We start from the raw sequence: 57,671 nt of genomic DNA on the forward strand, positions 1-57,671 counted from the left end.
CGTTAAAAGGAGGCGCAATTCTATAGAGGGGCCAACCCAGTGTCAACTCAATAAAAAAGCCCCCGCAAGCGGAGGCCGCTGCGGGGGCTTTTTAATCAATCAACGCTTAGGCGATGATTTTGGCTACGACGCCAGCGCCGACGGTACGACCGCCTTCACGAATAGCGAAACGCAGACCATCTTCCATTGCGATGGTTTTGATCAGGGTGACAACCATTTTGATGTTGTCGCCTGGCATTACCATTTCAACGCCTTCCGGCAGTTCGCAGTTACCGGTCACGTCAGTGGTCCGGAAGTAGAACTGTGGACGGTAGCCTTTGAAGAACGGAGTGTGGCGACCGCCTTCTTCTTTGCTCAACACGTACACTTCAGCTTCGAAGGTAGTGTGCGGCTTAACCGAACCTGGCTTGACCAGAACCTGGCCACGCTCAACGTCGTCACGCTTGGTGCCGCGCAACAGCACGCCGCAGTTCTCACCAGCACGACCTTCGTCGAGCAGCTTACGGAACATTTCAACGCCGGTGCAGGTGGTGACAACAGTGTCACGCAGACCAACGATTTCCAGCGAATCCTGAACCTTGACGATACCGCGCTCGATACGACCAGTCACAACAGTACCGCGACCGGAGATCGAGAATACGTCTTCGATTGGCATCAGGAACGGCTTGTCGATAACACGGACCGGATCTGGGATGTAGCTGTCCAGAGTCTCAACCAGTTTACGAACGGCAGTGGTGCCCATTTCGTTGTCATCTTGGCCGTTCAGAGCCATCAGAGCAGAACCGATGATGATCGGAGTGTCGTCGCCCGGGAAGTCGTAAGTGCTCAGCAGATCGCGCACTTCCATCTCAACCAGTTCCAGCAGCTCAGCGTCGTCTACCATGTCAGCCTTGTTCAGGAAGACAACGATGTACGGAACGCCAACCTGACGGGACAGCAGGATGTGCTCACGAGTTTGCGGCATCGGACCATCAGCGGCCGAGCAAACCAGGATAGCGCCGTCCATCTGAGCAGCACCGGTGATCATGTTCTTCACATAGTCAGCGTGACCTGGGCAGTCAACGTGAGCGTAGTGACGGATCAGCGAGTTGTATTCAACGTGCGCGGTGTTGATGGTGATACCACGAGCCTTTTCTTCCGGTGCGCTGTCGATTTTATCGAAAGCAACAGCGGCCGAACCGAAAACTTCGGAGCAGACACGAGTCAGAGCAGCAGTCAGCGTGGTTTTACCGTGGTCAACGTGACCGATGGTGCCAACGTTAACGTGCGGGAGGTCACGTACAAATTTTTCTTTAGCCACGACAATTAACTCCTTGCCTAAAGGGCTGAATCAGCCTTGTTTTTTGGTGACAGCTTCGACGATGTGCGACGGAGCCGTATCATATTTTTTGAATTCCATAGAGTAGCTTGCGCGACCCTGGGACATGGAACGGACGTCGGTCGCATAACCGAACATCTCGCCCAGCGGAACTTCAGCACGAATTACTTTGCCGGAGACCGTGTCTTCCATACCCAAGATCATGCCGCGACGACGATTCAAGTCGCCCATCACGTCACCCATATAGTCTTCAGGCGTAACAACCTCTACTGCCATGATCGGCTCAAGCAACACACCGCCACCTTTGGTAGCCAGTTGCTTGGTCGCCATGGAAGCAGCCACCTTAAACGCCATCTCGTTGGAGTCGACGTCATGGTAAGAACCATCAAAAACGGTCGCCTTCAGGCCGATCAGCGGATAGCCGGCTACAACGCCGTTCTTCATCTGCTCTTCGATACCCTTCTGGATAGCCGGGATGTATTCCTTAGGAACCACACCACCCACTACTTCGTTCACGAATTGCAGACCTTCCTGACCTTCGTCAGCAGGAGCAAAACGAATCCAGCAGTGACCGAACTGGCCACGACCGCCGGACTGACGAACGAACTTGCCTTCGATTTCGCAGTTCTTCGTGATCTTCTCACGATAGGAAACCTGAGGCTTACCGATGTTGGCTTCGACGTTGAACTCACGGCGCATCCGGTCAACCAGGATGTCCAGGTGCAACTCGCCCATGCCGGAGATGATCGTTTGACCAGTCTCTTCATCAGTTTTGACGCGGAAAGATGGATCTTCCTGAGCAAGCTTGCCCAGTGCGATACCCATTTTTTCCTGGTCATCCTTGGTCTTAGGCTCTACGGCAACCGAAATAACCGGCTCCGGGAAGTCCATGCGAACCAGGATGATTGGCTTCTCAGCAGAGCACAGAGTGTCACCAGTGGTGACGTCCTTCATGCCAATCAAGGCCGCGATGTCGCCAGCGCGAACTTCCTTGATTTCTTCACGGGTGTTTGCGTGCATTTGCACCATACGACCCACGCGCTCTTTCTTGCCTTTAACCGAGTTGATCACGCCATCACCGGAGCTCAACACGCCCGAGTAAACGCGAGCAAAGGTCAAAGTACCCACGAATGGGTCAGTAGCAATTTTGAACGCCAGAGCCGAGAACGGCTCGCTGTCGTCTGCATGACGCTCCATTTCAACAGTCTCATCATCCGGGTCGGAACCCTTGATGGCAGGAATGTCTACAGGTGCAGGCAGGTAGTCGATAACGGCGTCGAGAACCAGGGGAACACCCTTGTTCTTGAAGGAAGAACCGCAAACAGCCAGAACGATTTCGCCAGCGATAGTACGCTGACGCAGAGCGCCCTTGATTTCCGCGATGGTGAGTTCTTCACCCTCGAGGTATTTGTTCATCAGCTCTTCGTTGGCTTCAGCCGCAGCCTCTACCATGTTGCTACGCCATTCTTCAGCCAGTTCCTGCAGCTCGGCAGGAATAGCCTCGCGACGAGGAGCCATGCCTTTGTCAGCGTCATCCCAGTAGACCGCTTCCATGTTGACCAGATCGATCTGGCCCTGAAAGTTGTCTTCTGCACCGATAGCCAGCTGAATCGGCACCGGAGTGTGACCCAGACGCTTCTTGATCTGCTCAACTACACGCAGGAAGTTCGCGCCCGCACGGTCCATCTTGTTTACGTAAACAAGACGTGGAACGCCGTATTTGTTGGCTTGACGCCATACGGTTTCGGACTGCGGCTCAACACCCGAAGTACCGCAGAACACAACGACTGCACCGTCGAGTACGCGCAACGAGCGCTCTACTTCGATGGTGAAGTCAACGTGACCCGGGGTATCGATGATATTGAAGCGATACTTGTCGAACTGCTTGACAGAACCCGACCAGAAGGCCGTGGTTGCAGCGGAGGTGATAGTGATACCACGCTCCTGCTCCTGCACCATCCAGTCCATGGTCGCGGCGCCGTCATGCACCTCGCCCATTTTGTGGTTTACGCCAGTGTAAAAAAGGACGCGCTCGGTGGTGGTGGTTTTACCAGCATCCACGTGAGCAACGATACCAATGTTACGGTAGCGGTTAATCGGAGTAGTACGAGCCATAAAGCCCTCGCAAAATTAGTGACGCTAAAATTAGAAGCGGTAGTGCGAGAAAGCCTTGTTGGCTTCAGCCATACGGTGCACGTCTTCACGCTTCTTAACTGCAGCACCTTTACCTTCAGCAGCATCCAACAGCTCGCCAGCTAAGCGCAGAGCCATAGACTTTTCGCCGCGCTTGCGGGCGAAGTCTACCAACCAGCGCATTGCCAGGGCGTTACGACGGGACGGGCGAACTTCGACCGGAACCTGGTAAGTAGCACCGCCTACACGGCGCGACTTCACTTCGACCAGCGGAGCGATGGCGTCGAGAGCTTTCTCGAAGATTTCCAGGGGATCGCTGTTCTTGCGTTCTTTAACCTTTTCCAGCGCGCCATAAACGATACGCTCGGCAACGGCTTTCTTGCCGCTTTCCATTACGTGGTTCATGAACTTGGCCAGAATTTGGCTTCCGTATTTTGGATCGTCAAGCACTTCGCGCTTGGCTGCTACGCGTCTTCTTGGCATGGATAAGCCCTCAAACGGTCTTCAGGTTCGCTCGGAATCGGTGCCCTTTCGGGACGCCTCCGACCTTACTCTTATCGACTCAGAAAAATAGAAAATCAGTTTTTACAAAAAGCCACTACTACTTAGGCTTCTTGGTACCGTACTTCGAACGACCTTGGTTACGACCTTTGACGCCGGAAGTATCCAAAGAGCCGCGAACGGTGTGATAACGAACACCTGGCAAGTCTTTTACACGACCGCCGCGGATCAGTACCACGCTGTGTTCTTGCAGGTTGTGGCCTTCACCGCCGATGTACGAGGAAACCTCGAAACCGTTGGTCAAACGCACACGGCATACTTTACGCAGTGCCGAGTTAGGTTTTTTCGGCGTGGTGGTATACACACGGGTGCATACGCCACGACGTTGCGGGCAGTTCTGCAGCGCAGGCACGTCGGATTTCTCGACGATACGCTTACGCGGCTGACGTACCAGCTGGTTGATAGTTGCCATCTACTAGCTCCACTGTTGTCTTGCGACGCTATTGTCTTGCAAGAAAAGCAAAATGGCAGGAACGAATTCCCGCCAAATTTAGGGGTACAAGAGTCTAAAGAGGATCTTGCCCCCAGTCAAGGCAAGGCCCCGATCTCTCCACTCATCCAATCTCGACAAATTGCCGAGATTGGATGAACGCAGCGACCAGGGCCTCACGCTCATTTACCGCAGAACTCAGTTACCGCTTGAGTTCAATGCTTCGGTCAGTGCAGCTTCCACTTCACTGGCGCTTACGCGCAACGGCTTGTCCGCTTCACGACGACGCTTACGCTCGCTGTGATACGCCAAACCGGTACCCGCCGGGATCAGACGACCCACGACTACGTTTTCTTTCAGGCCGCGCAGATAATCGCGCTTGCCGGTTACCGCCGCTTCGGTCAGTACACGAGTGGTTTCCTGGAAGGAAGCCGCCGAGATGAACGATTCGGTGGACAACGACGCCTTGGTGATACCCAGCAGCACGCGAGTGAACTTGGAAACGAATTTCTCGTCGCCCGCCAGACGCTCGTTCTCTACCAGAACGTGAGTCAATTCCATCTGGTCGCCCTTGATGAAAGTGGAGTCGCCAGATTCAGCGATTTCAACTTTACGCAACATCTGACGCAGGATGGTCTCGATGTGCTTATCGTTGATCTTCACGCCTTGCAGACGATAAACGTCCTGGATCTCGTTCACGATGTACTTGGCCAACGCACTCACACCCAGCAGACGCAGGATGTCGTGTGGATCGCTTGGACCATCGGAGATAACTTCGCCGCGGTTAACCTGTTCGCCTTCGAAGACGTTCAGGTGACGCCACTTCGGAATCAGCTCTTCATACGGATCGCTACCGTCGTTCGGCGTAATAACCAGACGGCGCTTGCCTTTGGTTTCTTTACCGAACGCGATGGTGCCGCTGACTTCAGCCAGAATCGAGGCTTCTTTCGGACGACGGGCTTCGAACAAGTCGGCAACACGCGGCAAACCACCGGTGATGTCGCGAGTCTTCGAAGTCTCTTGCGGAATACGAGCGATAACATCACCGATCGCAATTTTCGCACCATCCGCAACACCGACAAGGGCGTTGGCAGGCAGGAAGTACTGAGCAATTACGTCGGTACCCGGCAGCAAGAGATCCTTGCCATTGTCATCAACCATCTTCACAGCAGGACGGATATCTTTACCGGCAGCTGGACGGTCTTTGGCGTCGAGTACTTCAATGTTGGTCATACCGGTCAATTCGTCAGTCTGACGCTTGATCGTGATGCCTTCTTCCATGCCCACGTAGGTCACGGTACCTTTCATTTCGGTAACGATTGGGTGAGTGTGCGGATCCCACTTGGCCACGATTGCGCCAGCGTCGACCTTGTCACCTTCTTTAACCGAAATCACGGCACCGTATGGCAGCTTGTAACGCTCGCGCTCACGACCGAAGTCATCAGCAATCGCTAGCTCGCCGGAACGGGACACCGCAACCAGGCAACCATCCACTCGCTCAACGTGCTTCAGGTTGTGCAGACGGACGGTACCGCCATTCTTCACCTGAACGCTGTCCGCTGCGGAGGTCCGGCTTGCCGCACCACCAATGTGGAACGTACGCATGGTCAGCTGGGTACCCGGCTCACCGATGGACTGGGCAGCGATAACGCCGACCGCTTCACCGATGTTCACTTGGTGACCACGAGCCAAATCACGGCCGTAGCACTTGGCACAAATGCCATAGCGAGTTTCGCAACTGATCGGCGAACGCACGATCACTTCATCGATGCTGTTCAGCTCGATGAATTCAACCCACTTCTCGTCTACCAGCGTGCCGGCAGGAACGATGATTTCCTCGGTACCCGGCTTGTACACGTCACGGGCAATAACTCGACCCAATACACGCTCGCCCAGCGGCTCAACAACGTCACCGCCTTCAATGTGCGGAGTCATTACCAAGCCGTGTTCCGTGCCGCAATCAACCTCGGTCACAACCAGATCCTGCGCCACGTCTACCAGACGACGAGTCAGGTAACCAGAGTTCGCAGTTTTCAACGCGGTGTCCGCCAAACCTTTACGAGCACCGTGAGTGGAGATGAAGTACTGAAGTACGCTCAAACCTTCACGGAAGTTCGCAGTAATCGGCGTTTCGATGATGGAACCGTCCGGCTTGGCCATCAGGCCACGCATACCGGCGAGCTGACGGATCTGCGCAGCAGAACCCCGTGCGCCCGAGTCGGCCATCATGTACATCGAGTTGAAGGACTCTTGGTCGACTTCGACGCCATGACGATCGATGACTTTCTCTTTCGAGAGGTTGGCCATCATCGCCTTGGATACTTCGTCGTTCGCCTTGGACCAAAGGTCGATTACTTTGTTGTACTTCTCGCCCTGGGTTACCAGGCCGGAGGCGTACTGACTTTCGATTTCTTTCACTTCATCAGTAGCAGCGCTGATGATGCGGGCCTTTTCATCCGGGATAACGAAGTCGTTAACACCGATGGAAACGCCGGAAATGGTCGAATAGGCAAAACCGGTGTACATCAACTGGTCAGCGAAGATCACAGTCTCTTTCAAACCAACCACGCGGTAGCATTGGTTGATCAGCTTCGAGATCGCCTTTTTCTTCATCGGCTGGTTGACGACGTCGTACGACAGGCCAGGTGGAACAACCTGGAACAACAGCGCACGGCCAACAGTGGTGTCGACGATGCGGGTGTTCTTAACGCTGCCGCCATCACGATCGTTGACAGTTTCGTTGATCCGCACTTTGACTTTAGCGTGCAGTGCAGCTTCGCCAGCACGGAACACACGGTCAACTTCTTGCAGATCCGCGAACACACGACCTTCGCCCTTGGCGTTGATCGCTTCACGCGTCATGTAGTACAGACCCAATACAACGTCCTGCGACGGAACGATGATTGGCTCACCGTTGGCTGGCGACAGAATGTTGTTGGTCGACATCATCAACGCACGCGCTTCCAACTGGGCTTCCAGTGTCAGCGGTACGTGTACGGCCATTTGGTCGCCGTCGAAGTCGGCGTTGTACGCGGCGCAGACCAACGGGTGCAGCTGGATAGCTTTACCTTCGATCAGTACCGGTTCAAACGCTTGGATACCCAGACGGTGAAGGGTCGGCGCACGGTTGAGAAGAACCGGGTGTTCTCGAATTACTTCAGCGAGAACGTCCCAAACCTCTGGCAGCTCGCGCTCAACCATTTTCTTGGCCGCTTTAATGGTGGTCGCGAGACCACGCATTTCCAGCTTGCCGAAAATGAATGGCTTGAACAGCTCGAGAGCCATTTTCTTCGGCAGACCGCACTGGTGCAGACGCAGGGTCGGACCTACGGTAATTACCGAACGACCGGAGTAGTCAACACGCTTACCGAGCAAGTTCTGACGGAAACGACCCTGCTTACCCTTGATCATGTCAGCCAGGGATTTCAGAGGACGCTTGTTGGAACCGGTGATAGCGCGGCCACGACGACCGTTATCGAGCAGCGCATCGACGGCTTCCTGCAACATACGCTTTTCGTTGCGCACGATGATGTCCGGAGCGGACAGATCGAGCAGACGCTTCAAGCGGTTGTTACGGTTGATCACTCGACGATACAGATCGTTGAGGTCGGAAGTCGCGAAGCGACCACCATCCAGCGGGACGAGTGGACGCAGATCTGGCGGCAGAACCGGCAGAACGGTCAGCACCATCCATTCTGGGAGGTTGCCGGAGCCCTGGAAGGCCTCCATCAACTTCAGACGCTTAGACAGCTTCTTGATTTTGGTTTCGGAGTTGGTTTGCGGAATTTCTTCACGCAGACGGCCAATCTCGTGCTCCAGATCGATAGCGTGTAGCAGCTCGCGAACAGCTTCAGCACCCATGCGGGCATCGAAATCGTCGCCGAACTCTTCCAGCGCCTCGAAGTACTGCTCGTCATTAAGCAGCTGACCCTTCTCAAGGGTGGTCATGCCTGGGTCGATAACGACATAGCTCTCGAAGTAGAGAACGCGTTCGATATCACGCAGGGTCATGTCCATCAGCAAGCCGATACGCGACGGCAGCGACTTCAGGAACCAGATGTGGGCAACTGGCGAGGCCAACTCGATGTGCGCCATGCGCTCACGACGAACTTTAGCCAATGCGACTTCAACGCCACACTTCTCGCAGATCACACCACGGTGCTTCAAGCGCTTGTACTTACCGCACAGGCACTCGTAATCCTTTACCGGGCCAAAGATCTTGGCGCAGAACAGGCCGTCACGCTCAGGTTTGAACGTACGGTAGTTGATGGTTTCCGGCTTTTTAACTTCACCGAACGACCACGAACGGATCATCTCAGGCGAGGCCAATCCAATACGGATGGCGTCGAACTCTTCGACTTGACCCTGGTTTTTCAGCAAATTCAGTAGGTCTTTCAAGGCCTTTCCTCCTGGCGGAGCAGAGAGCGGGCAATCATGCCCCGCTCTCGATTCGCGTCACGTGTTATTCGGTTTCCAGATCGATATCGATGCCGAGGGAACGAATTTCCTTGATCAACACGTTGAAAGACTCGGGCATGCCCGGCTCCATACGGTGATCGCCATCCACGATGTTTTTGTACATCTTGGTCCGGCCGTTCACATCGTCCGACTTCACTGTGAGCATTTCTTGCAGAGTGTAAGCAGCACCGTATGCTTCCAGTGCCCAGACCTCCATCTCCCCGAAACGCTGACCACCGAACTGTGCCTTACCACCCAGCGGCTGCTGGGTAACCAGGCTGTACGAACCGGTAGAACGAGCGTGCATCTTGTCGTCTACCAAGTGGTTCAGCTTCAGCATGTACATGTAGCCAACAGTAACCGGGCGCTCGAACTTGTTGCCGGTACGGCCGTCGGTCAGCTGCATCTGGCCGCTTTCTGGCAGGTCTGCCAGTTTCAGCATGGCCTTGATTTCGCTTTCCTTGGCGCCGTCGAACACTGGAGTGGCCATTGGTACGCCGCCACGCAGGTTCTTCGCCAGATCCAGGATTTCCTGGTCAGAGAAGCTATCCAGATCTTCGTTACGACCGCCGATCTGGTTGTAGATCTCGTCCAGGAAGGTGCGAAGTTCAGCGACTTTACGCTGCTCTTCGATCATCCGGTTGATCTTCTCGCCCAAACCTTTAGCCGCGAGGCCCAAGTGGGTTTCAAGGATCTGACCAACGTTCATACGCGAAGGTACGCCCAACGGGTTGAGAACGACGTCGACCGGGGTGCCATTGGCATCGTGCGGCATGTCTTCAACCGGCATGATCACAGAGACCACACCTTTGTTACCGTGACGACCGGCCATCTTGTCGCCCGGCTGGATGCGGCGACGGATTGCCAGGTAAACCTTGACGATTTTCAGCACGCCTGGAGCCAGGTCATCGCCCTGCTGCAGTTTGCGCTTCTTGTCTTCGAACTTGTCGTCCAGCAGACGGCGGCGATCAACGATGTAGGCCTGAGCCTTCTCGAGTTGCTCGTTCAGAGCATCTTCAGCCATGCGCAGTTTGAACCACTGACCATGTTCAAGACCGTCGAGAACTTCGTCGGTGATGTCCTGACCTTTCTTCAGCCCAACGCCGCCTTCGGCTTTATGGCCGACCAAAGCGGAACGCAGACGTTCGAAAGTAGCGCCTTCAACAATACGGAACTCTTCGTTCAGATCTTTGCGGATCTCGTCGAGTTGAGTCTTCTCGATCGACAGTGCGCGAGCATCACGCTCAACGCCGTCGCGGGTGAAGACCTGTACGTCGATGACAGTACCCTTGGTGCCGGTAGGCACGCGCAGGGAAGTATCTTTAACGTCGCTGGCTTTTTCACCAAAGATGGCACGCAACAGCTTCTCTTCTGGCGTCAGCTGGGTCTCGCCTTTTGGAGTGACCTTGCCCACCAGAATGTCGCCAGCGCCCACTTCGGCACCTACATAAACGATACCGGCTTCGTCCAGTTTGTTCAGTGCAGCTTCACCCACGTTAGGGATGTCTGCAGTGATCTCTTCAGGCCCAAGCTTGGTGTCACGCGCCACACAGGTCAGTTCCTGAATGTGGATCGTGGTAAAGCGATCTTCTTGAACAACTCGTTCCGACAGGCAGATGGAGTCTTCGAAGTTGTAACCGTTCCAGGCCATGAACGCGATGCGCATGTTCTGACCCAGCGCCAGCTCACCCATATCGGTGGACGGACCGTCGGCCATGATGTCGCTACGCTGAACCCGATCACCTTTACGCACCAGCGGACGCTGGTTGATGCAGGTGTTCTGGTTGGAGCGGGTGTATTTGGTCAGGTTATAGATGTCGACACCAGCTTCGCCGGTTTCAACTTCATCATCTGCAACACGAACCACAATACGGCTGGCATCAACGGAGTCGATCACGCCGCCACGACGAGCCACGACACAAACGCCGGAGTCACGGGCTACGTTACGCTCCATACCCGTACCAACCAGCGGCTTGTCGGCGCGCAAGGTAGGTACAGCTTGACGCTGCATGTTCGAACCCATCAACGCACGGTTGGCGTCATCGTGCTCGAGGAACGGGATCAGCGACGCGGCGACCGAAACAACCTGCTTCGGCGATACGTCCATCAAGGTGACGTCTTCCGGCGCCTTGACAGTGAACTCGTTCAAGTGACGAACAGCTACCAGTTCGTCGATCAGCATTTTCTTGTCGTTCATCGTGGCCGAAGCCTGAGCGATCACGTGATCAGCTTCTTCGATGGCGGACAGGAACACGATCTCGTCGGTGACCAGAGCGTCTTTCACCACACGGTACGGGCTCTCGAGGAAGCCGTACTGGTTGGTACGCGCATAAGCGGCCAGGGAGTTGATCAGGCCGATGTTCGGACCTTCTGGCGTTTCAATCGGGCACACACGACCGTAGTGAGTCGGGTGTACGTCACGCACTTCAAAGCCAGCACGCTCACGAGTCAAACCGCCAGGGCCCAGTGCAGACACACGACGCTTGTGGGTGATCTCGGACAGCGGGTTGTTCTGGTCCATGAACTGCGAGAGTTGGCTGGAACCGAAGAACTCTTTCACCGCCGCAGCCACTGGCTTGGCGTTGATCAGGTCTTGCGGCATCAGGCCTTCGCTTTCAGCCATCGACAGACGCTCTTTGACCGCACGCTCAACACGTACCAGGCCAACGCGGAACTGGTTCTCGGCCATTTCGCCTACGCAGCGAACACGACGGTTACCCAGGTGGTCGATGTCATCGACGATGCCTTTACCGTTACGGATGTCGACCAGAGTCTTCAGAACCGCAACGATGTCTTCTTTGCACAACACGCCCGAACCTTCGATCTCGGTACGACCGATACGACGGTTGAACTTCATCCGGCCGACCGCAGACAGGTCATAGCGCTCAGGGCTGAAGAACAGGTTGTTGAACAGAGTCTCGGCAGCGTCTTTAGTTGGCGGCTCGCCTGGACGCATCATGCGATAGATCTCTACCAGCGCTTCCAATTGGTTGCTGGTGGAGTCGATCTTCAGCGTATCGGAGACGAACGGACCGCAGTCGATATCGTTGGTGTACAGAGTTTCGATACGCACAACCTGAGACTTGGCGATTTTTGCCAGGATCTCGGTGTTCAGCTCGGTGTTGCACTCTGCCAGGATTTCGCCAGTTGCCGGATGCACGATGACCTTGGCGGTAGTCCGACCCAGGACGTAGTCCAGAGGCATGACCAGCTCTTTGATCCCTGCTTTTTCCAGCTGGTTAATGTGGCGAGCGGTAATACGACGACCCTGCTCGACAATAACCTTGCCTTTGTCATCGAGAATATCGATGGCTGCAATTTCACCACGAAGGCGATGCGGCACCAATTCCAGGCTGATGCTTTCGCCCTGCACGTGGAATACGTTGGTGGTGTAGAACGCGTCGAGCACTTCTTCAGTGGTGTAACCGAGCGCGCGCAGCAGTACCGATGCTGGCAGCTTGCGACGACGGTCGATACGCACGAATACGCAGTCTTTCGGGTCAAACTCAAAGTCCAACCACGAACCGCGGTAAGGAATGATGCGCGCGGAGTACAGCAGTTTACCGGAGCTGTGCGTCTTGCCACGGTCGTGGTCGAAGAACACGCCCGGGGAACGGTGCAGCTGGGAAACGATTACACGCTCGGTACCGTTGATTACAAAGGTACCGTTCTCAGTCATCAGGGGGATTTCACCCATGTAGACTTCTTGCTCTTTGATGTCCTTGATCGCTTTGTTCGACGATTCTTTGTCGAAAATGATCAGGCGCACTTTTACCCGCAAAGGCACGGCGTAAGTTACACCGCGCAATACGCATTCTTTGACATCAAATGCCGGTTCGCCCAGGCGATAACCGACGTACTCCAGCGCAGCATTGCCGGAGTAGCTGATGATCGGGAAAACGGATTTGAAGGCCGCATGCAGGCCCACGTCGCGGAACTGATCTTTAGTCGCTCCCGCTTGCAAGAATTCACGATACGAATCCAGCTGGATGGCCAGGAGGTACGGCACATCCATGACGTCCGGCAACTTGCTAAAGTCCTTGCGGATACGTTTTTTCTCAGTATATGAGTAAGCCATCAGCGTTCCCCAGCTTGGTCACCTGCTTGTTTGGCCCCTCCCGACGGGAGCAGCCAGAAAATCGTGCAAACCCCATGGTTTGCTCCACCGCATCGGGTGGTTACAGCACGTTATCAGCACCGACCCAGTCGGCTGCCAATAACGGAAAAAGGCCGGTGGCAAGAGCCACCAGCCATCAGCCTTTCGCTTAACGCTCGGGCTGGAGACGCAAAGTCGATGCTTACTTCAGCTCGACTTTAGCGCCTGCTTCTTCCAGAGTAGCTTTGGCTTTGTCAGCTGCGTCTTTCGAAACAGCTTCCAGAACCACGCCAGGAGCGCCGTCAACTACAGCCTTGGCTTCTTTCAAGCCAAGACCGGTCAGTTCACGTACTGCCTTGATGACGTTAACTTTCTTCTCGCCAGCTTCCAGCAGCATGACGTTGAATTCAGTTTGCTCTTCAGCAACAGCTGCAACAGCAGCTGGACCAGCAGAAGCAGCAGCAGCGGAAACGCCGAACTTCTCTTCCATTGCTTTGATCAGCTCAACGATTTCCAGAACGGATTTTTCGCCGATTGCTTCGATGATTTGGTCGTTAGTCAGAGACATGACTATAAATTCCTGTATTGGGGTGACAGCCTACGCGGCCATCGAAATAAACAATAAACGCTGAAAGGAGTCGCTCAGCTTTAGGCTGCGGCGGCTTCTTTCTGGTCGCGAAGGGCCGCCAGAGTACGAGCCAATTTGCTGGTTGCGCCTTGAATCACGCTCATCAGCTGAGAAATTGCTTCGTCACGGGTCGGCAGACTTGCCAGTACGTCGATCTGATTAGCTGCGAGGAACTTGCCCTCGAACGCAGCTGCCTTGATCTCGAACTTATCCTGACCTTTAGCGAATTCCTTGAACAAACGGGCAGCAGCGCCTGGATGTTCGTTGGAAAACGCGATCAAGGTCGGGCCGGTGAACACGTCGTTGAGAACACTGTATTCAGTGTCGGCAACAGCGCGCTTTAGCAGGGTGTTACGTACAACACGTACGTAAACGCCAGCTTCACGAGCCTCTTTACGGAGTCCGGTCATAGCGCTTACTGTCACACCGCGGGCATCAACCACAACAGCGGACAGGGCAACTTTGGCAGCCTCGTTGACTTCAGCGACGATGGCCTTCTTGTCTTCGAGTTTAATTGCCACGGGTTTAACTCCTGCTTGTTACCGTTTCATCCAACCGAAGCCGGATGTCGTTTTGGTGTCTGATTCGGTAAGGAACCGGGAGCACCATCTGCGTAGGCTTATGGTTTAAGACTTGCGTCGCCTACGGTCTTGGATAGCCCCCGCCAGGCAGGGACCCCAATTTGCTTCAATCGGCGCAATCGCTTGCACCAATTTTTGTCTTACGCTTCCAGCGAACCTTGGTCGATGACCAGGCCCGGACCCATGGTGGTGCTCAGGGTGATGCGCTTAACGTAAATGCCTTTCGAGGAAGCCGGCTTGATGCGCTTCAGATCAGAGATCAGGGCTTCAACGTTTTCCTTCAGCTTGACGGCGTCGAAACCGACTTTGCCAACGGAGGTGTGAATGATGCCGTTTTTGTCGGTGCGATAACGAACCTGACCAGCTTTTGCGTTCTTAACCGCAGTAGCTACGTCTGGAGTTACGGTGCCGACTTTAGGGTTAGGCATCAGGCCACGTGGGCCGAGGATCTGACCCAACTGACCCACAACGCGCATTGCATCCGGGGATGCGATTACTACGTCGAAGTTCAGGTTACCGGCTTTCATTTCGGCAGCCAGATCGTCCATACCTACACGGTCAGCGCCGGCAGCCAGAGCGGCCTCAGCAGCTGGGCCTTGGGTGAACACAGCAACGCGAACGGTCTTGCCAGTGCCGTGTGGCAGCACAGTAGCGCTACGAACAACCTGGTCAGATTTACGCGGGTCAACGCCAAGGTTTACAGCAACGTCAAACGACTCGCTGAACTTGACAGTCGACAGCTCAGCCAGCAGTGCAGCGGCGTCTACAAAATTGTAGGACTTGCCAGCTTCGATTTTGCCGGCGATAGCCTTTTGGCGCTTGGTCAGCTTAGCCATTACACACCCTCCACGTTAAGGCCCATGCTACGAGCAGAACCGGCGATAGTACGCACGGCCGCATCCATATCAGCTGCAGTCAGATCCGCGTTTTTTGTTTTCGCGATTTCTTCCAGCTGAGCACGAGTGACAGTGCCAACCTTAACTGTATTCGGACGAGCGGAACCGCTAGTCAAACCAGCAGCCTTCTTCAGAAGAACCGAAGCAGGTGTGGATTTTGTTTCGAAAGTAAAGCTACGGTCGCTGTAGACAGTGATGATCACTGGAGTCGGCAGACCAGCTTCAAGACCCTGAGTACGGGCGTTGAAAGCCTTGCAGAACTCCATGATGTTCACGCCATGCTGACCCAGTGCAGGACCAACAGGTGGGCTTGGGTTAGCCTGAGCGGCTTTCACTTGCAGCTTGATGTAAGCGGTAATCTTCTTGGCCATGAGGCACTCCAATTACGGGTTCAAACGCCTTAAAAGGCTCCCCGGTTACTTGCGCGTTTATCCCAGTGACGACAAAACCCCACAGCCAGGGCTGCGGGGTTGGGATGCTTGCTCAGCTAGACTTTTTCGACCTGGCTGAACTCTAACTCTACCGGAGTAGAGCGACCGAAAATGAGCACTGCCACTTGGATCCGGCTCTTTTCGTAGTTAACTTCTTCGACCGTGCCCGTAAAGTCAGCAAACGGCCCGTCATTGACACGCACCGACTCGCCCGGCTCGAAGAGAGTCTTCGGCTTAGGCTTATCGCTACCATCAGCGACGCGACGCAGAATTGCTTCTGCCTCTTTGTCTGTGATTGCTGCCGGCTTATCGGCCGTACCGCCAATGAAACCCATAACACGAGGAGTGTCCTTGACCAAATGCCAAGTACCCTCATTCATGTCCATCTGAACCAGCACATAGCCTGGAAAGAATTTACGTTCGCTTTTGCGCTTCTGGCCATTACGCATTTCAACCACTTCTTCAGTGGGAACCAGAATCTCGCCAAAGCCATCTTCCATGCCAGCCAGCTTTACGCGCTCTACCAACGAGCGCATTACATGCTTCTCGTAACCGGAGTAAGCATGCACAACGTACCAACGCTTAGCCACGGGACACCCTTAGCCGACAATCAAGGAAACAAGCCAACCGAGCAGGGAATCAAGCCCCCACAACAGCAACGCCATAACCAGAACAACAGCCACCACAATGAGGGTGGTCTGCGTGGTTTCTTGGCGAGTAGGCCACACGACTTTACGAATCTCGGTGCGAGCTTCCTTAACCAGTACAAAGAAAGACTTGCCCTTGGCTGTTTGCAGGCCTACAAAGGCAGCTACAGCAGCAATGGCAAGTAAAGCGAGTACACGGTACAGGATCGGCGACGCAGAGTAATACTGATTACCAACAACGCCAACAACCACCAAGACGACTACTACTAGCCACTTGAGCAAATCGAAGCGAGAGGCTTGAGCTTCAGCTTTAGGAGTCATCTATGAAGATCCTGTGAAAAGAAAGCCAGACACACCGAGTGAATCTGGCAGGTCAGGAGGGAATCGAACCCCCAACCTACGGTTTTGGAGACCGTCGCTCTGCCAATTGAGCTACTGACCTAAAACAAAATCAGGCCGACCATTATGCCGGCCCGAAAAAGACATTACAACAATTTACTCGATAACCTTCGCAACGACACCTGCGCCGACGGTACGACCGCCTTCACGAATAGCGAAACGCAGACCATCTTCCATCGCGATGGTTTTGATCAGGGTGACTGTCATCTGGACGTTATCGCCCGGCATCGCCATCTCAACACCTTCTGGCAATTCGCAGTTACCAGTCACATCAGTCGTACGGAAGTAGAACTGCGGACGGTAGCCCTTGAAGAACGGCGTATGACGACCACCCTCCTCCTTACTCAGAACATAAACCTCTGCGGTGAATTTGGTATGCGGCTTGACAGTGCCCGGCTTAACCAGAACCTGGCCTCGCTCAACATCATCACGCTTAGTACCACGAAGTAACACACCACAATTCTCGCCTGCACGACCTTCATCGAGCAACTTACGAAACATTTCAACGCCCGTACAAGTAGTTTTGACAGTGTCGCGAAGACCAACAATCTCAACTTCTTCTTGAATACGAACAATGCCACGCTCAACACGACCAGTCACCACAGTACCGCGACCAGAGATTGAGAAAACATCCTCAATCGGCATCAAGAAAGGCTTATCAATAGCACGCTCCGGCTGCGGAATATAGCTATCGAGGGTCTCAACCAACTTCTTAACGGCAGTTGTGCCCATCTCGTTATCGTCTTGACCGTTCAACGCCATGAGCGCAGAACCAATAATGATCGGGGTATCATCACCCGGAAAATCATAAACACTCAGAAGATCGCGCACCTCCATCTCAACCAACTCAAGCAGCTCCGCATCATCAACCATGTCAGCCTTATTCAGGAAAACAACGATGTACGGAACGCCAACTTGGCGAGAGAGCAGTATGTGCTCACGAGTCTGCGGCATCGGACCATCAGCGGCCGAGCAGACCAAGATTGCACCATCCATCTGAGCAGCGCCAGTGATCATGTTCTTTACGTAGTCGGCGTGACCAGGACAGTCAACGTGCGCGTAATGGCGCACCGCAGAATCGTACTCAACATGAGCAGTGTTAATTGTAATACCGCGCGCTTTTTCTTCTGGGGCGCTATCGATCTTATCAAAATCGACCTTCGCGGAACCGAAGACTTCAGAACAAACTCGAGTCAGAGCCGCAGTCAAAGTAGTCTTACCATGATCTACGTGACCAATGGTACCGACGTTAACATGCGGCTTGTTACGTTCGAACTTTTCCTTAGCCATCGAAATCACTCCCAGCAGAAGAATTGAGCAAGTAACACCAACCATTAAAACAAAGGCAGATATTTTCATATCTGCCTTGTTATATGGAGCTCTTGAGCGGATTCGAACCGCTGACCTCACCCTTACCAAGGGTGTGCTCTACCAACTGAGCTACAAGAGCGCAACACTTTGCAGGACCTGCAAACTTGGAGCGGGTAGCGGGAATCGAACCCGCATCATCAGCTTGGAAGGCTGAGGTTCTACCACTAAACTATACCCGCGAGGCTTGCAGCTCTCGCTAAAAATGGTGGAGGGGGAAGGATTCGAACCTTCGAAGTCGTAGACGTCAGATTTACAGTCTGATCCCTTTGGCCGCTCGGGAACCCCTCCTAAGCGAGCCGGCATTCTATATCATGCCGGCCTTCTGTCAAGCATTTTCTCATTAAAAACCTGAGGTTACCTGCGTTGACGCTGCGTCACACTGCCAACCCCTAAAGGTCTTCACTGCGAAGCGGGCGCCATTCTATGCAAACTATTCGACAGGCGCAACCCCTTCACAGGGCATTATTTTATGTTTTAACTCATTGAATTCTTTCGAAAGGTTTTGTAACTCCAGGTCACTCACCAAGCGTCGGCTTTCAGGCGCGACGCGAACCCAGTAGCCTCCAAACAAAGGCGAGTCCTTGGGCATTGATTGAGACGTAACATCTATCCCCGACAATCGTCGCTCAACTGCTTGAGCAATGTCTTGGCGACTAAAGCCGCCCAGATAGAGGCAGCCGCTATCAATCTGATCGGATTTTGTCTTGTCACGCCCCAAATCAGGCGCCTCGCTCAACAAACGAATATCTTGCTGAGAACCTCGATACAGGCTTAGGGGCGTTACATCCTTCGCACGAAGCGGCGCCTCTTGTTGATGCCAGACGTAATAAAACACATTAAGCACTAGAAAAAGCAGGAACAACCAACGCATATAGACCTCAAGACAACGGGCAGACCATAGCCAAACCTACAAACACCAGGTCCGGAACAACCCGGGCCTCAGGCACGATCTCCGAGACCAAGCCCGCGTCTCCCCCGGTGAGAAATACTGAAAAATCCTCACCCCAATAGCCTCGCGCCAGGTCCAACTGAGCGATAACAAAGCCCCTCAGCATCAGCAGGCACCCTCGCTCTACCGCCTCGACTGTTGTACGACCCGGCGCAAGGCTTTCCAAGGTACGCTCGGCCGCGAAATCTCCATATCTAATTCTGCGGGTGTGAGTACGTAATTGGTTACGCATCAGAGGTATCCCAGGACAGATGAATCCGCCGAGATGCTCACCATCACGCGCAATAAAGTCGGCGGTAACTGCCGTACCAAAATCAAGTACGACGCATGCACCTGCCGCCAAATGGAAACCGCCAACCATTGCAAGCCAACGATCAAGCCCGAGCCGCTCGAATTCGCTGTAACCATTGCGGACACCTGAGGCTTCACGAGCCGGCGTCGCGCACGCCACAATCACACCAAAAGATTCGGCAAGCAGTGATACCAGGGCACTGGTTTCATCAGCTGTTCTTACACTAACCAAACGACAGTGAGTAAGAGCAAGCCCCTCAAGCGCCTTCAAGCTTTCCTGCAGCGCGAAATCCGAGTCGACCGCACCCTCACCAAAAACTCTTTTAGCATCCACATCAAGCACACGCCACTTGATGAAGCTATTTCCGCAGTCGAGCTCAAGAATCATCTCGCAACCTCAGACTGAGCTCACCACCACTGAAAACTCTCTCCACTCCCCCCACCCTCAAACGCAAGGCGCCCTGGGCATCGATACCCATCACCTCACCATCAATTTGATTAACGCCTGCAATCAATGACACTGCTCGCCCTTGCCATAGATGGCTCTTCTCCCACTCATCTCGAATGGCTAAAAAACCCTCTACCCGATGTCGCTCCAAATACGCCTGGAGCGTCCTACTCAGCTCTGCGACCAGATGATTACGGTCGAACGCCCTACCAGATTCAAGCAGCATGGACGTCCATAGCTGATCAACCTCATCAGCTTCCTTCATATTCACATTAATTCCGACACCCAGCACCACATGACAAACGTCGGCTGGATCGCCTACTAACTCGAGTAATATACCCGCGATTTTTTTTTGACCCACAAGAAGGTCGTTGGGCCACTTCAACCCGACACCAGGAATCCCCTGGCCTCGTAAGGTATGCATGACAGCGAGGCCAACAACCAGACTCAACCCCTCCAACTGCCGCATTCCACCCTCAATGCGCAACAGCAAGCTGTAATAGATATTCTCAGCAAACGGACTGACCCACTTGCGCCCGCGCCGCCCCCGACCTGCTGTTTGCCGTTCAGCAAGTACCAGAAATGGTGCGACCTCACCCAGCCCTACGGCACGCAAGGCATGCGCGTTGGTTGAATCAATAGACTCGAGTACCTGGATGGGCCAACCGCTCGCAGGCGACTTTTCAGCTATCTCGGCAGGATCGAGAAGCGTCATTGGCATCGCCAATTGATAGCCGCGACCGCGAACCTTATGTATAGACAAGCCCAGTTCAGCCTCCAGATGCTGAAGCTGTTTCCAAACGGCACTGCGACTTATACCTAAGGCAACGCCAAGGGCCTGTCCTGAATGGAATCGGCCATCCCCAAGAAGCTTTAACAACGTCAGCATGCAAGTCTCGCCTCACAATGAGGCCCGAATAATAGCCATGCGCAGAGCGGTTGCATAGAAACCCTATTGTAAGAACTTTCCTGGACGCAAAAACAAAACCCCTACCTGCATAAGCAGATAGGGGTTTCGGAATTTAATCTTGACGATGACCTACTCTCACATGGGGAAACCCCACACTACCATCGGCGATGCATCGTTTCACTACTGAGTTCGGGATGGGATCAGGTGGTTCCAATGCTCTATGGTCGTCAAGAAATTCGGTAGCCAGTGCGTCAGCCCTTACGGGTAACACGCCAGCGAATGGGTATGTAATAGATTTGTGTGTTTGATCGCAAACTTTCGACTTGTGTCGTCTTCACACACCGCAATCTGGTGCTCTTTCGCCCTTGGGCTCAAAGCCTGCAAATTGCTTGGGTGTTATATGGTCAAGCCTCACGGGCAATTAGTATTGGTTAGCTCAACGCCTCACAGCGCTTACACACCCAACCTATCAACGTCGTAGTCTTCGACGGCCCTTCAGGGGACTCAAGGTCCCAGTGAGATCTCATCTTGAGGCTAGTTTCCCGCTTAGATGCTTTCAGCGGTTATCTATTCCGAACATAGCTACCCGGCAATGCCACTGGCGTGACAACCGGAACACCAGAGGTTCGTCCACTCCGGTCCTCTCGTACTAGGAGCAGCCCCTCTCAAATCTCAAACGTCCACGGCAGATAGGGACCGAACTGTCTCACGACGTTCTAAACCCAGCTCGCGTACCACTTTAAATGGCGAACAGCCATACCCTTGGGACCGGCTTCAGCCCCAGGATGTGATGAGCCGACATCGAGGTGCCAAACACCGCCGTCGATATGAACTCTTGGGCGGTATCAGCCTGTTATCCCCGGAGTACCTTTTATCCGTTGAGCGATGGCCCTTCCATACAGAACCACCGGATCACTAAGACCTACTTTCGTACCTGCTCGACGTGTCTGTCTCGCAGTCAAGCGCGCTTTTGCCTTTATACTCTACGACCGATTTCCGACCGGTCTGAGCGCACCTTCGTACTCCTCCGTTACTCTTTAGGAGGAGACCGCCCCAGTCAAACTACCCACCATACACTGTCCTCGATCCGGATAACGGACCTGAGTTAGAACCTCAAAGTTGCCAGGGTGGTATTTCAAGGTTGGCTCCACGCGAACTGGCGTCCACGCTTCAAAGCCTCCCACCTATCCTACACAAGCAAATTCAAAGTCCAGTGCAAAGCTATAGTAAAGGTTCACGGGGTCTTTCCGTCTAGCCGCGGATACACTGCATCTTCACAGCGATTTCAATTTCACTGAGTCTCGGGTGGAGACAGCGCCGCCATCGTTACGCCATTCGTGCAGGTCGGAACTTACCCGACAAGGAATTTCGCTACCTTAGGACCGTTATAGTTACGGCCGCCGTTTACCGGGGCTTCGATCAAGAGCTTCGCGTTAGCTAACCCCATCAATTAACCTTCCGGCACCGGGCAGGCGTCACACCCTATACGTCCACTTTCGTGTTTGCAGAGTGCTGTGTTTTTAATAAACAGTCGCAGCGGCCTGGTATCTTCGACCGGCATGGGCTTACGCAGTAAATGCTTCACCCTCACCGGCGCACCTTCTCCCGAAGTTACGGTGCCATTTTGCCTAGTTCCTTCACCCGAGTTCTCTCAAGCGCCTTGGTATTCTCTACCCAACCACCTGTGTCGGTTTGGGGTACGGTTCCTGGTTACCTGAAGCTTAGAAGCTTTTCTTGGAAGCATGGCATCAACCACTTCGTCGTCTAAAAGACAACTCGTCATCAGCTCTCGGCCTTAGAATCCCGGATTTACCTAAGATTCCAGCCTACCACCTTAAACTTGGACAACCAACGCCAAGCTGGCCTAGCCTTCTCCGTCCCTCCATCGCAATAACCAGAAGTACAGGAATATTAACCTGTTTTCCATCGACTACGCTTTTCAGCCTCGCCTTAGGGACCGACTAACCCTGCGTCGATTAACGTTGCGCAGGAAACCTTGGTCTTTCGGCGTGGGTGTTTTTCACACCCATTGTCGTTACTCATGTCAGCATTCGCACTTCTGATACCTCCAGCAAGCTTCTCAACTCACCTTCACAGGCTTACAGAACGCTCCTCTACCGCATCACCTAAGTGATACCCGTAGCTTCGGTGTATGGTTTGAGCCCCGTTACATCTTCCGCGCAGGCCGACTCGACTAGTGAGCTATTACGCTTTCTTTAAAGGGTGGCTGCTTCTAAGCCAACCTCCTAGCTGTCTAAGCCTTCCCACATCGTTTCCCACTTAACCATAACTTTGGGACCTTAGCTGACGGTCTGGGTTGTTTCCCTTTTCACGACGGACGTTAGCACCCGCCGTGTGTCTCCCATGCTCGGCACTTGTAGGTATTCGGAGTTTGCATCGGTTTGGTAAGTCGGGATGACCCCCTAGCCGAAACAGTGCTCTACCCCCTACAGTGATACATGAGGCGCTACCTAAATAGCTTTCGAGGAGAACCAGCTATCTCCGAGCTTGATTAGCCTTTCACTCCGATCCACAGGTCATCCGCTAACTTTTCAACGGTAGTCGGTTCGGTCCTCCAGTTAGTGTTACCCAACCTTCAACCTGCCCATGGATAGATCGCCCGGTTTCGGGTCTATTCCCAGCGACTAGACGCCCTATTAAGACTCGCTTTCGCTACGCCTCCCCTATTCGGTTAAGCTCGCCACTGAAAATAAGTCGCTGACCCATTATACAAAAGGTACGCAGTCACCCAACAAAGTGGGCTCCCACTGCTTGTACGCATACGGTTTCAGGATCTATTTCACTCCCCTCTCCGGGGTTCTTTTCGCCTTTCCCTCACGGTACTAGTTCACTATCGGTCAGTCAGTAGTATTTAGCCTTGGAGGATGGTCCCCCCATATTCAGACAAAGTTTCTCGTGCTCCGTCCTACTCGATTTCATGACTAAGAGATTTTCGCGTACAGGGCTATCACCCACTATGGCCGTACTTTCCAGAACGTTCCGCTAATCTCAAAGCCACTTAAGGGCTAGTCCCCGTTCGCTCGCCACTACTAAGGGAATCTCGGTTGATTTCTTTTCCTCAGGGTACTTAGATGTTTCAGTTCCCCTGGTTCGCCTCTTAAGCCTATGTATTCAGCTTAAGATAACCATCTTATGATGGCTGGGTTCCCCCATTCAGACATCTCCGGATCAAAGTCTGTTTGCCGACTCCCCGAAGCTTTTCGCAGGCTACCACGTCTTTCATCGCCTCTGACTGCCAAGGCATCCACCGTATGCGCTTCTTCACTTGACCATATAACCCCAAGCAATCTGGTTATACTGTGAAGACGACATTCGCCGAAAATTCGCAATTTAACTCACAAATTTTACCTTAGCCTGATCCGTTACCAGTGAAAGTAACGTCCAGTCTATCTTTCTATCACATACCCAAATTTTTAAAGAACGATCTAATCAAAGACTAGAAATCAACATTCACCATCTTAACAATGGAATGCTCATTTCTAAGCTTTACAATACAGAAGCAGTAAGTGGTGGAGCCAAACGGGATCGAACCGTTGACCTCCTGCGTGCAAGGCAGGCGCTCTCCCAGCTGAGCTATGGCCCCGTATCTCTACAGGCGTTTCCCACACAAAATTGGTGGGTCTGGGCAGATTCGAACTGCCGACCTCACCCTTATCAGGGGTGCGCTCTAACCAACTGAGCTACAGACCCAATTTCGGGCTGCTTCTAAATCGTCTTCTTCAATGAATCAAGCAATTCGTGTGGGAACTTATGGAGCAGCTGATGTCGTCGATTAAGGAGGTGATCCAGCCGCAGGTTCCCCTACGGCTACCTTGTTACGACTTCACCCCAGTCATGAATCACACCGTGGTAACCGTCCTCCCGAAGGTTAGACTAGCTACTTCTGGTGCAACCCACTCCCATGGTGTGACGGGCGGTGTGTACAAGGCCCGGGAACGTATTCACCGCGACATTCTGATTCGCGATTACTAGCGATTCCGACTTCACGCAGTCGAGTTGCAGACTGCGATCCGGACTACGATCGGTTTTCTGGGATTAGCTCCACCTCGCGGCTTGGCAACCCTCTGTACCGACCATTGTAGCACGTGTGTAGCCCAGGCCGTAAGGGCCATGATGACTTGACGTCATCCCCACCTTCCTCCGGTTTGTCACCGGCAGTCTCCTTAGAGTGCCCACCATTACGTGCTGGTAACTAAGGACAAGGGTTGCGCTCGTTACGGGACTTAACCCAACATCTCACGACACGAGCTGACGACAGCCATGCAGCACCTGTCTCAATGTTCCCGAAGGCACCAATCTATCTCTAGAAAGTTCATTGGATGTCAAGGCCTGGTAAGGTTCTTCGCGTTGCTTCGAATTAAACCACATGCTCCACCGCTTGTGCGGGCCCCCGTCAATTCATTTGAGTTTTAACCTTGCGGCCGTACTCCCCAGGCGGTCAACTTAATGCGTTAGCTGCGCCACTAAGAGCTCAAGGCTCCCAACGGCTAGTTGACATCGTTTACGGCGTGGACTACCAGGGTATCTAATCCTGTTTGCTCCCCACGCTTTCGCACCTCAGTGTCAGTATTAGTCCAGGTGGTCGCCTTCGCCACTGGTGTTCCTTCCTATATCTACGCATTTCACCGCTACACAGGAAATTCCACCACCCTCTACCATACTCTAGCTCGACAGTTTTGAATGCAGTTCCCAGGTTGAGCCCGGGGATTTCACATCCAACTTAACGAACCACCTACGCGCGCTTTACGCCCAGTAATTCCGATTAACGCTTGCACCCTCTGTATTACCGCGGCTGCTGGCACAGAGTTAGCCGGTGCTTATTCTGTCGGTAACGTCAAAACACTAACGTATTAGGTTAATGCCCTTCCTCCCAACTTAAAGTGCTTTACAATCCGAAGACCTTCTTCACACACGCGGCATGGCTGGATCAGGCTTTCGCCCATTGTCCAATATTCCCCACTGCTGCCTCCCGTAGGAGTCTGGACCGTGTCTCAGTTCCAGTGTGACTGATCATCCTCTCAGACCAGTTACGGATCGTCGCCTTGGTGAGCCGTTACCTCACCAACTAGCTAATCCGACCTAGGCTCATCTGATAGCGCAAGGCCCGAAGGTCCCCTGCTTTCTCCCGTAGGACGTATGCGGTATTAGCGTCCGTTTCCGAGCGTTATCCCCCACTACCAGGCAGATTCCTAGGCATTACTCACCCGTCCGCCGCTCGCCACCAGGTACAAGTACCCGTGCTGCCGCTCGACTTGCATGTGTTAGGCCTGCCGCCAGCGTTCAATCTGAGCCATGATCAAACTCTTCAGTTCAAACATCTTTGGGTTTTTAAGAAACCCTAAACTTGGCTCAGCAATCGTTGGTTACATCTTTGATTTCTCGCGGAGTAACTTGTGATGCTGATAATCTTGTTGACTATCAGTCTGACTCCACAAGCACCCACACGAATTGCTTGATTCAGTTGTTAAAGAGCGGGTGGCTAAGATCTTTCGTCTCAACCGAGGCGCGCATTCTACAGCAGCCCCTGTTACTGTCAAGCGGTTATTTTAAGAAGTTTCAAAGTTTCCTCTGCAACTTCAACCACTTGCGCTTTCGATCTCTCGTTAGCGGGAGGCGAATTCTACAGCGTTACTCGCTGCTGTCAACACCTCTTTTTCTCCGCTTTCGATCGAGAAGATCGAATCGTTTATAAGGCTAAAACACACTGCCTTATCAACTCCTTCTGGGCTTCGATGATCTGAAGCAGCTCGCTGTCGAAACCTACATAACTCTTTGTTTACCAAGGAGTTTTCCGTTTCGACTGCGCCGGAAGTGGGGCGAATTATAGACTTCCAGAATCTGCCGTCAAGCATCTAATTACAGCATTATTCAGCCTTAAGGGTGATACGTGCGAATGCCTTCTTCCCAGCTTGGCAAATGTGGGTCGCACCAAGCACGTATATAAAGGTGCGATCGACAACCTCACCATCTATACGCACACCGCCTGAATTCAGAAGATCACGCGCGACAGCCGAGTTCTTCACCAAGCCAGACTTATTAAGGACGGCAGCAATCGGCATGTCCTCAGAAGCGGCCAACTGGATCTCCGGAAGATCATCAGGCAACTCGCCCTCCTTCATGCGATTACCAGCCGCACGATGAGCGTTAGCCGCAGCCTCATCGCCGTGGAAGCGCGCGACAATCTCCTCAGCGAGCTTGATCTTGATATCGCGAGGATTGGCTCCCGCTTCAACATCAGCACGCAGGGCACTGATTTCATCCAGAGAAAGGAAGCTGAGCAACTCGAAGTAACGCCACATCAAGGCATCTGGAATGGAGACCAGCTTGCTGTACATGACACCTGGCGCTTCCTGGATGCCAACATAATTGCCCAGCGACTTGGACATTTTCTTGACACCATCCAAACCCTCAAGCAGCGGCATCGTCAGGATGCACTGCGGCTCCTGACCATAGCCGCGCTGGAGCTCACGCCCCATCAACAGGTTGAACTTTTGATCGGTACCACCCAACTCAACATCAGCACACAGAGCAACCGAGTCATACCCCTGAACCAGCGGATATAGAAACTCGTGAATAGCGATAGGCTGATTGGTCTTGTAGCGTTTATCGAAGTCATCGCGCTCAAGCATGCGAGCGACGGTGTACTGCGAGGTAAGACGGATGAAGTCGGCCGGCGCCATCTTATCCATCCAGGTGGAGTTGAAGGCAACTTCGGTTTTAGCCGGATCAAGAATTTTGAAAACCTGGGTCTTGTAGGTCTCGGCATTCTCGAGAACCTGCTCACGAGTGAGCGGAGGACGAGTAGCACTCTTACCACTCGGATCTCCAATCATCCCGGTGAAATCACCGATCAGGAAAATCACCTGGTGGCCCAGCTCCTGAAACTGGCGCAGCTTATTAATAAGCACCGTGTGGCCCAGGTGCAAATCCGGCGCAGTCGGATCGAAGCCAGCCTTAATACGTAGCGGTTGGCCACGCTTGAGCTTTTCGATCAACTCGGACTCAACCAACAGTTCTTCAGCACCACGTTTGATCAGCGCTAGCTGTTCTTCAACCGACTTCATAACAGACCCGCAAGGCTCAGATTCAAAGGGAACCAACCATACAAGATCGCACACCGAATACAAGTTCTGGCCGGCGCACGGAAGCCAATCCACAGCATGAACACCCGTAGACTTGCTTCAGAGATGATTTGGTTATATTTTATACAGTTATTTAATCTTCATCATGTCATTCATCTTTTCCAATTCATCCTTTCAAAGTCAAAATTACTTATGACCACAGAACCGTCTAAAGCGCCTCCGCTTTACCCGAAGACCCACCTGCTCGCTGCAAGTGGTATAGCCGCCCTTCTCAGCCTGGCGCTCCTGGTATTCCCTTCCAGTGATGTTGAAGCCAAAAAGACGACCCGAAGCCTTGAACTGGAAAGTCCTGCTGAACAACTGACACAAGATCAAGACGCCGCTGACGCCGCCCAAGCCACAAATGAACCGGCAACCTCGCCTTTTGCGCAGATCGAAAACGGCGCCGAAGATACCCAACAAGCAGCCGAGACCGCATCCGCGCCAGGAGCAGGAGAAAAGAAAGCTCCAGGCCACAGGGAGGTGATTGTTGCCAAGGGTGACACCCTGTCCACACTGTTCGAGAAAGTCGGCCTTCCCGCCGCTTCGGTGCATGAAATCCTGGCCAGCGACAAACAAGCCAAGCAATTCAGCCAGCTCAAACATGGCCAGAAACTCGAATTCGAATTAAGCCCTGATGGCAAACTGACCAACCTACACACCAAGGTCAGCGACCTCGAAAGCATTACCTTGACCAGAAATGCCAAGGGCTATGTGTTCAACCGTATTACTGCAAAACCAACCGTGCGCACCGCCTATGTACATGGCGTGATCAACAGCTCTCTTTCACAGTCAGCCGCCCGCGCCGGACTCTCACATAGCCTGACGATGGATATGGCTAGCGTATTTGGCTATGACGTCGACTTCGCCCAGGATATTCGTCAGGGCGATGAGTTCGATGTGATCTATGAACAGAAAGTCGTTAACGGCAAGCCCGTGGGTAATGGCCCAATCCTTTCTGCACGCTTCACCAATCGCGGTAAAACCTACACCGCTGTGCGTTACACCAACAAGCAAGGCAACAGCAGCTACTACACGGCTGATGGCAATAGCATGCGCAAAGCATTCATCCGTACCCCGGTAGACTTTGCCCGCATCAGTTCGAAATTCTCAATGGGGCGCAAGCACCCGATTCTGAACAAGATTCGCGCGCACAAAGGCGTCGACTATGCCGCCCCTCGTGGTACACCGATTAAAGCCGCCGGTGACGGCAAAGTGTTATTGGCTGGTCGTCGTGGCGGCTACGGCAACACCGTTATCATTCAGCACGGCAACACTTACCGCACGCTCTACGGCCACATGCAAGGCTTCGCCAAAGGCGTCCAGACCGGCAGCAACGTCAAGCAAGGCCAGGTAATCGGTTACATCGGCACCACCGGCCTTTCCACTGGTCCGCACTTGCACTACGAGTTCCAGGTCAATGGCGTACACGTCGACCCACTAGGTCAGAAACTGCCAATGGCTGATCCAATCGCGAAGGCAGAGCGAACACGCTTCCTCGCACAAAGCCAGCCGCTAATGGCACGGATGGATCAAGAGAAAGCCACAATGCTGGCTTCGAGCAAGCGCTAAGCCATGACTCTGTATATAGGCGTGATGTCCGGGACCAGCCTTGATGGCCTGGACATTGCGTTGATCAAGCAAGACACGGCGATAAGGCTGATGGCAACGCACTACATCGCCATGCCTGAATGCCTGCGCGCTGAGCTACTTGGATTGTGCGCCAGCGGCCCAGACGAGATTGCCCGCTCTGCCATTGCCCAGCAAAACTGGGTGAAACTGGCCGCAGGGGGGATTCATACGCTTCTGGAACAGCAGCAACTAAAGCCTAAAAATATTCGTGCGATTGGCAGCCATGGGCAGACCATTCGCCACGAGCCCGCGCGCGGATTCACCGTGCAAATCGGCAACCCTGCCCTGCTGGCAGAGCTAACAGGTATTTCGGTAGTCAGCGACTTCCGCAGTCGAGACGTAGCGGCCGGCGGCCAAGGCGCGCCATTGGTTCCAGCCTTTCACGAAGCATTGTTTGAAAAACAGCCGGGTAACCGCGCGGTGCTTAACGTGGGCGGTTTCAGCAACCTCAGCCTTATAACGCCCGACACCGCTGTCGCGGGTTTCGATTGCGGTCCGGGTAACGTTCTGCTGGATGCCTGGATTCACCAGCAACGCGGCGATAACTTTGATCGTGACGGACAATGGGCAGCCAGCGGCAAGGTTGAGCCAGACTTGTTGAACGCGCTGCTCAGCGATCCGTTCTTCCAGACCAAAGGCCCGAAGAGCACAGGTCGCGAGGTGTTCAACCTGCCTTGGCTGATGCAGCACCTGTCCCGCCTGCCGACCTTCACCGCCGAAAATGTACAGGCGACACTGCTCGAACTGACCGCCATGACTATCGTCGAATCACTACAAAGTGCCCAGTTGGGCACAAGAGAGTTGTTGGTTTGCGGGGGCGGAGCCCACAACTCGACATTGATGAGTCGCCTGGCCAGCCTGCTGCCGAACACGAAGGTCAGCAGCACCGCCGCTTACGGTGTCGACCCCGACTGGGTCGAAGCCATGGCCTTTGCGTGGCTGGCTCACTGCTGCCTGGAAGGTATTGCGGCCAATCGCCCGAGCGTCACCGGCGCCCGCGGCCTGCGCGTGCTCGGTGCCATCTACCCGGCCTGAGCCCCACACAGCAAAACGCCGCAAAGCCATGAGCTGTGCGGCGCTTGATGATGCAATAAAGCGCGATCAGATCGAAAACGAAGAACCGCAGCCACAGGTGGTGGTTGCATTGGGGTTCTTGATCACGAAACGCGAACCTTCCAGACCTTCCTGATAATCCACCTCGGCACCCGCCAGGTATTGGAAGCTCATAGGATCGACCACCAGACTAACGCCTTCGCGCTCGACGATGGTGTCGTCGTCAGCTACTTCTTCATCAAAGGTAAAGCCGTACTGAAAACCTGAACAACCGCCACCCGTAACAAATACGCGCAGCTTCAAACGATCATTCCCCTCTTCATCGACCAGGCTCTTCACCTTGTGCGCAGCACCGTGAGTGAATTGCAAAGCCGTGGGGGTGAAGGATTCGACGCTCATGCTAACTATCTCCCGGCGTGATGCCGCCATAATGCGTGATGACGCGCATTATCCGCTTCTCCTAGAAAATTGGTCAACTATTGTTACGGTATATCAATCGCCAAAATTGTTAGACCAAAATGCAAAAAAGCCCGATTAACGGGCCTTTTGCCAAGCTCTTAGCAGGGTTTATGGAAGCATGCCTGCGTGAGACAAGCCCAAGCGTTCATCCAGCCCGAACAAGATGTTCAAGTTCTGCACCGCCTGACCCGACGCGCCCTTGACCAGGTTATCGATCACCGACAACACCACAACCAGGTCACCATCCTGCGGACGATGCACGGCAATACGGCACACGTTTGCCCCGCGCACACTGCGGGTTTCAGGATGGCTACCGGCCGGCATCACATCGACGAACGGCTCGTTGGCGTAACGCTTTTCAAACAGTGCTTGCAGGTCCACGGAACGATCAACGACGGTCGCATAAAGTGTCGAATGAATGCCGCGAATCATCGGGGTCAGGTGCGGAACGAAGGTCAAACCGACTTCCTTGCCGGACGCAAGACGTAGTCCTTGGCGAATTTCCGGCAGGTGACGATGCCCTTTTACTGCGTAGGCCTTCATGCTTTCCGACGTTTCGGAATAAAGCGAACCGACAGAAGCACCACGACCGGCACCGCTGACACCGGATTTGCAGTCAGCTATCAGACGCGAAGTATCCGCCAGACCCGCCTCAAGCAACGGCAGGAAACCCAATTGCGTAGCAGTCGGATAGCAACCGGGCACGGCAATCAGACGTGCATGCTTGATCTGCTCACGATTAACTTCCGGCAAGCCGTAAACTGCCTCTTCCAGCAACTCTGGCGCACCATGAGGCTGACCGTACCATTTAGCCCATTCATCGGCGTCTTGCAGGCGGAAGTCTGCCGACAGGTCGATGACCTTGGTCCCGGCAGCCAGCAACTCACCTGCCAATGCATGGGCCACACCATGAGGCGTGGCAAAGAACACCACGTCACAGGCACCCAAGGTTTTGATGTCAGGCACGCTGAACGCCAAACCATCGTAGTGGCCTCGCAGGTTCGGATACAGGTCGGCCACAGGCAGGCCAGCCTCGGATCGAGAAGTAATGACCACCACTTCCGCTTGCGGATGCTGTGCCAACAGACGCAGCAGTTCGACACCGGTGTAACCCGTGCCGCCGACGATACCGACCTTGACCATAAACCTGCCCTCAACGAACCCACTGGAAAGCCGTCGATAATAGGGGGCACGCAGCCCTGCGACAACCGCCAAGGTGACGCGCGGCCGCTCAAGCCTCTACTATTCGGACTACCGTGAACCTGGGAATAACTAAAAATGCTTTATCTATGGCTCAAAGCGCTTCACATCGTCAGCATGGTCTGCTGGTTTGCCGGCCTATTCTATCTGCCGCGACTGTTCGTCTACCACGCTCAAAGTGAAGACACTGTCAGTAAAGAACGCTTCAGCATCATGGAGCGCAAACTTTACCGCGGCATCATGGGTCCGGCGATGATCGCCACTCTGGCCTTCGGCATCTGGCTGATCAGCCTCAATCCAAGCGCGTATTTCGGCCAAGGCGCCTGGATGCACGCCAAGTTGACACTTGTGGTGATCCTCATCGGCTATCACCATATGTGCGGCGCGCAAGTAAAACGTTTTGCCCGTGGCGAAAACACCCGCAGCCATGTCTTTTATCGCTGGTTCAATGAAGTGCCGGTTCTGATATTGCTGGCTATCGTAATTCTGGTCGTCGTTCGCCCGTTCTAAACCAATAAGCCATTACTCACCGGGGTACTTCCAATGTCGCTGCCCGCGCTACTCGACCAACGTTTGCGCCTACCTGTTGTGGTGGCGCCGATGTTTCTGATCTCTAACCCTCAACTGGTGCTTGCCTGCTGTCGCAATGGCATCGTGGGCAGCTTTCCTGCGCTGAACCAGCGTGAAAGCAGTGGCTTCAAGGCCTGGCTGGAAGAGATCGAAGCGGGGCTGGCGATATTGGAAAATCCGGCACCTTATGCCGTGAATCTTATCGTTCACAACAGCAATCCACGCCTGCAAGCGGATCTGGACATCTGCGTCGAACATAAAGTCCCGATCGTGATCACCAGCCTCGGAGCCGTAAAAGAACTGGTCGATGCCGTCCACAGCTATGGAGGCTTGGTATTCCATGATGTGACCACCCGCCGCCATGCCGAGAAAGCTGCCGAAGCTGGCGTGGACGGGCTCATCGCTGTCGCCGCAGGCGCCGGTGGACACGCCGGCACCTGGAGCCCATTCTCGCTGATTGCCGAGATCCGCCAATTCTTCGACAAGACCCTGTTACTCGCGGGCTGCCTGAACCACGGCCACGAGATTCTCGCGGCACAATTGCTCGACGCGGATCTGGCCTACTTCGGTACGCGATTTATCGGCACCACTGAAAGTCATGCGCCTGACGCCTACAAGCAGATGCTGCTGACTTCCAAGGCAGCCGACATCGTTCATACTCCCGCTGTCTCCGGAGTACCGGCAAGCTTTATGCGCCAGAGCCTGGAGAATGCCGGTTTCGACATGGCAACACTGCAAGGTAAGGGCGAAATGAATTTCGGCTCAAAGCTAAAGCCATTGAGCGATGAAGCCAAAGCCTGGAAAACCGTGTGGTCCGCCGGACAAGGCGTCGGAGAAATCAATGACCTGCCAAGTGTCGATCAGTTGATTGCGCGGCTGGACGCCGAGTACCGCAAGGCGCAGGAACTCGCCGCACAGTTGCCCAAACGCTGGCCACGCTGAAAGGAAAACTTGGCCAGCCTTGACCGGCTGGCTTTACACTCCGCGCCTACAGCCTTTTCTATTTAAAAAAATTTGTGACAAGGATGCCTCGGCCATGAGCGAAAACCGGTTCAAGATTGTCTTCGACGGCGCCTTGCTGCCAGGCGTTGATGTTGCCACCGCAAAACTCAATATCGCCGAGCTGTTCAAAAGCGATGTGGAAGCCATCGAACGGCTCTTTAGTGGCCATTGCGTAGCGCTCAAACGTGACCTGTCACAAGCAGATGCGCAGACCTACCTTCAAGCACTGAAGAAAACCGGAATCGATGCGCGCATCGAAGCAGAGCCCGCCATCGAGCTGAACTTGTCAGACGTCCACGAGCATCATCACGCCAACGACCCAACGCTGTCGCCTGCCCCACAATCCCCTTACGCTCCTCCTCAGGCAAGTGTCGGTGAAACGCTGCCCGAGTTCGCCACACTCAAACCCTTCAGCATTGAGGGGCGCATCGGTCGCTTGCGCTTCCTCGCATGGACGATGGTGCTGGCGCTGGTCATGCTGATGACCGTCGCTGTATTTGCCTCGATAGCACTCACGCTCATAAGCGCCAACTCCACGGCTGGTTTGGTGATCGGTGGTCTGCTGGCAGCGCTCCTCTGCGTAGCGTTTGCGTTCATCAGCATCCAGATCAGCGTGCAGCGTTTGCACGACATCGGCTGGTCCGGCTGGCTCTGGCTGCTGAGCCTGGTGCCCTTCGTGGGCAGCTTTTTTCCGTTTGTACTGATGATTGCCCCCGGCAACAACATCGCCAATCGATACGGCGCGCCGCCACCGCCCAACAGCACAGCGGTGAAGGTGTTGTCATCGTTGTGGGTAGCGTTTATTGCCATCATGTTCTTTGCTGGTTTGTCCGGCGGTATCAGTACTCTACGAAATGAGTACGAAAGCGCCACGGAAACCAGCTATGACAGTGGCTCTGTGACCACCGACGACGTTGAGGTGGAGCCGGCTGAGTCGGCCGAACAAGCGCCAAATTCAACCGACGATGCAGCCGAAGCAGCCCAGCCCCCTGTAGACTCTGCGAAAGAATGAACAGCGCTCCCCGTCCGTGACACCTGCGTCGCCGGCGCGGAGCTGTTGCGATGGAGAAATGCATGACCCGTTACGCTCTGATCACTGGTGCTTCCAGCGGCATCGGCCTAGCGCTGGCAGAAGCGCTTGCCCGGCGCGGCCGCAGCTTGATCCTGGTGGCCCGACAACGTGATCAGCTGGAAAGTATTGCGATTGAACTAACGCAACGGTTTGGCGTGGAAGTATTGTTCCGGGCCTGTGATCTCGGTGAGCCATTGCGGCTTTCAGGATTTCTGCTGGAACTGGAAGAGGGTGATCGGCAAATTGATTTACTGGTCAACTGCGCCGGTATTGGCACCTGCGGCCCATTTCTGGCCCAGGACTGGATGACCGAACAAGACCTGATTGAGGTCAATATTCTCGCGCTGACACGGCTGTGTCATGCCATCGGCAATAGCATGGCTCTGCAGGGCGGCGGGCAAATTCTGAATGTCGCCTCGGTGGCGGCATTTCAACCGGGCCCATGGATGAGCACTTACTACGCCAGCAAAGCTTATGTACTGCATTTTTCCGAAGGCTTGCGCGTCGAGCTGAAGAAATGCGCAGTAAAGGTATCGGTGCTCTGCCCAGGGCCAACACGAACGTCGTTTTTCCGTACCGCGCAACTGGACATCGCAAAACTAGCGAACAGTCAACGGCTCATGAGCCCGGAAGAGGTCGCGCTTTACACGGTTCGTGCGTTGGAGAAAAACCGCGCCATCATCATTCCCGGACGCTTGAATCGCTGGTTCGCCTTCCTGCCAAGGCTTGGCTCGCGGTGGCTGACTCGGACCATCACCGGCATGGTTAACAAAGCCTATTGCCCGCGCTGAGTGCCCACAAAGCAAAAGACTGGGCTCGGGCATGGCCCATGAGTACACTCAGGCCAGCCCAAACAACGGAGAAAAAAGCTGTGGATACTCTGTTCACCAAGATCATCAACCGGGAAATACCGGCGAAGATTATTTTTGAGGACGACCAGGTACTGGCCTTCCACGATATTGCCCCACAGGCACCGGTACATTTTCTGGTCATCCCGAAAAAGCCAATACGCACCCTCAATGACCTGACCGAAGACGACAAGGCACTGGCCGGGCATATTCTGTTCACCGCCCAGCGACTGGCGCTGGAGCTGGGTTGCGAAGAAGGTTTTCGCATCGTCATGAACTGCAATGAACTGGGCGGTCAGACTGTCTATCACATTCACATGCACGTACTGGGTCAGCGGCAAATGAACTGGCCGCCGGGCTAATTACAGAAGTGCTGGCGCTTATGGATGACCCAGCGCAAACCTTGCGCGGCCGATTGGGTTAAACTGGCCGCCGAGATTCCTCCCGGAGGTCAGCATGTCTACACAACGTCATTACTCGCCGATTGACCGTCTTCTGCTGCAAGCCGACGCAGCGATGCGTACCTTGCTGCCCTTCAGTGGCCAGCCGTACCGCCCGTCGCCAGCCATCGTTCAGCCGGACGTAAAAATGAGCGACGAAGACACCCGACATGTTGCCGGCCTGATGCGCATCAACCATACCGGTGAAGTGTGCGCCCAGGCGCTTTACCAGGGACAAGCCCTCACCGCCAAGTTACCGCACGTGCGCGCGGCAATGGAACATGCCGCCGAGGAAGAAATCGATCATTTGGTCTGGTGCGAACAACGCATCCAGCAGTTGGGCAGCCACACCAGCATCCTCAATCCGCTGTTCTACGGCATGTCGTTCGGAATTGGCGCGGTGGCCGGCTTGATCAGCGACAAGGTCAGCCTCGGATTTGTTGCCGCGACAGAGCATCAAGTGTGCAAGCACTTGAATGAACATCTGGAGCAACTGCCGGCCGAGGACGAGAAATCACGGGCGATCCTTGAGCAGATGCGCGTCGATGAAGAGCATCATGCGGAAAGTGCGCTGGATGCAGGCGGTTTCCGTTTTCCGGCGCCGGTTAAATTCGGCATGAGCCTGTTGGCAAAGGTGATGACCAAGAGCAGTTACCGGATCTAAGACTTATCGTCAAATCGCCGTCCGAGCCACGCTCGCTTCAACAGAGCGATGCATTTCAGCCATAAAAAAGGCGACTACCGCAAAGTAGTCGCCTTTTTTGTACAAAAAATCTTAGCTCGGCATATTGCGTGCGTAGAAGATTTCCAACATTTCGTGTTTCACCCGCTCAGTCACCTGCGAGCGCTGCTCGGAAGACAGGCTGCTGGTGGCATCACCAAACAGGTAGTTATCCAGCTCGAAGTTCTTCAACAGCATCTTCGTGTGGAACAGGTTTTCCTGGTACACGTTCACGTCAGTCATCTGGTAACTGTCGCGAGTGTCTTCGGAAAGATAATTCTGAATCGAGTTGATCTCATGGTCGATGAAGTGCTTTTTGCCTTCAACGTCACGGGTGAAACCGCGCACGCGGTAATCCACGGTCACGATGTCCGATTCGAACTGGTGAATCAGGAAGTTGAGCGCCTTAAGCGGTGAAATGACGCCACAGGTCGACACATCTATGTCTACACGGAATGTCGCAATGCCATCCACCGGGTGGATTTCCGGGTAGGTATGCACCGTGATATGACTTTTGTCGAGGTGGGCCAGGATAATCTCGGGCAACGGGCCTGGTGACTCTTCGATCTGACTGTCGGTTGGGGTCACCGGCTCTTCAGAGATCAGAATCGTGACGCTGGCACCCTGGGGTTCATAGTCCTGACTGGCAATGTTCAGGATGTTGGCACCAATGATTTCGACAACTTCAGTGAGAATCTGCGTCAGGCGTTTCGCGTTGTACTCTTTATTGATGTACTCAACGTAAGCCTGCTGGTCTTGCGGGGTTTCCGCGTAGCAGATGTCATAGATGTTGAAGCTCAAGGTCTTTGTCAGGTTATTGAACCCATGGAGCTTGAGTTTGCTTTTCACCGTTAAAAACTCTCTATGTAAGCGGCCCGGCCGCGTGATCAAGCATGCCCGTCAGATGCGAACAACGCACCTGCGTAGGACGGTTAACACCTCTTCGCGATGGCGATTTTGGTTGTCTGTTCGGGTGTGCGGCCTCTCGATTAGCGGGCCACTACCCTGAAAAAAGTGGCGCATTATGCAGACGTCAGCTATGGATCGCCAGAGTCTGCACTGCTTTTATGATAGTTGAATGTCGAATCAGCCGAGTTCAATGATCTCGTAGTCATGAGTAATGGCCACGCCGGCTGCGCCGAGCATGATCGAGGCCGAGCAATACTTCTCGGCCGACAGCTCGATGGCACGCTTGACCTGCGCTTCTTTCAGCCCCCGCCCCTTGACCACAAAGTGCATGTGGATCTTGGTAAAGACCTTAGGGTCTTCGGTCGCACGCTCGGCGTCGAGAAACGCTTCACAGCTTTCGACTGCCTGACGGGATTTCTTGAGGATGCTGACCACATCAAAATTGCTGCAACCGCCAACGCCCAACAGCAGCATTTCCATCGGGCGAACACCCAGATTGCGACCACCGGCCTCAGGCGGACCGTCCATGACAACGACATGACCGCTGCCGGATTCACCGAGGAACATGGCTTCGCCAGCCCATTGGATGCGTGCCTTCATCGCCAAGACTCCACTGTCTAAAAAAGGGTCGCCAGCTTAGCACAAGGCCCCGGTATGACGGCGCTTCGCCGTCCTAGGACGCATGCACATTCGGCGTAGGTAAATTCTCGAATTATCAAGGAAGTGTCTGTTAAGCTGGCGCCAATTCGCTGGCGCATAGCCAGCTTTGTAGCGACCGTCATCTGCACCTCATAAAAAAACCAAACACACAGTGAAGTCCTTTCGGGATACAACCATGGTTGCTAGTGCCCCAACCCCAAAAATCAAAAACCTCGACAAGCTACTGATGCATTGCCAGCGCCGCCGCTATGCAGCCAAGAGCAACATCATCTGTGCCGGTGATCGCTCAGACACGCTGTTCTTTATCATCAAGGGGTCAGTGACCATCATCATCGAGGATGATGAGGGCCGCGAAATGATCATTTCCTATTTAAATTCCGGGGACTTCTTTGGCGAGCTGGGGCTGTTTGAGCAGGCCGGTCAAGAACAGGAACGTAGCGCCTGGGTGCGAGCCAAGATCGAATGCGAAGTCGCGGAAATCAGCTACGCGAAATTCCGTGAACTGTCGCAGCAGGATCCAGACATTCTTTACGTGCTCAGCGGACAAATCGCACAGCGTCTGCGCAATACCACGCGCAAAGTAGGAGACTTGGCCTTCTTTGACGTGACCGGACGAGTCGCGCGCTGCCTGCTGGAGTTGTGCAAGCAACCGGACGCCATGACCCATCCAGACGGCATGCAAATCAAAGTAACCCGCCAGGAGATCGGGCGGATTGTCGGCTGTTCGAGGGAGATGGTCGGACGCGTGCTCAAGGACCTGGAGGAGCGCAACCTGGTGGACGTTAAAGGCAAGACCATGGTGGTCTTCGGAACGCGCTAACCCTCGAACATTCGAGCCAGTATTTGGCGATACAACGCGTCCAGACGCGCCAATGCCTCGGGCGCACTGAATTTCTCATGCAAGGCGATGTGGCTCTCGGCGCGAACCCGCTGCTCCAGGCCGCACGCCGCATTGAACCGATTGACCGCAGCAACCATCGAAGCCCGCTCGTCATCCAGCAGCAAGGCACCATGCACCAATCCAACGGGACGCTGCCCGCCCTTGCTTTGGCGCCAGCGCTGGGCCGTGCCAACCATCTTGCGCCCGTCAAGGTTGACGTTGAACCGGCCATCACAAAAGGCACCTTCGACTTCACCCAATGAAGAAACGCCCCCCAACTCATCGAGCAGGTGGCAAATCGGTTCGCAGAGTCGGCGATAAGCCGTTTCGATTCGCTGCTGATCACCCTCGCTGCGCGGGGGTGCATAGACCAGTGCGATGTTGATAGTTGAGGCGGATTGCGGGACCGGCTCGCCACCGGTTTCACGTAGCAGCACGGGCCACCCCGCCGCCGCCGACACTTCGCACGCAGCCTCGAACCCAGACAGACGACTCAAGCGACGCGGCATGACCAACGCTCGATCGCTGGGCTGCCAAAACAGCAACCCAAACTCCGAATCACCGCTGCACACGTGAGCCAGCAGATCCTGCTCGGCGAGCAAGCCGCCTTCGACAGTCAGAGAGGTCGGTTGAGTCATAGAGGATCCGTAGGGCGTTGGGTCTGTGTCGCATCTGATGACGTCTTCGCGAGCAAACTCGCTCACACATTGGATCTCCAGAGTTGGCAGACTTACAGTGGGAGCGAGCCTGTTCGAAGGCGACCGGTCAACGTGTGGTCGATCAGTCGAGTGTAGAGCCACTCACCACCGTGCCACGCTCCGGGAAGAACAGACGTTGCAGTTCCGTTCCGGGGCTTTCGGCGCGCATGAAGGCTTCGCCGACCAGGAACGCGTACACGTCGCTGATTTCCATCAGCTCGACATCTGCCCGGTTGAAAATACCGCTCTCAGTGATCACCAAACGATCGCGCGGGATGCGCGGCAACAGGTCAAGCGTGGTTTCCAGGTTCACATCGAATGTGTGCAGGTTACGGTTGTTCACCCCCACCAACGGTGTATCAAGCGTTTTCAAGGCCCGCTCCAGCTCATCAGCGTCGTGGACTTCAACCAACACATCAAGGCCGACGCCTTTAGCGACGGCGGCCAGCTCGGCCATTTTCACGTTATCCAGTGCAGACACGATCAACAAAATACAATCGGCGCCCAAGGCGCGGGCTTCGACGATCTGGTACGGATCGATCATGAAGTCCTTGCGAATCACCGGCAATTTACACGCGGAACGTGCCTGTTGCAGGTACGCATCAGCGCCCTGAAAGAAGTCGATGTCGGTCAAGACCGACAGGCACGTTGCACCACCCTTCTCATAGCTTTTGGCGATGTCGGAGGGAACGAAATTATCCCGAATCACACCTTTGCTTGGCGAAGCTTTCTTGATTTCCGCAATCACCGCCGGCTGCTTGAGCTTGGCCTGAGTGATCAATGCCTTGGCGAAGCCACGGGGCGCACCCGCGGCCTTCGCCAACACCTCAAGCTCGGCCAGGCTCACACGGGCGCTACGCTCGGCAACTTCCTGGGCTTTGCGGGCCAAGATGTTTTCCAGAACCGTCGGTACACTCATCCCTCATTCTCCACTCTGAATACCGCGGTAAATGCACCCAACTCCTCAAGTTTTTCCCGAGCGAGGCCGGTGTGCAGCGCATCGTGCGCCAGGGCAACGCCCTCTTTCAAACTTGTCGCATGGTCGGCGGCATACAGCGCAGCACCGGCATTGAGCACGATCATCTCGGCAGCCTTCTGACCGTTCTCGGTCTTGCGCTTGCCCAACGCATCGCGAATCAATTCAAGCGAAGCCGCCGGGCTTTCGACGGACAGACCGTGCAGACTTTGGCTTTTCATGCCCAGGTCTTCGGGCTCGACCCAATACTCGCTGATCTGGTCGTTCTTCAGTTCTGCGACAAAGGTCGGCGCAGCGAGGCTGAATTCGTCGAGGCCATCCTTGGAATGCACCACCAACACATGTTTGCTGCCCAGACGCTGCAAGACTTCGGCCAACGGGAGGCACAATGCCTGATTGAACACCCCTACGACCTGATGCTTCACGCCGGCCGGATTCGTAAGCGGGCCAAGCATGTTGAACAACGTCCGCAGCCCTAGGTCACGGCGCGGCCCGGCGGCATGCTTCATGGCACTGTGATGGGTCTGGGCGAACATGAAACCGATGCCGACATTGTCGATGCAGCGCGCCACCTGAACCGGGGTCAGGTTCAGATAGATACCCGCCGCTTCCAGCAAGTCGGCACTGCCACTTTTACCCGAGACGGCACGATTACCGTGCTTGGCTACCGTGCAACCGGCAGCAGCGACCACGAAGGATGACGCGGTCGATACGTTAAAGATGTTAGCGCCATCACCGCCCGTGCCGACCACGTCGACTACGCCGTCGAGGGTCTTGAGTTCAACCTTGTCCGCCAGCTCACGCATGACCGAGACAGCACCGACGATTTCGTCAATGCTTTCGCTCTTCATGCGCATGGCCATCATGAACGCACCGATCTGCGCGTCCGAGCATTGCCCCGTCATGATTTCGCGCATCACATCGCGCATCTCATCGGTACTGAGGTCGAGGTGATCGACGATACGGCTCAGGGCTGTCTTGATATTCATACAAAGTCCTTAGCGCATGCCGCCGGTTTGTTTGAGGAAGTTGGCGAACAGCTCATGGCCCTGTTCAGTGAGGATCGACTCAGGGTGAAACTGCACCCCCTCGATGTTCAGCGTTTTGTGGCGCAGGCCCATGATCTCGTCCACAGAGCCGTCCTCAAGTTGGGTCCAGGCGGTCAGCTCCAGGCAATCGGGCAGGGTCTCGCGCTTGACGATCAACGAGTGATAACGCGTCACGGTCAGCGGATGGTTCAACCCTTCGAAAACGCCCTTGTCCTCATGGAATACCGGACTAGTCTTACCGTGCATGACCTGACGGGCGCGAACGACATCGCCGCCAAAGGCTTGGCCGATGGACTGGTGGCCCAGGCAAACCCCCAGAATCGGCAATTTACCCGCGAAGTGCTTGATGGCTTCGATGGAGATGCCGGCTTCGGTCGGGGTGCAAGGACCTGGGGACACCACGATGCGCTCTGGGTTGAGCGCTTCAATTTCGGCAATGGTGAGTTCGTCATTGCGCACTACTTTAACCTGGGAGCCTAGCTCGCCCAGGTACTGCACAACGTTGTAAGTAAATGAGTCGTAGTTGTCGATCATCAGCAACATGGCGTGTAGGACCTCTTGAATTCACTGACTTTAAAAATGGCCTTCGAATGATTTACCCGCAGTGCGCTGCGCGTTGCCAGGTGCTGGAGCTACGCCAGCAAAGCGGCATTTGAGACGGGTAAAGAAGGCAAAGCGATACAGGTCGGCGGGGCCGGCCAAAAAGATTCAGGCGCGCCAACGCCAACGGGCGTGTGCCTTGATGACTTGATCCAAGAGTTTGCGGACGATCAACACGGGGAAGGTCTCATTTATGCGTCCGGGCACAGTAACTTAGCTGGGCAGGGCGTGCAATATGGCGGTGCCGGTGGCTTGCGAAACAATCGAAGGGGTTCGCGACGGATGGCAAAAGGCCGAGAGTTTTTGGTACTGTCGTTTCGTTTCATACAACAATAAATAAACGGACTTGCTCATGATCAAACAGAAGTTGTTTGTACCGCTCACCGGATGCCTGCTCGCCATAGCCTGCGCCCAAGCAATCGCGGCGCCCAATCCTTATTCAAACTTCGTGGTCTTCGGCGACAGCCTCAACGATGCCGGGCAGTTTACCGATACGGGCGGTCCCGCCGGCGCCACGCAACGCTACACCAACCGCACCGGTCCGCTTTATCAGGACGGTAGCGGTGAATTGCGCTCGCTGAACTCCACGCAATTGCTGGGCGGAAAACTCGGGTTCACGCCGAACCAGACTGCCGCCTCGACCTCGGCAGTACGCGCCGGCGAAGGCTTGCCGGACGGTAACAACTGGGCCACCGGCGGTTACCGCACGGACCAGATTCTAGACTCGATCACCAGCACTTCCGCCACCGGCGAACGGACTCGTGCCGGGTACCTGCCGACGAATAATTTCCGTGCCGATCCGAATGCGCTGTATTACCTGTCGGGCGGGGGCAACGACTTTCTGCAAGGTCGCGTGCTCAGCCTCGATCAAGCCAATGCCGCCGCCGATCGATTGGTGAGCAGCGTGCAGGCACTGCAAAGCGCTGGCGCCAAATACATCATGGTCTGGCTGCTGCCAGACATTGGACTGACGCCCGCCGTCAACGGCACTCCGCTGCAAGCCTTTACGTCGCAACTCAGCGCCCAGTTCAACAATGAACTGGTGAGTAAACTACAAACGGTCAACGCCGAGATCATTCCGCTCAACATTCCGCTGCTGCTCAAAGAGACGTTCGCCAACCCGGCGCAATTCGGGCTGGCCACCGATCAGAACCTGACGGCGACTTGTTTTAGCGGCGACAGCTGCACCGAAAACGCCCGATATGGTATCAACAGTGCCACGCCGGACCCGACCAAACTGATCTACAACGACTCGGTCCACCCCACAGAAGCCGGGCAACGCCTGATTGCCGATTACGCCTACTCCCTGCTGTCGGCGCCCTGGGAACTGACACTGTTGCCGGAAATGGCCCAAGGCACCTTGCGCGCGCATCAGGACGAATTGCGTAGCCAGTGGCTGGCTGACTGGGAAAACTGGCAAGGCGTCGGTCAATGGCGAGCCATTGTCAGCGGCGGCGGCCAACATCAGGACTTCGACGACCAACACAGCGCCGCCAGCGGCGACGGCACGGGTTACAACCTGAACATCGGTGGCAGCTACCGCCTCAACGAGGCGTGGCGCCTCGGTGTAGCCGCCGGTTTCTACAACCAGAAACTTGAAGCAGGCCAGGACAACTCGCAGTACACACTCAACACCTACATGGGCACGGCGTTCGCGCAGTACCAGCAGAATCGCTGGTGGGGTGATGTAGCGATGACCGCCGGACACCTTGACTACGACAGTCTCAAGCGCAAATTCGATCTGGGTGTTAACGAGCGCGGGGAAAAAGGTGATACCAGCGGCTACTTGCTGGCCATCAGTGGTCGCCTCGGTTACGACATTGCGCAGTCGGCCAGCAGTCCATGGCACCTGTCGCCATTCGTGAGTGCCGACTTCGCCAAGGTCGAGGTCGATGGCTATTCGGAAAAAGGCGCCGACGCGACAGCGTTGACGTTCGATGACCAGTCGCGCAACTCCAAACGCCTGGGCGTCGGTATTCAGGGCAAGTACCAGATCACCCCAATGACTCAGGTATTTGGCGAACTCGCTCACGAGCGTGAATACAACAACGACACCCAAGCGCTAACCATCAATCTCAACAGCCTGCCGAACAACCACTTCACACTCGAAGGCTACACCCCGCAAACCAACCTGAACCGCCTGAACCTGGGCGTAAGCCACAAACTTACCCAGGACCTGGCACTGCGGGCCAACTACATCATTCGCAAGGATGATGACTTCACCCAACAGGGGATTAATGTCGGGGTCAGTCTCGACTTCTAAATCGCTGGCATAAAAAACGCGGAGCCCTCACAGGCGCCGCGTTTTTTTATGCCGATAAACCACAGGTCTGGCGTGAACTCAGCTTTGCGGGGTTTGTTCGGCCAGCGCCACCGCGCGGAACATGGCGCGGCGCTTGTTCAGGGTTTCTTCCCACTCCAGCGCGGGTACCGAGTCGGCAACAATGCCGCCACCAGCCTGCACGTGCAACTCGCCGTCCTTGATCACTGCCGTCCGGATCGCGATCGCCGTGTCCATGTTGCCGTTCCAGGCGAAATAACCGACGGCTCCACCGTAGACACCACGTTTGACGGGCTCCAATTCGTCGATGATTTCCATCGCGCGAATCTTCGGCGCGCCAGACAACGTGCCCGCCGGCAGAATCGCCCGCAATGCATCCATCGCCGTCAAACCGGCTTTCAATTGCCCAGTGACGTTGGACACAATGTGCATCACGTTGGAGTAACGCTCGATGACCATCTTCTCGGTGAGTTTCACCGAGCCAATCTCCGAAACACGGCCAGTGTCGTTACGACCAAGGTCGATCAGCATCAGGTGCTCGGCGATTTCCTTGTCATCCGACAACAAGTCTTTTTCCAGTGCCAGATCTGCCTCTTCACTGGCCCCACGAGGGCGAGTGCCAGCAATCGGGCGCACGGTGATCAGGTTGTCCTCGACGCGCACCAGCACTTCCGGCGAACTGCCGACAACATGGAAGTCGCCGAAGTTGAAGAAGTACATGTAAGGCGTCGGGTTGAAACAACGCAGCGCCCGGTACAAGTCGATCGGCGCAGCCTTGAAGTCGATGGACATGCGCTGAGAAGGCACCACCTGCATGCAGTCGCCGGCCAGGATGTATTCCTTGATAGTGTCGACGGCTTTTTCATAATCGTTCTGGGTGAAGCTTGAACGAAACACCGGATCAGCCGATTGCTGCTTGCTGAAATCCAGGCCACGGCGCGGGGTAATCGGCTGGCGGAGTTTTTCCAGCAGCGCTTCCAACCGCACCTGACCGTGTTCGAAAGCGTCGGCCTGCGAAGGGTCGGCCAGGACAATCGCGTGCATCTTGCCGGCAAGGTTGTCGAACACCACAACGGCATCGGAGACCATCAGCAAAATGTCTGGCACACCGAGTGGATCGGGGTTCGGGCACTTGCCCAGACGTTTCTCCACATAACGCACGCAGTCATAACCGAAGTAACCGACCAGGCCGCCATTGAAGCGCGGCAGGCCAGGGATGGACGGTACGTTGTAACGGGCTTTGAATTCTTCGACGAAGGCCAATGGGTCTTCGGCTTCGTGGCTTTCGATCTCGATGCCGTCGTGGGTCACGCTGATGTGGTGATCATGAACCCGTAGTACCGTGCGACACGGCAAGCCGATGATCGAGTAGCGGCCCCACTTTTCGCCGCCCTGCACCGACTCCAGCAAGTAGGAGTTGGGCTCGTCGGCCAGTTTCAGGTAGATCGACAGCGGTGTGTCGAAGTCGGCCAGGGTTTCGCAGGCCATCGGGATACGGTTATAGCCGGCAGCGGCCAAACGCAGGAATTCTTCGCGGATCATGGGGTAGCCTCGTGGCTTGAGGGTCTAACAGTCAGGTGTGCAAACGCGCCGGGGGGCCGGCCAGGAACAAGTCAGGCGCGCCAACGCCAGCGGGCCAGGGCCTTGATGACTTTCATCCAGAGTTTGCGAGTGACCACCACGATGGCGTTTCCAAAAGGGGGTTGAACAGCGTCGGGCAACGTTATCTCAGCCGCCAGATCCAGGCAACCGGGAATTAGCTTGCGCAGATCGTCGATGACCAGCGCCGGCAACTCTTCGGCAATCGGCCGGCCATGGTTATAGCCGTAACTAAGCGCCACGCACTTGACCCCGGCCGCTTTCGCCGCTAGTACATCGCTCCGTGAGTCGCCAATAAACAACGATTGTGACGCTGGAATGTTGGCCATTTTCATCACGAAAAACAGTGCTGCGGGGTCAGGCTTTTGCTGCGGCAGGGTGTCGCCACCAATGATCCACTTGAAGTAGCGGCCGATTTTCATCTGATCCAGCAGCGGCGCAACGAAGCGCTCAGGTTTATTGGTGATCAATGCCATCTCGACCCCCTGCTTGTGCAGCCATTTGAGGGTGTCACGCACGCCGGGATAAACCACTGTCAGCTCATGGCTTTCGCTGTAAGCCTCCATGAACATCTCCAGCGCCGCTTCCGCCTCGCCGTCATCGACCGCCGAATGATCAATGCCGCCAGCCAGCGCTCGACGAACCAGTACCGGTGCGCCGTTGCCGACCCACTCACGTACCGACTCAATGCCAGCAGGTTTTCGGCCGAGCTTGAGCAGCATGTTATCCACCGCCACTGCGAGGTCCGGAACCGAATCGATCAGCGTGCCATCCAGATCGAACATCACCAGCCGCGGCAGTCGCCCCGGGAACAACTGCTCAAAACCACTCATGGGCGGGCCAGCGCCAATTCGGATCGCATCTTCTCGATCACGTCCTGATAGTTCGGCGCATTGAAGATTGCCGAGCCAGCCACAAAAGTGTCGGCGCCAGCGGCGGCGATTTCGCGGATGTTGTTCACGTTCACCCCACCGTCGATTTCAAGGCGAATGTCACGCCCACTGGCGTCGATCAAGGCACGAGCCTGTCGAAGTTTGTCGAGGGTTCCCGGAATGAACTTCTGCCCGCCAAAGCCAGGGTTGACGCTCATCAGCAATATCATGTCGACCTTGTCCATCACGTATTCGAGCACGCTCAAAGGGGTCGCCGGGTTGAATACCAGTCCGGCCTTGCACCCGCCCTCGCGGATCAGTTGCAGTGAACGGTCAACGTGCTGGGTCGCTTCCGGGTGGAAGGTGATGTACGTCGCGCCGGCCTCGATGAAGTCACCAATAATGCGGTCTACAGGGCTGACCATCAGGTGCGCATCAATAGGCGCGGTGATGCCGTACTTGCGCAATGCCGCGCAGACCATCGGGCCAATGGTCAGGTTGGGCACGTAGTGATTGTCCATGACGTCGAAGTGGACGAAGTCGGCGCCAGCGGCCAGAACGTTGTCCACTTCTTCGCCCAGGCGGGCGAAGTCGGCGGAGAGAATCGACGGAGCAATTACGAAGGGCTGCATGACGCACCTTTTCTGAGCAAGATCACAATGGCGCGCATTGTATACCTCATGCTTTGACACGCGCACTGTGACCGCGATGATTGGGCCGGACCTCAATCAATCACTACGGCGAGCTCTAATACGCCGCTCGGTAGATCTTCTCGATATCGACGGCGCTCAATTTACGTGGATTGTTGCGCATCAAGCGCTCGATCCCCGCCGCTTCCACGGCCATGGCCGGGATCGCGTCCTCAGGCACGCCAAAACTGTGCAGCCCTCGCGGGATTTCTACCACCGCGCACAATGCGGCCATCGCCTCGACGGCTTTATCCGCAGCATCGTTGGCGCTCAAGTGAGCGGTTTTAACCCCCATTGCCTCGGCAATATCCTGCATGCGTTCCACGCAGGCCATTTTGTTCCACGCCATGACATACGGCAGCAGCAACGCGTTGCTAACGCCGTGGGCAATGTTGAAACGCCCGCCCAGCGGATACGCCAATGCATGCACGGCACCGACCCCCGCATTGCCGAACGCCATGCCGGCCATCAGGCTGGCAGTGGCCATGTCTTCGCGAGCTTGCAGGTTGGACGGGTTGGCGTAAGCCTTGGGCAGCGCCTTGGCGATCAGTTTCATGGCGCCGATGGCCAGGGCATCGGTGATCGGCGAGGCGTTCAGCGACAGATACGATTCGATGGCGTGTACCAGCGCATCGACACCACTGGCGGCGGTGACACTGCGTGGGCAGGTCAGGGTCATTTGCGGGCTGATCAGTGCAACGTCGGGTAATAGATAGTCGCTGACGATGCCCTTCTTCATCTGCGCCACTTTGTCGGAAAGGATCGCCACGTTGGTCACTTCCGAACCGGTGCCAGCGGTGGTCGGGATGGCAATCAGCGGCGGGCCTTTGCGCGGCACCTGATCGACGCCAAACAGATCCTCCAGCGCGCCATGGTAACCGGCGTAAGCGGCCACGCTTTTGGCGATGTCGATAGCACTGCCGCCGCCCAGGCCGATCAGCCCGTCATGCCCGCCATCGCGATAAACCTGCATGCAGTCTTCGACGATGGCAATTTCCGGATCAGGCAGTACACGGTCGAAAATTTCGTAAGGACGCTCGCCCAAGTGCGCCAACGCTAGAGCCACCGTACCTGAGGTAACCAGGGCAGCGTCGGTGACGATCAGAGGGTTGTCGATGTCCAGACGCGTCAGCTCAGCCGCCAGTTGCTCGATGGCGCCGACGCCAGTGATCAGTTTGTGAGCGATTTTGAAAGAGGAAAGACTCATGTGCGCAGCCTCTTATCGATAGGGAGCTGGGCACAATAGTAGCTGGGGATTGGGGTTTGTCTGTTATTCAGCCAATGAATGACCAGAGATCTCGACCACCACACACAATCACCGGTGGGAGCTTGCTCGCGCCCACCGGTGATTGATGTGCAGCTTCAAACCTGGGCAGTGCGCAGTTTTTCGCCGCGCCCGCGCAACCACTCCAGCGTCAACAGCAGCACTACCGAGAACGCGATCAGCAGCGTCGCCGCCGCCGCGATGGTCGGGCTGAGGTTTTCGCGGATGCCGCTGAACATCTGCCGCGGCAACGTCGCTTGTTCGGGACCGGCGAGGAACAGCGTCACGACCACTTCATCAAACGAGGTCGCGAAGGCGAACAACGCGCCCGAGATCACGCCAGGCGCAATCAGCGGCAAGGTCACCCGACGGAACGCCGTCAGCGGCGAAGCGCCAAGGCTGGCGGCGGCGCGCACCAGGTTGTGGTTAAACCCCTGCAACGTCGCAGACACCGTGATGATCACAAACGGCACGCCCAACACCGCATGCACCACGATCAATGAAAAGAAGCTGTTACCCAGGCCCAACGGGGCGAAGAACAGATAACTGGCCACACCGATGATCACCACCGGCACCACCATCGGCGAAATCACCAGGGCCATCACCAGCGCCTTGCCGGGAAAATCACCACGCGTCAGGCCGATCGCGGCCAGCGTCCCGAAGACCATCGCCAGCACGGTGGCCGCCGGGGCGACGATGATGCTGTTCCTCAACGCCCGCATCCACTCCGCCGAGGCAAAGAAATCCTGATACCAGTGCAACGAAAAACCTTGCAGCGGGTACACCAGAAAACTTCCAGAGTTGAACGACAGTGGAATGATCACCAACACCGGCAGGATCAGGAACAACAAAATCAAGCCGCAGAGAATCCGCAAGCTGTAAAACCAAACGCGCTCGACGGGCGACATATAAGGACTCAGCATTTCGTTCTCCCTTAGCTCAGGCGCAGGCGACTGGCGCCCACCAGCCAGCTGTAAATCAGATAAAGCACCACGGTCGCCAACAGCAGCAGCCCACCGAGTGCGGTCGCCATGCCCCAGTTGATGCTGGTGTTGGTGTAGAAGGCGACGAAGTAGCTGACCATCTGATCGTTCGGGCTGCCCAGCAAAGCCGGGGTGATGTAGTAGCCGATGGCGAGGATGAACACCAACAGACAACCCGCGCCGACACCGGCATAGGTCTGCGGGAAGTACACCCGCCAAAAGCTGGCGAACGGATGACAGCCGAGAGAAATAGCCGCACGCATGTAGGTCGGCGAGATGCCTTTCATCACGCTGTAAATCGGCAGGATCATGAACGGCAGCAGGATGTGAACCATGGAGATGTAAACCCCGGTGCGGTTGAACACCAATTCCAGTGGTTTATCGATGATGCCCATCGCCATCAAACCACTGTTGATCAGCCCACCCGATTGCAACAACACAATCCATGCTGCGACCCGTACCAGAATCGAGGTCCAGAACGGTAGTAACACCAGGATCATCAACAGGTTGCTTTGGCGGGCTGGCAGATTCGCCAGCAAATAGGCCAGCGGATACGCCAAAAACAGGCAGATCACGGTAATGACCAAGCCCATCCAGAACGTGCGAGCGAAGATGTCGAGGTAAATCGACTGATCGGGCGTTGCCGGGGCAACTTCACCGAGGTCGTCGATGCGGTGATCGACCGCCGCCAGCAAGTAGTAAGGCGTAATGCTGCTGGTGTTACGGCGCACGGCTTGCCAGTAGGCAGGATCGCCCCAGCGCTCATCGAGACTTTCAAGCGCTTCTTTATACGAGGCCGGTTCGGTGGCGAACGGCAAGGCCCGGGCCGTTTTAGTCAACAGGCTGCGGTAGCCGGCCAATTCCATGTTCAGGCGCTTGGACAGATCGCCCAAAGTCTGGTTTTTGCGGGCATCAGCGAGGTCTTCGCTGGCCGCTTTATAAACCGGTTCAGCCGGTAGGCCGCGGCCGTCCCAACTGGCGATCGCCGTTACGGTGCGCGGCATGCCGCCGACCACTTCCGGGTTACCGACACTTTTGCAGAGCAGCGCCACGATCGGCACCAGAAACACCAGTAACAAAAACAGCACCAGTGGCGCGATCAAGGCCTGGGCCTTCCAGCGGTTGACCCGCTCGGCGCGCTTGAGCCGCTGCTTCAAGGTGAGGCTGCTACCCGCGTTAAGGGGAATGGCGATAGCCATGGCGTACTCCGGAAATCTTTGATCGTTACAGAGGTGGCAAACGCCACCTCGAACTTTGGGTACTGATCGCTCCCACGTGCTGCTGGGAGCGATCAGCCCTCTACCACAGGGTTTGCTTATTTCGCAGCCCAGGAGTTGAAACGCTGCTCCAGTTGCTCGCCGTTATCAGCCCAGAAGCTGACGTCGATCTGCACTTGGTTGGCGATGTTTTCCGGAGTGGTCGGCATGTCTTTCAAGACATCCTTGGCCAGCAGCGGTACGGCTTGGGTGTTGGCCGGGCCGTAGGCGATGTTTTCCGAGTAGGTCTTCTGCTGCTGCGGCATGACCGAGTAAGCGATGAATTTCTTCGCCGCTTCGGCACGGGCTTTATCCAGACCTTTGGGGATTGCCCAGGCGTCGAAGTCGTAGATGCCGCCGTTCCATACCACTTTCAAATTGCTTTCTTTCTGTACCGCAGCGATGCGGCCGTTGTAGGCCGAGCTCATGACCACGTCACCGGAAGCGAGGTATTGCGGCGGCTGTGCGCCAGCTTCCCACCACTGGATACTCGGCTTGAGTTCGTCAAGTTTCTTGAACGCGCGGTCCTGGCCATCTTTACCCGCCAGTACTTTGTAAACGTCTTTCGGCGCAACGCCGTCAGCCATCAGTGCGAATTCCAGGGTGTACTTGGCGCCTTTACGCAGGCCACGCTTGCCAGGGAATTTCTTGGTGTCCCAGAAATCCGCCCAACTGGTCGGTGCGGAAGCCAATTTGTCGGCGTTGTACGCCAACACCGTCGACCACACGAAGAAGCCCACGCCGCATGGCTGGATAGCGCCTTTGACGTAATCTTCGGACTTGCCGAACAACTTCGGATCAAGCTGCTCGAACATGTCTTCATCGCAACCACGGGACAGTTCTGGCGATTCAACTTCTACCAAGTCCCAGGAAACGCTCTTGGTGTCGACCATGGCTTTGACCTTGGCCATCTCGCCGTTGTACTCGCCAGCCACGATCTTGCCATTGCCTGCCGCTTCCCACGGTGCATAGAAGGCTTTGACTTGCGCCGCCTTGTTCGCCCCGCCAAAGGACACCACGGTCAGGTCCGGACCCGCCGCCATCGCGTGTGCCGCACCCATCATGCCCATGACCAGGGCGGTGAATTTCAGGGATCTCAACATTTATTGTTCTCTCCACGTGCAGGGTTGGTTGAAGCAGGGGGCGATCAGTTCGCCTCTAGAAGGGGGTCGAGCGCGCGAACGTGTTCGACCTGCCAGCCAAGCGGAACCACGTCGCCAACGGCGAGCGCAGGGTCTAGCTCGGCAATCGGTTGTTTCACGAAGAAGTCGGTCTTGCCGCAGACTTCCAGGCGAACCCGGACGTGGTCGCCCAGATAGATGAATTCCGCCACCCTCCCTGAGAAGCGGTTGACGCAGGACTCACTCGAACCATTAAGGCTCACGCGTTCCGGGCGAATCGACAACGTGACGGGCTCGCCGGTCTTGCCGACGTTGACCGCCAGGGCTTCAACTTTTTCACCGCGCCCAAGCTCGACAATACAACGGTCGCCGGTCTGGCTGTGCAAGCGGCCATTGAGACGGTTGTTCTCACCGATGAAGTTGGCGACGAAGGTGTTTTTTGGTTCTTCATAGAGCGTCCGCGGCGGCGCGATCTGCTGGATCTCACCCTGATGGAACACCGCGACACGGTCAGACATGGTCAGGGCTTCGCCCTGGTCGTGGGTCACATAGACCACGGTTACGCCGAGACGCTGGTGCAGGTGTTTGATCTCCATCTGCATGTGTTCGCGCAGTTGCTTGTCGAGCGCGCCGAGGGGTTCGTCCATCAGCACTAACTGCGGCTCGAACACCAGCGCACGGGCGAGTGCCACACGCTGCTGCTGACCACCGGACAGTTGCGCCGGGTAGCGCTGGGCGAAGGCATCGAGCTGAACCATGCTCAGCACGCGCTTGACCCGGTCACTGACGTCGCTCTTGTTCAGACCGCGCACGGTCAGCGGGAACGCCAGGTTCTCGGCCACCGTCATGTGCGGAAACAGGGCGTAGTTCTGAAACACCATGCCGATGTCACGCTTGTGCGGGGGCACATTATTGATGGAGCGACCGGCCAGCAGGATTTCGCCGGCGGTCGGGGTTTCGAAACCGGCGAGCATCATCAGACTGGTGGTCTTGCCCGAGCCAGAAGGCCCGAGCAAGGTGAGGAATTCGCCTTTGCGAATGTCCAGGTTGAGGTCTTTGACGATCAGGTTCTCGCCGTCGTAGCTCTTTTGCACACCACGAAAGCTGACCAGAATGTCACTGGCCCCAGCGCTTGAATCGACCTCGCTCATACCCACACCTTTGTTGTTGATGACTGCTGTGGGCTAAGACTAGTGGCTGCTCGCCGTCACGCAAATCGGGGCGCAGGAGAGAATCGCCTCAGCCGGATGGAAGGTTGGGGGTAGGGATTGCCCTACAAGCATGGCGGGATTGGATAGGTACAGCGAAACGCGCTTCGCTGCACGCCTCAAGACAAGGCAAAAGGCTGGGCACAGGCATGTCGCAAATAGATCGACCGAGTGAATAGCGCGGGTATGAAGCGTTTGAGGCAGAGGCGATAAATAATTACCACCCAGGCACAAGGACAAGGCGATACATCTAGCAATCCCACTACGGGGTTAAAGAAAAAGGAATTTCATGACCACCACTACCGACTCGACGCCGCTGCTCTCTCTACCAGCGCAAGCCGTTAACGCTCAATTCGCCTCACGCCCCACGCTGGATAGCGTGGCCCAGCAAACACTTGTCGACGCCCTCTACGAAAAATACCCGACATTGCAGATCGACCTCTCCCGCACCAAGCTGGCGACGCCCGATACCAGCGGTGGATGGACGCTACGCCCGCTGATGGAGATCGTGCTCGACTACTTGGCCAATGGCACCGAACCCGACTTCTCGGATCGTGACTCGCGGCAGTGCTTCCTCAGCGATGTCACCCCAAAACGCCTCAAACTGCCCGACCCTATCAATCGCTCCCCAGACATGATGCTGATCGAAACGTGGATCAAAGCGTTGCGCTGGAGCTTGCCCATCAGCCTGCAAGACAGCCTCGCCACTTACTGGGGAGGTGACACCGATACCGGCGTCACTCGCTGGCACTGGATCAGCGACGTGCTGATGGACTGCCTGAGAACGGGTGCCATCAACCAGGACGGGCTCGATGACCTTGAGCGCGAGACAGTCGACCAACTCGTTAGCTATCCGAATAAGGAGGAACGGCAACGCTTGTTTGGTGAACGTGCCGTCCATGCGTTTTGTCCGGAGATCGTATTCAACAGCTCGGTACCGACCCGTCACCTGTTGCAGACGGAACTCCTGCTAGTCCACTCGACCCCTGGGCGAAACGTGGTGTTGCTGTGCAAACCGAGTGGCGCTTGCGAGCGCTTTGCCTCGGTAGACGCCTTTACTCAGGGCTGGGGCCAACGAGTGGCCAAGCGCTACGTGGTTGAGCAGGTCACTGTCAGTCGCTATGAACCTGACGGCAACATCTTCGATAACCAGGCGGCGGCCATACTGAATCAGCAGCTGGAAAACCTGCAAGCGCTCCAATTACCCGCCAGTCAGGGGCTCGAAACATTGCGAGCGCTGCACCGGGAGATCACCGCCCCGGAGCACTATTTTCTGGACTCGGTCCAGGCATCATCCCAAGTATTGACGAGGGTACTCAGCCAACTGCCCGAATGGTTACAACGGGCATCTGCCGCTGACCGAATGGCCTATCGGCAATACAGCCTGGTTCTGGCGAGCGCCAAAAAGCGCCGCAGTGGGCGCATGTTCCTCAGCGGTATTACGGACATCCACACCTACACCACTGCCGCCCTGTGGGCACAACTGAAACTCGATGAAATCAAGTTCGACAACGTCACACCCGAACAGTCGAAAGCCAGGCAATTCCATCCTGAAGATCTACAACTGACCTTTACGGTGGCCGCGGGATACCCAGGAGGGGCTGGGATCATCGAAAAAATCCCCATGAGTCTGACGGATCTGGCGATCAAGAACCTGGCCAGCCAGCCCCAAGGTCTGCTGACCCTCAAGCACCGTCATTCGTTGCCATTGCCTGCCTGGTTGACCCCTGAATACGTCAAGGGAAGCGCAGGCCTGATAGAACAGGTGGACATCGGTAGAACCTATCCTGAAATGCTCAAACTCCATTTACTCGGCGACGCTCAACAAGTGCGTGAGAGGGAGGAATCGTTCGCGGAGCAAACCGCGGCGCAATTACCGTTAATGGCTCTGGAACTGAAGCTCAAGAACGAGCTTGGGTTTACGGAACAGGGCGCACGCTACGTTCGCGTGCTGATGAGCAATACGGCGCAAGAGCGCAGTGTCGGGGGTCAGGCAGTGGTGATTCGCCCGCTGGCCCTGGTCCGCAAACCCGGAGCGGCACCTGATGTAGTCGCCAACATGTTTATCATCGAAGCGCACAACAGTCAGATCGGGCCTCACGTCCTTTATCGCCAGTTGTACGCCCAACCCTTGCAAGAATTCACCACCCGGCAACAGCTAATGGATGCTATTGCCCAACCGGGAGATTTGCAGTCCAGCGTATTGACGTGGCTGTCCGCCAGTGCAAGGCCTATCTACGACAACGGCGGGTTTCAGGAGCCCCATTACCTGCGCTTCGGCGCGGGCAGCGAGTTCGCTCCGCTTGACGCGCCGAAGCCACCCACCCTCGCGACGGAAGGCATAAGTGCCGAGAGGCTGCTGTCACTGTCAAATGGCCGACTGATGCAGTCCCTGTACGGCAGTTATGCCCAGGCGCTCATCAATCAGGCTGATCGTGAGTCGATGTCCACCAGCGAAAGTCGGTGGGCGATATGGCTCTCGGGGGCGGAGCTCTTGTTCAACGCGCTGTTGGTCCCCTATTTACGCGGCCCAGCCATGATGACCAGTTGGTTGCTGACACTCATGAGCAGCCTGAGCCACGATATTCCGGCACTGAGCAGTCAAGACACGGTCACTCAAGAGCTGGCGCTGGTAGACCTGTTGCTCAACGTAGGGATGCTGTTGTTACACCCGTTCGACCCGACCACAAGAACGACTCGTCCCCTGAGCGAAAGCGTCAAACAGCGAGCACTACAACCGCCTGCGCCCTACCGCACTACCGGCCAATGGCCCGTACCCGCGCCTGCCAAGGTGCGCGAAGGTGTGGTGGTGCTTGATAGCGAGGCACTGGGCTCAAATAACACGGTGTTCGATTTCAGCTTTTCCAGTCCGCGCATCGTGCTGACGCCAAGTCAGCGTACCCGACTGACACGCCTGCAGGTTCGTAAACCCGAACCACTGCCACCGCCCATCTCGAACGGACCTCGAAAAGGTCTGTATGTGTACCAAAACAAATGGTACGTACAAATTGATGCCCACTGGTATCGCGCCGACATCGAGCTGGACGGCAGCGTAGTCATCGTGTCCCCCTCCTCCGAGCATCAACCGGGGCCTGCGGTGCAATCGGATGGCAACGGCAATTGGTCTCTGGACTTGAAGCTGCGCCTGCGTGGAGGCGTGCCACCTTCACGCATTGCTGCCGAACGACAGCGCAAGGCAGACAGAAAAAAACGCCTGACGGATGAGTACGAACAACTGCTGATGGGGCAGGCGGAAGTCCAAAAAAAAATCGACGGCGCAGAGTGGGTCATGAACAACGCAGCGCGAGAGCCCAAATACAGCGACGCCATACGCGCCAGTACGCGCAAGGCCTTCGACGCCGCTCTGCGAGCGCAGACCGACGGCTACACACAGGTGCTGGATACGCTCAAGGAGCGCAGCGAACTGCAGATCCCGCTAACGGCGCAGAAGGTCGCGATCCTGATGCAAAACACCATCAACAACGCACGCAAGTCGGTGGTAATAGCCGATATGGACCGACAAGCACTCTATGCGGCAAATAGCGAATTTTCGGGGAAAAGTAGTGCGTTCATTCCCACACTCATTGCCCAAAAAACCCGTTTTGGCCTATTCATGAAACAGATATCCAGCATCAATGAGCGACAAATACACGCGCTGGAACTCAAGGATCGTTACCTGTTAGATCTGTTTAATCTTGGCAATCCGGGCCCCGAAGTATTTGATCAACTGACCCGGGGCCGACCGGACGAGGTCAGTGCAATAGCCGTGAAGCACCTGCAATTACACAGTTTGAAGTTCTCAAGCATCAAAGATTTTGCGGCCGCAGGGACCCATGAAATGGTTATCATTTTCGAGCCACTCCAGGCTCAGGTACTGACCCACAGCGAACTGAATAAGCTCGATCTTGCACCCGCGGATCGACTGGAGGTTCTGGAAAGC

At 55.5% G+C, this 57,671-nt stretch carries 44 protein-coding genes, 6 tRNA genes and 3 rRNA genes (1 of these 53 running past the window's edge); 11 read left to right on the forward strand and 42 right to left on the reverse strand.

From position 1 onward, the window contains the following. Positions 1-106 precede the first annotated feature (106 nt). From tuf (RHM68_RS22595) to tyrS, 26 genes are all read right to left on the reverse strand, one after another. Positions 107-1,300, reverse strand: coding sequence for an elongation factor Tu (gene tuf, locus RHM68_RS22595; protein ID WP_134423355.1), 1,194 nt, complete (start codon positions 1,298-1,300; stop codon positions 107-109). 30 nt (positions 1,301-1,330) lie between these two features. Beyond that, positions 1,331-3,433 (reverse strand): elongation factor G, encoded by a 2,103-nt coding sequence (fusA, locus tag RHM68_RS22600; protein ID WP_322219197.1) that lies wholly within the window; start codon positions 3,431-3,433, stop codon positions 1,331-1,333. A 30-nt stretch (positions 3,434-3,463) separates the two neighbouring features. Next, positions 3,464-3,934, reverse strand: a complete 471-nt coding sequence (rpsG, locus tag RHM68_RS22605) for a 30S ribosomal protein S7 (RefSeq protein WP_002555493.1) — start codon at positions 3,932-3,934, stop codon at positions 3,464-3,466. A gap of 118 nt (positions 3,935-4,052) precedes the next feature. Then, a complete protein-coding gene (gene rpsL / locus RHM68_RS22610) occupies positions 4,053-4,424 on the reverse strand; it encodes a 30S ribosomal protein S12 (RefSeq protein WP_002555494.1) in 372 nt (123 codons plus the stop codon). 216 nt (positions 4,425-4,640) lie between these two features. Next, the gene (rpoC, locus tag RHM68_RS22615; RefSeq protein WP_322219198.1) at positions 4,641-8,840 is read right to left on the reverse strand and encodes a DNA-directed RNA polymerase subunit beta'; all 4,200 of its coding nucleotides are present in this window, start codon (positions 8,838-8,840) and stop codon (positions 4,641-4,643) included. A gap of 64 nt (positions 8,841-8,904) precedes the next feature. Then, positions 8,905-12,978 carry a DNA-directed RNA polymerase subunit beta gene (rpoB, locus tag RHM68_RS22620; protein ID WP_322219199.1) on the reverse strand — a complete coding sequence of 1,358 codons (4,074 nt, stop codon included), beginning with the start codon at positions 12,976-12,978 and terminating at the stop codon, positions 8,905-8,907. A 220-nt stretch (positions 12,979-13,198) separates the two neighbouring features. After that, positions 13,199-13,564 carry a 50S ribosomal protein L7/L12 gene (gene rplL / locus RHM68_RS22625; RefSeq protein WP_092277397.1) on the reverse strand — a complete coding sequence of 122 codons (366 nt, stop codon included), beginning with the start codon at positions 13,562-13,564 and terminating at the stop codon, positions 13,199-13,201. Between the two features lie 80 nt (positions 13,565-13,644). Then, positions 13,645-14,145 carry a 50S ribosomal protein L10 gene (rplJ, locus tag RHM68_RS22630; RefSeq protein ID WP_322219200.1) on the reverse strand — a complete coding sequence of 167 codons (501 nt, stop codon included), beginning with the start codon at positions 14,143-14,145 and terminating at the stop codon, positions 13,645-13,647. Positions 14,146-14,345: 200 nt separating this feature from the next. Then, the gene (rplA, locus tag RHM68_RS22635) at positions 14,346-15,041 is read right to left on the reverse strand and encodes a 50S ribosomal protein L1 (RefSeq protein WP_201190738.1); all 696 of its coding nucleotides are present in this window, start codon (positions 15,039-15,041) and stop codon (positions 14,346-14,348) included. Further along, the gene (gene rplK, locus RHM68_RS22640; protein WP_003228756.1) at positions 15,041-15,472 is read right to left on the reverse strand and encodes a 50S ribosomal protein L11; all 432 of its coding nucleotides are present in this window, start codon (positions 15,470-15,472) and stop codon (positions 15,041-15,043) included. Before rplK ends, rplA begins: the two co-directional genes overlap by 1 nt. 116 nt (positions 15,473-15,588) lie before the next feature. Next, a complete protein-coding gene (gene nusG / locus RHM68_RS22645) occupies positions 15,589-16,122 on the reverse strand; it encodes a transcription termination/antitermination protein NusG (RefSeq protein ID WP_282379324.1) in 534 nt (177 codons plus the stop codon). Between the two features lie 9 nt (positions 16,123-16,131). Beyond that, entirely contained in the window at positions 16,132-16,500 is a 369-nt protein-coding gene (secE, locus tag RHM68_RS22650; RefSeq protein WP_322219201.1) for a preprotein translocase subunit SecE, read from the reverse strand. Positions 16,501-16,545: 45 nt separating this feature from the next. After that, positions 16,546-16,621: transfer RNA gene (locus tag RHM68_RS22655), tRNA-Trp, on the reverse strand. A gap of 53 nt (positions 16,622-16,674) precedes the next feature. After that, positions 16,675-17,868: an elongation factor Tu gene (gene tuf / locus RHM68_RS22660; RefSeq protein ID WP_322223909.1), complete on the reverse strand. Its 1,194-nt coding sequence runs from the start codon at positions 17,866-17,868 to the stop codon at positions 16,675-16,677. A gap of 84 nt (positions 17,869-17,952) precedes the next feature. Beyond that, positions 17,953-18,028: transfer RNA gene (locus RHM68_RS22665), tRNA-Thr, on the reverse strand. Between the two features lie 26 nt (positions 18,029-18,054). Then, positions 18,055-18,128, reverse strand: a tRNA-Gly gene (locus RHM68_RS22670). Between the two features lie 24 nt (positions 18,129-18,152). Further along, positions 18,153-18,237, reverse strand: a tRNA-Tyr gene (locus tag RHM68_RS22675). 142 nt (positions 18,238-18,379) lie between these two features. Beyond that, a complete protein-coding gene (locus RHM68_RS22680) occupies positions 18,380-18,820 on the reverse strand; it encodes a hypothetical protein (protein WP_322219202.1) in 441 nt (146 codons plus the stop codon). Positions 18,821-18,827: 7 nt separating this feature from the next. Further along, positions 18,828-19,577, reverse strand: a complete 750-nt coding sequence (locus tag RHM68_RS22685) for a pantothenate kinase (RefSeq protein WP_322219203.1) — start codon at positions 19,575-19,577, stop codon at positions 18,828-18,830. Continuing rightward, entirely contained in the window at positions 19,567-20,526 is a 960-nt protein-coding gene (birA, locus tag RHM68_RS22690; protein ID WP_322219204.1) for a bifunctional biotin--[acetyl-CoA-carboxylase] ligase/biotin operon repressor BirA, read from the reverse strand. Before birA ends, RHM68_RS22685 begins: the two co-directional genes overlap by 11 nt. A gap of 137 nt (positions 20,527-20,663) precedes the next feature. After that, positions 20,664-20,779: ribosomal RNA gene (rrf, locus tag RHM68_RS22695) — 5S ribosomal RNA — on the reverse strand. Positions 20,780-20,947: 168 nt separating this feature from the next. Further along, a 23S ribosomal RNA gene (locus RHM68_RS22700) occupies positions 20,948-23,839 on the reverse strand. A gap of 236 nt (positions 23,840-24,075) precedes the next feature. Next, positions 24,076-24,151: transfer RNA gene (locus RHM68_RS22705), tRNA-Ala, on the reverse strand. Positions 24,152-24,181: 30 nt separating this feature from the next. After that, positions 24,182-24,258: transfer RNA gene (locus RHM68_RS22710), tRNA-Ile, on the reverse strand. A gap of 83 nt (positions 24,259-24,341) precedes the next feature. After that, positions 24,342-25,880: ribosomal RNA gene (locus tag RHM68_RS22715) — 16S ribosomal RNA — on the reverse strand. Together the 16S, 23S and 5S rRNA genes with 2 tRNA genes alongside form the textbook arrangement of a ribosomal RNA operon. A gap of 552 nt (positions 25,881-26,432) precedes the next feature. Further along, positions 26,433-27,632: a tyrosine--tRNA ligase gene (tyrS, locus tag RHM68_RS22720; protein WP_322219205.1), complete on the reverse strand. Its 1,200-nt coding sequence runs from the start codon at positions 27,630-27,632 to the stop codon at positions 26,433-26,435. 210 nt (positions 27,633-27,842) lie between these two features. Here tyrS and RHM68_RS22725 point away from each other — a divergent pair, with 210 nt between their 5' ends. Beyond that, positions 27,843-29,261: a peptidoglycan DD-metalloendopeptidase family protein gene (locus RHM68_RS22725; protein WP_322223911.1), complete on the forward strand. Its 1,419-nt coding sequence runs from the start codon at positions 27,843-27,845 to the stop codon at positions 29,259-29,261. A 3-nt stretch (positions 29,262-29,264) separates the two neighbouring features. Further along, entirely contained in the window at positions 29,265-30,356 is a 1,092-nt protein-coding gene (locus tag RHM68_RS22730; RefSeq protein ID WP_322219206.1) for an anhydro-N-acetylmuramic acid kinase, read from the forward strand. Positions 30,357-30,422: 66 nt separating this feature from the next. Here RHM68_RS22730 and erpA read toward each other — a convergent pair whose 3' ends face one another. Both erpA and argC read right to left on the reverse strand, forming a co-directional pair. Continuing rightward, complete coding sequence (erpA, locus tag RHM68_RS22735; RefSeq protein WP_007906865.1) at positions 30,423-30,773, reverse strand: iron-sulfur cluster insertion protein ErpA; 351 nt, start codon at positions 30,771-30,773, stop codon at positions 30,423-30,425. Between the two features lie 168 nt (positions 30,774-30,941). Continuing rightward, positions 30,942-31,976, reverse strand: coding sequence for an N-acetyl-gamma-glutamyl-phosphate reductase (gene argC, locus RHM68_RS22740; RefSeq protein WP_322219207.1), 1,035 nt, complete (start codon positions 31,974-31,976; stop codon positions 30,942-30,944). Positions 31,977-32,111: 135 nt separating this feature from the next. Between argC and hemJ the strand changes: the two genes are divergently transcribed. The 6 genes from hemJ to coq7 all read left to right on the forward strand — a co-directional run bounded on the left by hemJ (position 32,112) and on the right by coq7 (position 36,629). Then, positions 32,112-32,543 carry a protoporphyrinogen oxidase HemJ gene (gene hemJ, locus RHM68_RS22745; RefSeq protein ID WP_322219208.1) on the forward strand — a complete coding sequence of 144 codons (432 nt, stop codon included), beginning with the start codon at positions 32,112-32,114 and terminating at the stop codon, positions 32,541-32,543. Positions 32,544-32,576: 33 nt separating this feature from the next. Next, positions 32,577-33,545, forward strand: coding sequence for a nitronate monooxygenase family protein (locus tag RHM68_RS22750; protein ID WP_322219209.1), 969 nt, complete (start codon positions 32,577-32,579; stop codon positions 33,543-33,545). Between the two features lie 94 nt (positions 33,546-33,639). Beyond that, positions 33,640-34,617 (forward strand): DUF805 domain-containing protein, encoded by a 978-nt coding sequence (locus tag RHM68_RS22755; protein WP_322219210.1) that lies wholly within the window; start codon positions 33,640-33,642, stop codon positions 34,615-34,617. 62 nt (positions 34,618-34,679) lie between these two features. After that, a complete protein-coding gene (locus RHM68_RS22760) occupies positions 34,680-35,468 on the forward strand; it encodes an SDR family oxidoreductase (protein ID WP_322219211.1) in 789 nt (262 codons plus the stop codon). A gap of 80 nt (positions 35,469-35,548) precedes the next feature. Then, positions 35,549-35,887, forward strand: coding sequence for a histidine triad nucleotide-binding protein (locus RHM68_RS22765; protein ID WP_322219212.1), 339 nt, complete (start codon positions 35,549-35,551; stop codon positions 35,885-35,887). 94 nt (positions 35,888-35,981) lie between these two features. Beyond that, entirely contained in the window at positions 35,982-36,629 is a 648-nt protein-coding gene (coq7, locus tag RHM68_RS22770; RefSeq protein ID WP_322219213.1) for a 2-polyprenyl-3-methyl-6-methoxy-1,4-benzoquinone monooxygenase, read from the forward strand. Between the two features lie 111 nt (positions 36,630-36,740). On the opposite strand, the gene speD is transcribed toward coq7, so the two are convergent. Together speD and RHM68_RS22780 are read right to left on the reverse strand one after the other, a co-directional pair. Next, on the reverse strand, positions 36,741-37,535 hold the full coding sequence (speD, locus tag RHM68_RS22775; protein WP_322219214.1) for an adenosylmethionine decarboxylase: 795 nt from the start codon (positions 37,533-37,535) through the stop codon (positions 36,741-36,743). 237 nt (positions 37,536-37,772) lie between these two features. Continuing rightward, complete coding sequence (locus RHM68_RS22780) at positions 37,773-38,195, reverse strand: OsmC family protein (RefSeq protein WP_322219215.1); 423 nt, start codon at positions 38,193-38,195, stop codon at positions 37,773-37,775. Positions 38,196-38,430: 235 nt separating this feature from the next. On the opposite strand from RHM68_RS22780, the gene crp reads away from it, so the two are divergent. Beyond that, on the forward strand, positions 38,431-39,075 hold the full coding sequence (gene crp, locus RHM68_RS22785; RefSeq protein WP_322219216.1) for a cAMP-activated global transcriptional regulator CRP: 645 nt from the start codon (positions 38,431-38,433) through the stop codon (positions 39,073-39,075). On the opposite strand, the gene RHM68_RS22790 is transcribed toward crp, so the two are convergent. The 4 genes from RHM68_RS22790 to RHM68_RS22805 all read right to left on the reverse strand — a co-directional run bounded on the left by RHM68_RS22790 (position 39,072) and on the right by RHM68_RS22805 (position 42,401). Beyond that, positions 39,072-39,773, reverse strand: coding sequence for a lipoate--protein ligase family protein (locus RHM68_RS22790; protein ID WP_322219217.1), 702 nt, complete (start codon positions 39,771-39,773; stop codon positions 39,072-39,074). The two genes, crp and RHM68_RS22790, sit on opposite strands and share 4 nt — an antisense overlap. Positions 39,774-39,915: 142 nt before the next feature. Continuing rightward, positions 39,916-40,752, reverse strand: coding sequence for an indole-3-glycerol phosphate synthase TrpC (trpC, locus tag RHM68_RS22795; protein WP_322219218.1), 837 nt, complete (start codon positions 40,750-40,752; stop codon positions 39,916-39,918). After that, positions 40,749-41,798 (reverse strand): anthranilate phosphoribosyltransferase, encoded by a 1,050-nt coding sequence (gene trpD / locus RHM68_RS22800; protein ID WP_322219219.1) that lies wholly within the window; start codon positions 41,796-41,798, stop codon positions 40,749-40,751. Before trpD ends, trpC begins: the two co-directional genes overlap by 4 nt. Positions 41,799-41,807: 9 nt before the next feature. Further along, a complete protein-coding gene (locus RHM68_RS22805) occupies positions 41,808-42,401 on the reverse strand; it encodes an aminodeoxychorismate/anthranilate synthase component II (RefSeq protein ID WP_322219220.1) in 594 nt (197 codons plus the stop codon). A 409-nt stretch (positions 42,402-42,810) separates the two neighbouring features. On the opposite strand from RHM68_RS22805, the gene estP reads away from it, so the two are divergent. Beyond that, positions 42,811-44,721, forward strand: coding sequence for an esterase EstP (estP, locus tag RHM68_RS22810; protein WP_322219221.1), 1,911 nt, complete (start codon positions 42,811-42,813; stop codon positions 44,719-44,721). 78 nt (positions 44,722-44,799) lie between these two features. Here the strand turns inward: estP and trpE are convergent, their stop codons facing one another. The 8 genes from trpE to RHM68_RS22850 form a co-directional block, all read right to left on the reverse strand. Then, positions 44,800-46,281 carry an anthranilate synthase component I gene (trpE, locus tag RHM68_RS22815; protein ID WP_322219222.1) on the reverse strand — a complete coding sequence of 494 codons (1,482 nt, stop codon included), beginning with the start codon at positions 46,279-46,281 and terminating at the stop codon, positions 44,800-44,802. Positions 46,282-46,352: 71 nt separating this feature from the next. Further along, complete coding sequence (locus RHM68_RS22820) at positions 46,353-47,171, reverse strand: phosphoglycolate phosphatase (RefSeq protein WP_322219223.1); 819 nt, start codon at positions 47,169-47,171, stop codon at positions 46,353-46,355. After that, entirely contained in the window at positions 47,168-47,842 is a 675-nt protein-coding gene (gene rpe / locus RHM68_RS22825) for a ribulose-phosphate 3-epimerase (RefSeq protein ID WP_322219224.1), read from the reverse strand. The genes RHM68_RS22820 and rpe overlap by 4 nt, the downstream gene beginning before the upstream one ends. A 115-nt stretch (positions 47,843-47,957) precedes the next feature. After that, positions 47,958-49,106 (reverse strand): iron-containing alcohol dehydrogenase, encoded by a 1,149-nt coding sequence (locus RHM68_RS22830; protein WP_322219225.1) that lies wholly within the window; start codon positions 49,104-49,106, stop codon positions 47,958-47,960. A 155-nt stretch (positions 49,107-49,261) separates the two neighbouring features. After that, positions 49,262-50,086 carry an ABC transporter permease gene (locus tag RHM68_RS22835; protein WP_322219226.1) on the reverse strand — a complete coding sequence of 275 codons (825 nt, stop codon included), beginning with the start codon at positions 50,084-50,086 and terminating at the stop codon, positions 49,262-49,264. 11 nt (positions 50,087-50,097) lie between these two features. Next, complete coding sequence (locus tag RHM68_RS22840; protein WP_322219227.1) at positions 50,098-51,345, reverse strand: ABC transporter permease; 1,248 nt, start codon at positions 51,343-51,345, stop codon at positions 50,098-50,100. 116 nt (positions 51,346-51,461) lie between these two features. Continuing rightward, positions 51,462-52,505, reverse strand: coding sequence for an ABC transporter substrate-binding protein (locus tag RHM68_RS22845; RefSeq protein WP_322219228.1), 1,044 nt, complete (start codon positions 52,503-52,505; stop codon positions 51,462-51,464). Positions 52,506-52,549: 44 nt separating this feature from the next. Continuing rightward, positions 52,550-53,674 (reverse strand): ABC transporter ATP-binding protein, encoded by a 1,125-nt coding sequence (locus RHM68_RS22850; protein ID WP_322219229.1) that lies wholly within the window; start codon positions 53,672-53,674, stop codon positions 52,550-52,552. 346 nt (positions 53,675-54,020) lie between these two features. Here RHM68_RS22850 and RHM68_RS22855 point away from each other — a divergent pair, with 346 nt between their 5' ends. Continuing rightward, positions 54,021-57,671 carry the 5' portion of a dermonecrotic toxin domain-containing protein gene (locus tag RHM68_RS22855; RefSeq protein WP_322219230.1) on the forward strand. It continues 1,065 nt past the right edge of the window, so the window shows 3,651 of its 4,716 coding nt (coding positions 1-3,651); it begins with the start codon at positions 54,021-54,023; the stop codon falls past the right edge of the window.

Source organism: Pseudomonas sp. DC1.2 (assembly GCF_034351645.1).
In the GTDB taxonomy this organism is placed as follows: domain Bacteria; phylum Pseudomonadota; class Gammaproteobacteria; order Pseudomonadales; family Pseudomonadaceae; genus Aquipseudomonas.

What these genes read in the sequence shown, in the direction of transcription:
- fusA (WP_322219197.1), bottom strand. Translation starts at nt 3,433, where the DNA reads ATGGCTCGTACTACTCCGATTAACCGCTACCGTAACATTGGTATCGTT.
- rpsG (WP_002555493.1), bottom strand. Translation starts at nt 3,934, where the DNA reads ATGCCAAGAAGACGCGTAGCAGCCAAGCGCGAAGTGCTTGACGATCCA.
- rpsL (WP_002555494.1), bottom strand. Translation starts at nt 4,424, where the DNA reads ATGGCAACTATCAACCAGCTGGTACGTCAGCCGCGTAAGCGTATCGTC.
- rpoB (WP_322219199.1), bottom strand. Translation starts at nt 12,978, where the DNA reads ATGGCTTACTCATATACTGAGAAAAAACGTATCCGCAAGGACTTTAGC.
- rplL (WP_092277397.1), bottom strand. Translation starts at nt 13,564, where the DNA reads ATGTCTCTGACTAACGACCAAATCATCGAAGCAATCGGCGAAAAATCC.
- rplA (WP_201190738.1), bottom strand. Translation starts at nt 15,041, where the DNA reads ATGGCTAAGCTGACCAAGCGCCAAAAGGCTATCGCCGGCAAAATCGAA.
- rplK (WP_003228756.1), bottom strand. Translation starts at nt 15,472, where the DNA reads ATGGCCAAGAAGATTACCGCTTACATCAAGCTGCAAGTGAAAGCCGCT.
- secE (WP_322219201.1), bottom strand. Translation starts at nt 16,500, where the DNA reads ATGACTCCTAAAGCTGAAGCTCAAGCCTCTCGCTTCGATTTGCTCAAG.
- tuf (WP_322223909.1), bottom strand. Translation starts at nt 17,868, where the DNA reads ATGGCTAAGGAAAAGTTCGAACGTAACAAGCCGCATGTTAACGTCGGT.
- RHM68_RS22680 (WP_322219202.1), bottom strand. Translation starts at nt 18,820, where the DNA reads ATGCGTTGGTTGTTCCTGCTTTTTCTAGTGCTTAATGTGTTTTATTAC.
- RHM68_RS22685 (WP_322219203.1), bottom strand. Translation starts at nt 19,577, where the DNA reads ATGATTCTTGAGCTCGACTGCGGAAATAGCTTCATCAAGTGGCGTGTG.
- birA (WP_322219204.1), bottom strand. Translation starts at nt 20,526, where the DNA reads ATGCTGACGTTGTTAAAGCTTCTTGGGGATGGCCGATTCCATTCAGGA.
- tyrS (WP_322219205.1), bottom strand. Translation starts at nt 27,632, where the DNA reads ATGAAGTCGGTTGAAGAACAGCTAGCGCTGATCAAACGTGGTGCTGAA.
- RHM68_RS22725 (WP_322223911.1), top strand. Translation starts at nt 27,843, where the DNA reads ATGACCACAGAACCGTCTAAAGCGCCTCCGCTTTACCCGAAGACCCAC.
- RHM68_RS22730 (WP_322219206.1), top strand. Translation starts at nt 29,265, where the DNA reads ATGACTCTGTATATAGGCGTGATGTCCGGGACCAGCCTTGATGGCCTG.
- erpA (WP_007906865.1), bottom strand. Translation starts at nt 30,773, where the DNA reads ATGAGCGTCGAATCCTTCACCCCCACGGCTTTGCAATTCACTCACGGT.
- argC (WP_322219207.1), bottom strand. Translation starts at nt 31,976, where the DNA reads ATGGTCAAGGTCGGTATCGTCGGCGGCACGGGTTACACCGGTGTCGAA.
- hemJ (WP_322219208.1), top strand. Translation starts at nt 32,112, where the DNA reads ATGCTTTATCTATGGCTCAAAGCGCTTCACATCGTCAGCATGGTCTGC.
- RHM68_RS22750 (WP_322219209.1), top strand. Translation starts at nt 32,577, where the DNA reads ATGTCGCTGCCCGCGCTACTCGACCAACGTTTGCGCCTACCTGTTGTG.
- RHM68_RS22755 (WP_322219210.1), top strand. Translation starts at nt 33,640, where the DNA reads ATGAGCGAAAACCGGTTCAAGATTGTCTTCGACGGCGCCTTGCTGCCA.
- RHM68_RS22760 (WP_322219211.1), top strand. Translation starts at nt 34,680, where the DNA reads ATGACCCGTTACGCTCTGATCACTGGTGCTTCCAGCGGCATCGGCCTA.
- coq7 (WP_322219213.1), top strand. Translation starts at nt 35,982, where the DNA reads ATGTCTACACAACGTCATTACTCGCCGATTGACCGTCTTCTGCTGCAA.
- RHM68_RS22780 (WP_322219215.1), bottom strand. Translation starts at nt 38,195, where the DNA reads ATGAAGGCACGCATCCAATGGGCTGGCGAAGCCATGTTCCTCGGTGAA.
- crp (WP_322219216.1), top strand. Translation starts at nt 38,431, where the DNA reads ATGGTTGCTAGTGCCCCAACCCCAAAAATCAAAAACCTCGACAAGCTA.
- RHM68_RS22790 (WP_322219217.1), bottom strand. Translation starts at nt 39,773, where the DNA reads ATGACTCAACCGACCTCTCTGACTGTCGAAGGCGGCTTGCTCGCCGAG.
- trpC (WP_322219218.1), bottom strand. Translation starts at nt 40,752, where the DNA reads ATGAGTGTACCGACGGTTCTGGAAAACATCTTGGCCCGCAAAGCCCAG.
- trpD (WP_322219219.1), bottom strand. Translation starts at nt 41,798, where the DNA reads ATGAATATCAAGACAGCCCTGAGCCGTATCGTCGATCACCTCGACCTC.
- RHM68_RS22805 (WP_322219220.1), bottom strand. Translation starts at nt 42,401, where the DNA reads ATGTTGCTGATGATCGACAACTACGACTCATTTACTTACAACGTTGTG.
- estP (WP_322219221.1), top strand. Translation starts at nt 42,811, where the DNA reads ATGATCAAACAGAAGTTGTTTGTACCGCTCACCGGATGCCTGCTCGCC.
- trpE (WP_322219222.1), bottom strand. Translation starts at nt 46,281, where the DNA reads ATGATCCGCGAAGAATTCCTGCGTTTGGCCGCTGCCGGCTATAACCGT.
- RHM68_RS22820 (WP_322219223.1), bottom strand. Translation starts at nt 47,171, where the DNA reads ATGAGTGGTTTTGAGCAGTTGTTCCCGGGGCGACTGCCGCGGCTGGTG.
- rpe (WP_322219224.1), bottom strand. Translation starts at nt 47,842, where the DNA reads ATGCAGCCCTTCGTAATTGCTCCGTCGATTCTCTCCGCCGACTTCGCC.
- RHM68_RS22830 (WP_322219225.1), bottom strand. Translation starts at nt 49,106, where the DNA reads ATGAGTCTTTCCTCTTTCAAAATCGCTCACAAACTGATCACTGGCGTC.
- RHM68_RS22835 (WP_322219226.1), bottom strand. Translation starts at nt 50,086, where the DNA reads ATGCTGAGTCCTTATATGTCGCCCGTCGAGCGCGTTTGGTTTTACAGC.
- RHM68_RS22840 (WP_322219227.1), bottom strand. Translation starts at nt 51,345, where the DNA reads ATGGCTATCGCCATTCCCCTTAACGCGGGTAGCAGCCTCACCTTGAAG.
- RHM68_RS22845 (WP_322219228.1), bottom strand. Translation starts at nt 52,505, where the DNA reads ATGTTGAGATCCCTGAAATTCACCGCCCTGGTCATGGGCATGATGGGT.
- RHM68_RS22850 (WP_322219229.1), bottom strand. Translation starts at nt 53,674, where the DNA reads ATGAGCGAGGTCGATTCAAGCGCTGGGGCCAGTGACATTCTGGTCAGC.